Source organism: Streptomyces sp. NPDC057253 (assembly GCF_042669125.1).
GTDB lineage: Bacteria > Actinomycetota > Actinomycetes > Streptomycetales > Streptomycetaceae > Streptomyces.
In genome coordinates, this window is sequence record NZ_JBHUXV010000084.1 from 1 (window position 1) to 42988 (window position 42988).

At 70.6% G+C, this 42988-nt stretch carries 42 protein-coding genes, 1 tRNA gene and 1 riboswitch; of the genes, 21 read left to right on the forward strand and 22 right to left on the reverse strand.

Annotated elements, in window-relative coordinates; all coding sequences use genetic code 11:
• The first annotated feature begins 167 nt into the window (after positions 1-167).
• Together ACFULQ_RS34055 and ACFULQ_RS34060 are read left to right on the forward strand one after the other, a co-directional pair.
• Positions 168-1976: a tetratricopeptide repeat protein gene (locus ACFULQ_RS34055; protein ID WP_383551441.1), complete on the forward strand. Its 1809-nt coding sequence runs from the start codon at positions 168-170 to the stop codon at positions 1974-1976.
• A gap of 148 nt (positions 1977-2124) precedes the next feature.
• Positions 2125-2198, forward strand: a tRNA-Met gene (locus ACFULQ_RS34060).
• Positions 2199-2247: 49 nt separating this feature from the next.
• Here ACFULQ_RS34060 and ACFULQ_RS34065 read toward each other — a convergent pair.
• From ACFULQ_RS34065 to hisN, 6 genes are all read right to left on the reverse strand, one after another.
• On the reverse strand, positions 2248-3393 hold the full coding sequence (locus tag ACFULQ_RS34065) for an ABC transporter substrate-binding protein (protein ID WP_383551443.1): 1146 nt from the start codon (positions 3391-3393) through the stop codon (positions 2248-2250).
• Positions 3390-4253 (reverse strand): ABC transporter permease, encoded by an 864-nt coding sequence (locus ACFULQ_RS34070; RefSeq protein ID WP_383551445.1) that lies wholly within the window; start codon positions 4251-4253, stop codon positions 3390-3392. The genes ACFULQ_RS34065 and ACFULQ_RS34070 overlap by 4 nt, the downstream gene beginning before the upstream one ends.
• Positions 4250-5062: an ABC transporter ATP-binding protein gene (locus ACFULQ_RS34075; protein ID WP_383551447.1), complete on the reverse strand. Its 813-nt coding sequence runs from the start codon at positions 5060-5062 to the stop codon at positions 4250-4252. Before ACFULQ_RS34075 ends, ACFULQ_RS34070 begins: the two co-directional genes overlap by 4 nt.
• Positions 5063-5199: 137 nt before the next feature.
• Positions 5200-5616 carry a Fur family transcriptional regulator gene (locus ACFULQ_RS34080; protein WP_123762956.1) on the reverse strand — a complete coding sequence of 139 codons (417 nt, stop codon included), beginning with the start codon at positions 5614-5616 and terminating at the stop codon, positions 5200-5202.
• 86 nt (positions 5617-5702) lie between these two features.
• Entirely contained in the window at positions 5703-6113 is a 411-nt protein-coding gene (locus ACFULQ_RS34085) for a cyclic nucleotide-binding/CBS domain-containing protein (RefSeq protein ID WP_383551449.1), read from the reverse strand.
• Positions 6114-6263: 150 nt separating this feature from the next.
• Entirely contained in the window at positions 6264-7064 is an 801-nt protein-coding gene (hisN, locus tag ACFULQ_RS34090) for a histidinol-phosphatase (RefSeq protein ID WP_383551451.1), read from the reverse strand.
• 244 nt (positions 7065-7308) lie between these two features.
• Here hisN and ACFULQ_RS34095 point away from each other — a divergent pair, with 244 nt between their 5' ends.
• Positions 7309-7917, forward strand: coding sequence for a TetR/AcrR family transcriptional regulator (locus tag ACFULQ_RS34095; RefSeq protein ID WP_383551452.1), 609 nt, complete (start codon positions 7309-7311; stop codon positions 7915-7917).
• 8 nt (positions 7918-7925) lie between these two features.
• Here the strand turns inward: ACFULQ_RS34095 and ACFULQ_RS34100 are convergent, their stop codons facing one another.
• The 4 genes from ACFULQ_RS34100 to ACFULQ_RS34115 all read right to left on the reverse strand — a co-directional run bounded on the left by ACFULQ_RS34100 (position 7926) and on the right by ACFULQ_RS34115 (position 11531).
• Entirely contained in the window at positions 7926-8249 is a 324-nt protein-coding gene (locus tag ACFULQ_RS34100; protein WP_030320555.1) for a multidrug efflux SMR transporter, read from the reverse strand.
• Positions 8250-8346: 97 nt separating this feature from the next.
• Complete coding sequence (gene rsgA / locus ACFULQ_RS34105; RefSeq protein WP_383551454.1) at positions 8347-9357, reverse strand: ribosome small subunit-dependent GTPase A; 1011 nt, start codon at positions 9355-9357, stop codon at positions 8347-8349.
• Positions 9358-9369: 12 nt separating this feature from the next.
• A complete protein-coding gene (gene aroA, locus ACFULQ_RS34110) occupies positions 9370-10695 on the reverse strand; it encodes a 3-phosphoshikimate 1-carboxyvinyltransferase (protein ID WP_383551456.1) in 1326 nt (441 codons plus the stop codon).
• A gap of 122 nt (positions 10696-10817) precedes the next feature.
• A complete protein-coding gene (locus ACFULQ_RS34115; protein ID WP_383551458.1) occupies positions 10818-11531 on the reverse strand; it encodes a M50 family metallopeptidase in 714 nt (237 codons plus the stop codon).
• A gap of 50 nt (positions 11532-11581) precedes the next feature.
• Between ACFULQ_RS34115 and ACFULQ_RS34120 the strand changes: the two genes are divergently transcribed.
• The 4 genes from ACFULQ_RS34120 (at position 11582) to rsrA (ending at position 14292) form a co-directional block, all read left to right on the forward strand.
• Positions 11582-12397, forward strand: coding sequence for an SOS response-associated peptidase (locus ACFULQ_RS34120; protein WP_383551460.1), 816 nt, complete (start codon positions 11582-11584; stop codon positions 12395-12397).
• Between the two features lies 1 nt (position 12398).
• The gene (locus ACFULQ_RS34125; RefSeq protein ID WP_383551462.1) at positions 12399-13043 is read left to right on the forward strand and encodes an alpha/beta family hydrolase; all 645 of its coding nucleotides are present in this window, start codon (positions 12399-12401) and stop codon (positions 13041-13043) included.
• Between the two features lie 257 nt (positions 13044-13300).
• Positions 13301-13984 carry an RNA polymerase sigma factor SigR gene (gene sigR, locus ACFULQ_RS34130; protein WP_020136688.1) on the forward strand — a complete coding sequence of 228 codons (684 nt, stop codon included), beginning with the start codon at positions 13301-13303 and terminating at the stop codon, positions 13982-13984.
• Entirely contained in the window at positions 13981-14292 is a 312-nt protein-coding gene (rsrA, locus tag ACFULQ_RS34135; protein ID WP_383551464.1) for a mycothiol system anti-sigma-R factor, read from the forward strand. Before sigR ends, rsrA begins: the two co-directional genes overlap by 4 nt.
• 48 nt (positions 14293-14340) lie before the next feature.
• Here rsrA and ACFULQ_RS34140 read toward each other — a convergent pair whose 3' ends face one another.
• Entirely contained in the window at positions 14341-14706 is a 366-nt protein-coding gene (locus tag ACFULQ_RS34140; RefSeq protein WP_383551466.1) for a hypothetical protein, read from the reverse strand.
• A gap of 153 nt (positions 14707-14859) precedes the next feature.
• Between ACFULQ_RS34140 and ACFULQ_RS34145 the strand changes: the two genes are divergently transcribed.
• The 9 genes from ACFULQ_RS34145 to ACFULQ_RS34185 all read left to right on the forward strand — a co-directional run bounded on the left by ACFULQ_RS34145 (position 14860) and on the right by ACFULQ_RS34185 (position 24326).
• The gene (locus tag ACFULQ_RS34145; RefSeq protein ID WP_383551468.1) at positions 14860-15234 is read left to right on the forward strand and encodes a hypothetical protein; all 375 of its coding nucleotides are present in this window, start codon (positions 14860-14862) and stop codon (positions 15232-15234) included.
• Complete coding sequence (locus ACFULQ_RS34150; RefSeq protein WP_383551470.1) at positions 15231-16106, forward strand: hypothetical protein; 876 nt, start codon at positions 15231-15233, stop codon at positions 16104-16106. Before ACFULQ_RS34145 ends, ACFULQ_RS34150 begins: the two co-directional genes overlap by 4 nt.
• A gap of 511 nt (positions 16107-16617) precedes the next feature.
• On the forward strand, positions 16618-17037 hold the full coding sequence (locus tag ACFULQ_RS34155; protein ID WP_383551472.1) for a roadblock/LC7 domain-containing protein: 420 nt from the start codon (positions 16618-16620) through the stop codon (positions 17035-17037).
• A gap of 183 nt (positions 17038-17220) precedes the next feature.
• Positions 17221-18528, forward strand: coding sequence for an HD-GYP domain-containing protein (locus ACFULQ_RS34160; protein WP_383551474.1), 1308 nt, complete (start codon positions 17221-17223; stop codon positions 18526-18528).
• 23 nt (positions 18529-18551) lie between these two features.
• Complete coding sequence (locus tag ACFULQ_RS34165) at positions 18552-19805, forward strand: HD-GYP domain-containing protein (protein ID WP_383551476.1); 1254 nt, start codon at positions 18552-18554, stop codon at positions 19803-19805.
• Between the two features lie 104 nt (positions 19806-19909).
• Entirely contained in the window at positions 19910-20890 is a 981-nt protein-coding gene (locus ACFULQ_RS34170; RefSeq protein WP_020119821.1) for a hypothetical protein, read from the forward strand.
• A gap of 59 nt (positions 20891-20949) precedes the next feature.
• Positions 20950-21600: a peptide deformylase gene (gene def / locus ACFULQ_RS34175; protein WP_383551478.1), complete on the forward strand. Its 651-nt coding sequence runs from the start codon at positions 20950-20952 to the stop codon at positions 21598-21600.
• Positions 21601-21846: 246 nt separating this feature from the next.
• Positions 21847-22941, forward strand: coding sequence for an epi-isozizaene synthase (cyc1, locus tag ACFULQ_RS34180; RefSeq protein WP_383551511.1), 1095 nt, complete (start codon positions 21847-21849; stop codon positions 22939-22941).
• A complete protein-coding gene (locus ACFULQ_RS34185; RefSeq protein ID WP_383551480.1) occupies positions 22938-24326 on the forward strand; it encodes a cytochrome P450 in 1389 nt (462 codons plus the stop codon). The genes cyc1 and ACFULQ_RS34185 overlap by 4 nt, the downstream gene beginning before the upstream one ends.
• Positions 24327-24330: 4 nt before the next feature.
• Here the strand turns inward: ACFULQ_RS34185 and ACFULQ_RS34190 are convergent, their stop codons facing one another.
• Positions 24331-25296: a helix-turn-helix domain-containing protein gene (locus ACFULQ_RS34190; RefSeq protein ID WP_383551482.1), complete on the reverse strand. Its 966-nt coding sequence runs from the start codon at positions 25294-25296 to the stop codon at positions 24331-24333.
• Positions 25297-25421: 125 nt separating this feature from the next.
• On the opposite strand from ACFULQ_RS34190, the gene ACFULQ_RS34195 reads away from it, so the two are divergent.
• On the forward strand, positions 25422-25559 hold the full coding sequence (locus ACFULQ_RS34195) for a hypothetical protein (protein WP_330264536.1): 138 nt from the start codon (positions 25422-25424) through the stop codon (positions 25557-25559).
• On the opposite strand, the gene ACFULQ_RS34200 is transcribed toward ACFULQ_RS34195, so the two are convergent.
• The 10 genes from ACFULQ_RS34200 to ACFULQ_RS34245 all read right to left on the reverse strand — a co-directional run bounded on the left by ACFULQ_RS34200 (position 25526) and on the right by ACFULQ_RS34245 (position 37821).
• The gene (locus ACFULQ_RS34200; protein WP_383551485.1) at positions 25526-26011 is read right to left on the reverse strand and encodes a hypothetical protein; all 486 of its coding nucleotides are present in this window, start codon (positions 26009-26011) and stop codon (positions 25526-25528) included. The two genes, ACFULQ_RS34195 and ACFULQ_RS34200, sit on opposite strands and share 34 nt — an antisense overlap.
• A 51-nt stretch (positions 26012-26062) precedes the next feature.
• A complete protein-coding gene (locus tag ACFULQ_RS34205; protein WP_383551487.1) occupies positions 26063-28117 on the reverse strand; it encodes a putative Ig domain-containing protein in 2055 nt (684 codons plus the stop codon).
• A gap of 213 nt (positions 28118-28330) precedes the next feature.
• Complete coding sequence (locus tag ACFULQ_RS34210; RefSeq protein ID WP_383551489.1) at positions 28331-29344, reverse strand: ribonucleotide-diphosphate reductase subunit beta; 1014 nt, start codon at positions 29342-29344, stop codon at positions 28331-28333.
• Positions 29344-31713 carry a ribonucleoside-diphosphate reductase subunit alpha gene (locus tag ACFULQ_RS34215; RefSeq protein ID WP_383551491.1) on the reverse strand — a complete coding sequence of 790 codons (2370 nt, stop codon included), beginning with the start codon at positions 31711-31713 and terminating at the stop codon, positions 29344-29346. The genes ACFULQ_RS34210 and ACFULQ_RS34215 overlap by 1 nt, the downstream gene beginning before the upstream one ends.
• 123 nt (positions 31714-31836) lie before the next feature.
• Positions 31837-31973: riboswitch (cobalamin riboswitch) on the reverse strand.
• 45 nt (positions 31974-32018) lie between these two features.
• On the reverse strand, positions 32019-32525 hold the full coding sequence (locus ACFULQ_RS34220) for a GNAT family N-acetyltransferase (RefSeq protein WP_383551493.1): 507 nt from the start codon (positions 32523-32525) through the stop codon (positions 32019-32021).
• 129 nt (positions 32526-32654) lie between these two features.
• Entirely contained in the window at positions 32655-34265 is a 1611-nt protein-coding gene (mctP, locus tag ACFULQ_RS34225) for a monocarboxylate uptake permease MctP (RefSeq protein WP_383551495.1), read from the reverse strand.
• Positions 34262-34513 (reverse strand): DUF3311 domain-containing protein, encoded by a 252-nt coding sequence (locus ACFULQ_RS34230; protein WP_383551497.1) that lies wholly within the window; start codon positions 34511-34513, stop codon positions 34262-34264. Before ACFULQ_RS34230 ends, mctP begins: the two co-directional genes overlap by 4 nt.
• A 127-nt stretch (positions 34514-34640) precedes the next feature.
• Positions 34641-34841, reverse strand: a complete 201-nt coding sequence (locus tag ACFULQ_RS34235; protein ID WP_383551498.1) for a YbdD/YjiX family protein — start codon at positions 34839-34841, stop codon at positions 34641-34643.
• Positions 34813-36948, reverse strand: a complete 2136-nt coding sequence (locus tag ACFULQ_RS34240) for a carbon starvation CstA family protein (RefSeq protein WP_383551501.1) — start codon at positions 36946-36948, stop codon at positions 34813-34815. The genes ACFULQ_RS34235 and ACFULQ_RS34240 overlap by 29 nt, the downstream gene beginning before the upstream one ends.
• Positions 36949-37056: 108 nt before the next feature.
• Positions 37057-37821, reverse strand: a complete 765-nt coding sequence (locus tag ACFULQ_RS34245) for a GntR family transcriptional regulator (protein WP_053847903.1) — start codon at positions 37819-37821, stop codon at positions 37057-37059.
• A 306-nt stretch (positions 37822-38127) separates the two neighbouring features.
• On the opposite strand from ACFULQ_RS34245, the gene ACFULQ_RS34250 reads away from it, so the two are divergent.
• The 4 genes from ACFULQ_RS34250 to ACFULQ_RS34265 all read left to right on the forward strand — a co-directional run bounded on the left by ACFULQ_RS34250 (position 38128) and on the right by ACFULQ_RS34265 (position 42936).
• Positions 38128-39411 carry an extracellular solute-binding protein gene (locus ACFULQ_RS34250; protein ID WP_383551503.1) on the forward strand — a complete coding sequence of 428 codons (1284 nt, stop codon included), beginning with the start codon at positions 38128-38130 and terminating at the stop codon, positions 39409-39411.
• Between the two features lie 208 nt (positions 39412-39619).
• Positions 39620-40600 (forward strand): carbohydrate ABC transporter permease, encoded by a 981-nt coding sequence (locus ACFULQ_RS34255; RefSeq protein WP_383551505.1) that lies wholly within the window; start codon positions 39620-39622, stop codon positions 40598-40600.
• A complete protein-coding gene (locus ACFULQ_RS34260) occupies positions 40597-41439 on the forward strand; it encodes a carbohydrate ABC transporter permease (protein ID WP_383551507.1) in 843 nt (280 codons plus the stop codon). Before ACFULQ_RS34255 ends, ACFULQ_RS34260 begins: the two co-directional genes overlap by 4 nt.
• Positions 41440-41448: 9 nt before the next feature.
• Positions 41449-42936: a glycoside hydrolase family 3 protein gene (locus tag ACFULQ_RS34265; RefSeq protein WP_383551509.1), complete on the forward strand. Its 1488-nt coding sequence runs from the start codon at positions 41449-41451 to the stop codon at positions 42934-42936.
• The last annotated feature ends 52 nt before the right edge of the window (positions 42937-42988 follow it).

Here is a 42988-nt window from a genome sequence, read left to right on the forward strand (position 1 = left end):
TTCGTGATGTGCGAACGCATGTGCCGAGGAAACGACGGCCGTGCCGCCGGGGGCAGTTGGCTGGAACTGTGTTTCACTTGTCGTTCTGTGGGCATGTCGACAAAACGCTGAAGTGACCTCACTGGCTGCGGTATACCAGGTGTACCCAGGTTGCAGGTGGTGCGACGATGGACGTTATGGGGGACAAGGCAACTCTGTTCGAGACAGGGCGTTTTGTGCAACCTTCCGGGCGGGACGGGGCCGGGGAGGCGCCTGACGACGCCGCCGAGGAGGTCCGGCAGCGGCTCGCCGCCGAAGCCGGAGACGTCGAGGCGATGAGCGTCCTCGGCGCCCTGCTGCTGCGCCGCGGTGATCTCGACGGAGCCGAGCCCCATCTGCGTGCCGCCACCGCCGCCGGCGACCGGGCGGCCGCCAACAACCTGGGTGTCCTGCTGCACCAGCGCGGCTACGCCGACGACGCGGCCGGCTGGTGGCGGATCGCCGCCGTCGCCGGATCCGCCGCGGCCGCGCACGCGCTGGGACGCCACCACCGCGAGCGGGGCGACGAGCCCGCCGCCGAGTACTGGCTGCGCCAGTCCGCCGAGCAGGGACACGCGCTGGGCGCCTACGCCCTCGCCGACCTGCTGGAGCACCGCGGGGACGCGGGCGCCGAGCAGTGGATGCGGACCGCCGCCGAGCGCGGGCACCGGGAGGCCGCCTACCGGCTGGCCCGTGCCCTCGACCGCCGGCTGGGCCCCGAGGGGGACATCGGGGACGACCACGGGGCCGGGGCCGACGCCGAGCAGTGGTACCGGCAGGCCGCCGCGCGCGGGCACCGGCGCGCGGCACTGCACCTCGGGGCGATCCTGGAGCGGCGCGGCGCCCTCAAGGAGGCCGGGCGCTGGTATCTGACCTCCGCGAAGGACGGGGAGGCACGGGCCGCCTGCGCGCTCGGGTTCCTGCTCCGGGACGCGGGCGACACCGAGAGCGCCGCCGTGTGGTGGCTGCGCGCCGCCCAGGACGGTGACGGCAACGCGGCCAACGCGCTGGGCGCGCTGCACGCCGAGCGCGGCGAGCCGCAGACCGCCGAGCGCTGGTACCGCGCGGCGATGGACGCCGGGGACGACAACGGCGCGTACAACCTCGGGCTGCTCTGCGCCGAGCAGGGGCGGACCGCGCAGGCCGAGCAGTGGTACCGGCGGGCGGCGTACGCGGGACACCGGGAGGCGGCCAACGCGCTCGCCATCCTGCTGCTCCAGGGCGGCGACACGGCCGGTGCGGAGCCCTGGTTCTCCAAGGCCGCGGAGGCCGGAAGCGTCGACGCCGCGTTCAACCTCGGCATCCTGTTCGCCGGGCGCGGCGAGGAGGCCGTCGCGCTGCGGTGGTACGAGCGGGCGGCTGCCGCCGGGCACACCGAGGCGGCGCTTCAGGTGGGCATCGCCCTGCTGCGGGACGGCGACGAGGCCGGCGCCGAGCGGCATCTGCGGTGCGCGGCGGGGGGCGGCAGCGCGGAGGCCGCGTACCGGCTCGCGACCGTGCTCGACGCCCGGCGGCCGCCGGTGCCCGCGCACACCCTCGGGGAGCCGGTGGACGCGGAGAAGAGCGAGTGCGAGGAGTGGTACGAGCGGGCGGCCTCGCAGGGGCATCGCCGGGCCCAGGTCCGGGTGGGGATGCTCGCCGCGTCCCGGGGCGATGTCGTCGAGGCGGCCCGGTGGTACCGGGAGGCCGCGGAGGCGGGGTCCCGCAACGGCGCCTTCAACCTGGGGCTGCTGCTCGCCCGGGAGGGGAGTGAGCCGGAGGCCGCGGTGTGGTGGACCCGGGCCGCCGACGCCGGGCACGGGCGGGCGGCGTTGCGGCTGGCCCTGGTCTACGCGCGTCGGGGGGAGCTGGCGGAGGGGCAGCGGTGGGCTGATCGGGCGGTGGCGCTGGGGCCTGCGGAGGTTTCTGAGCGGGCGGCTCGACTGCGGGACGCTCTGCGGGAAGAGCTGTCGGCGTAGCGCTCCGCGGGGATGCCGGGTCAGGTTGTTCACGCGGCTGCAGGCCGGTGGGGGCTGGTCGCGCAGTTCCCCGCGCCCCTTCGGGGCGTCGCCCCGGAAAAGCGATTTGCCTCTGGTCTCTCCTTTCACGTAACGTTGCATTCATCGACGCGGGGTGGAGCAGCTCGGTAGCTCGCTGGGCTCATAACCCAGAGGTCGCAGGTTCAAATCCTGTCCCCGCTACTGAAGGCCGAGGGCCGGAATCCGAAAGGGTTCCGGCCCTCGGTGTGTTTCATGGCGTGTGGCCCACCGCCTCCTCGTAGAGGGACCTGTTCACCGTTCTCGACTCCGGTAGCGGGTCACCCTCCGCCACGCCCTGTGCCTTGTACGCCGCCTGGAGGCGGTCCGTCGTGCCCGATCTGATCTCCCAGTCCATGCGCAGGGACGGGGTGGACCGGAGGATGGCCTCGTCGGTCTTCAGGAGTTTCGCCAGGTAGGTGACGAAGGTCGCATCGGACTTGTAGTCGGCCGGGAAGTACGTGTTCACCGTGCGGAGGTATGCCCTCAGCAGCGCGACCCCCGCGTCCACGTCGTCGTTCAGCAGGCCCGGGCCGTACAGCATCCCGCCCAGGGGCTCGCCGAGCGGCTGGCCGCCGAGGAAGGCGTAGCCGGGGGCGCCGTCGACCCTGCGCCAGACCGGGTCCAGGAGCCAGGCCGAGTCGACGCCGCCGTTCTGGAGGGCCGTCAGGACGTCCGCCGAGCCGAGCTGCTGGTACCGGATCTCGTCGAGGCCGCCGCCGTGCTTCTCCAGGGCCTTCTCCATCGGGTACGCGATCACCGAGCCCTTGCCGATCATCGTGCCCATCCTGCGGCCGGCCATCGTCACCTGGCCGGCGTTCTCGCCGTCCTTCAGCCGCACCCACAGGCCGCTCCTCGACTTCGGGTCGGGGGAGAAGTTCGCGGCGACCCAGCGGATGTCGAAGCCGCCCCGGATGCCGTTCATGACGGCTGCCTCGGGGGCCGCCCACAGGGCGTCGATGTCGCCCTTGGCCAGGAGGGGGAGCGAGTCCGGCGTGGGCAGCACCTTCAGGGTGACGTCCAGGCCCTCCTTCTTGAACTCGCCCTTGTCCACGGCGACTTGCAGCGGTGCCACGTACTCCGCGCTCAGCGTGCCCGTCGCGATCGTCAGCCTGCGGGGCTCGGCGAGGGGGCGTGGGGCGGGAGCGCCCTTGTCGCAGCGGGCCGGGGTGCGGGTGGGGGAGAGGTCGGCGGGGTCGGTCCAGGAGTGCGCCCCGCAGCCCGCCACCGGGCGGACGGTCCTGGTCCCACCCCCGCCCGCCGTCGACTCCGGGCTTCCTGGGGGCTGGGACGCCGTGCAGGCTGTCGACGTCAGCAGGGTGAGGGCGGTCAGGAGGGTGCCGTAGCGGAGTGTTCTCATGATTGGCCTCTTCCGCGGTCCTTCGGGGCCCAGGGGGTGAGCAGGCGGCCGAGGGCGCGGACCAGTTCGGAGAAGAGGACGCCGAGGGCGGCCACGCAGACGATGCCCACGAACATCACGTCGTTCTGGAAGAGGGCGCGGGAGTCGAAGATCAGGTGGCCCAGGCCGTCGGTGGCCGCTATCTGCTCCGAGGCGACGATCACCAGGACCGCCACGCCCGCCGCGATCCGCGCGCCGACCAGGACGGAGGGCAGGGAGGCGGGGAGGAGGATGTGGCGGAACGTCTGCCACGGGGTCGCGCCGAAGACCTGGCCCGCGTCCCGGTGGCCGGAGGGGATCGAGATCACCGCCGACATCGTCTGGATCCACACGAAGAAGAAGACGGTCGCCGCCACCAGGGCGATCTGCGGGCCCTCGCCCAGGCCGAACATGTTCAGGAAGATCGGGAGCAGGGCCAGCTTCGGGACCACGTACAGGGCGTCCAGGAGGGGTTCCAGGGCCGCTCTGACCAGGGACAGCGAGCCCATCAGGAGGCCCAGCGCGTAGCCCGTGGCCGTGCCGATCGCGTAGCCGGCCAGGACGCGTTGCGTGGTGGCCCGGACGTCCGGCCAGAGCTCGCCGGCCGCCGCGCGGTCCCAGCCGTCGGCCAGGATCGTGGAGGGGGCCGGGTAGACGCGGTCGTCGATCCAGGCCTGCGTGGCGGCCAGCTGCCAGAGGAGGACCAGGAGGAGGGGGACGGCGGCCGCCAGGGTCAGTTCCAGGGCGCGTCTGCGGCGGTGGGTGCGGGTCGGGTGCAGCTCCGCCGGGCCCGGGCGGCGGACCAGGACGGATTCCGGTTTCTGGGGAGCCGCTGTCGTCATGCCGGTACCGCCTCCTTCCTCAGCAGGTCCCACAGCTCGCTCCTGAGGGAGGTGAACTCGGGCGCGGAGCGGATGTCGCCGGTGCGGGGGCGGGGGAACGGCGGGCGGTGTTCGGCGATCAGCCGGCCCGGGCGGGCGGACATCACCAGGACGCGGTCGCCGAGGACGATCGCCTCCTCCAGGCTGTGGGTGATGAAGAGCGTGGTGGTGCGGAGGGTCTGTGTGATCTCCAGCAGCTCGTCCTGGAGGATCATGCGGAGTTGGGCGTCCAGGGCGGCGAAGGGCTCGTCCATGAGGAGGAGCTCGGGTTCCACGGCGAGGGCCCGGGCGATGGCCACGCGCTGGCGCATGCCGCCCGAGAGGGCCGCCGGGTAGGCGTCGGCGAAGTCCGTGAGGCCCATGCGGGCGAGCCACTCGTCGGCGCGGGCGTTGGCCTCGCGGCGGGGGACGCGCTGGATGTCCAGGCCGAAACGGATGTTGGCGCGGACCGACTTCCAGTCGTGGATGCCGTAGTCCTGGAAGATCATGGCGGCGGGGCGCGGGGTCCGGGTGCGGATCTCCAGGGTGCCCGCGCTCGGGCGGAGCAGGCCCGCGGCGATGCGCAGCAGCGTGGACTTGCCGCAGCCCGAGGGGCCCACCAGGCAGACGAACTCGCCCGGGGCGACGGTGAGATCGAGGGGGCCGAGGGCGTCGACGGATCGGGGTGGCCGCCCGAAGACGCGGGTCAGGCCGGTGGCGTGGAGTTTGGGGGGCGGGTGGTCCGGGGGCGGGGGTTGTGCCGTGGTGGGTTCGGGGTGCGGGTCTCCCACGGGTGCTCCCTGAGTCAGGAGTTCGGTACGGAGAGGGTGGCCGCACGACGATATGACGGTCCGTCAGATTCAGGAACCCTGTAGGTACCACAAAGCCCCGGCGTCCTTGGCGGACGCCGGGGCTTCGGTGGGCTTCGCTATGCCGCCGCGCAGTTCGGGCACACGCCGCGGTACGTCACCTCGACGTCCGAGACGGTGAAGCCGAAGCGCTCGGAGTCGGGCAGGTCGGCCATCGGGTTGCCCGTGGGGTGGACGTCCCGGATGGCGCCGCACTGGGCGCAGACCAGGTGGTGGTGCGGCCGGTGCGCGTTGGGGTCGTACCTCTTGGCGCGCTTGTCGGTGGCGACCTCCAGCACCTCGCCGAGGGTGACCAGCTCGCCCAGGGTGTTGTAGACGGTCGCCCGGGAGATCTCGGGCAGCTTGGCCACGGCGCGCGCGTGGACCTCGTCGGCCGTCAGGTGGACGTGTTCGCCGTCGAGGACCTCGGCCACGACGCGCCGCTGCGCGGTCATCCGCCATCCGCGGCCGCGCAGTCGCTCCAAAAGGTCGCTCATGCTCACCAGCCTAACAGCTGGAGACCAGAATCCGAACGGGTGTGAGATTGGATGGCTGCTTGAATTGGACTGAGTCCAGTGTGCCTCTAGTGCGCTGAGCCGGTGCCGGCCGGTACGCGCTGCCGTGTCGGTGCCCAGCAGCGGATGATGTCGCGCACCGAGACGATCCCGGCGGGCTCACCGCGGTCCAGGACGATCAGGTGCCGGAAGCCACCGTGTGCCATCGCCTGCGCGGCCTCCTCCAGGGTCCAGGTCGGGGTGGCGAAGACGACGTCGGTGGTGGTGTGGGCGTGGACGTACTCCGTGTCCGGGCTCTGACCCAGGCCCACGGAGTTGAGGATGTCGCGCTCGGTGAGAATGCCGGTGCCGGTGCCGTCGGGATCGAGGACCACGGCCGCGCCCACCCGGCGGGCGGACATCAGGGCGGCGGCCTGGCGGAGGGTGTGGGCGGGGCCGATGGTGAGAACCACCGTGCTCATGGCGTCGCGGACGAGCATGGGTTCGGAGTCACCTCCAGGTGGGCCACTGAATTAGTTCAGTGGTTCACAAGTTCACAAATGGGGGTGCTCTCAGAGTCCCAGGTAAAGCGAGGGTCAACAAGAGGGCGCGCGCTACCGATTGAGGGCGTGCGCGCTCAGATGTGCTTCCTAGTAGCGCTCGTTGAGATACCCCAGCAGCTCGTCGTGGAGCAGGCCGTTGGAGGCGGCGGCGTTGCCGCTGTGCGGGCCGGGGCGGCCGTCGAGGCCGGTGAAGGTGCCGCCGGCCTCGGTGACCACGATCGCGTTGGCCGCCATGTCCCACAGGGAGAGCTCCGGCTCGGCGCAGATGTCGATCGAGCCCTCGGCGACCATCATGTACGGCCAGAAGTCGCCGTACGCGCGCGTGCGCCAGACCTCGCGGGTCAGGTCCAGGAAGCCGCCCAGGCGGCCCTGGTCCTCCCAGCCGGTGAGCGAGGAGTACGCGAAGGAGGCGTCGGTGAGCTTGCCGACCTTGGAGACGTGCAGGCGGGAGGCGGAGGACAGGCTGCGGCCGGTGAAGGCGCCGTGACCCTTCGCGGCCCACCAGCGCCGGCCCAGGGCGGGGGCCGAGACCAGGCCGACCACGGGCTGGTAGCCGCCCTCCGCGGCCTCCATCAGGGAGATCAGGGTGGCCCAGACGGGGACGCCCCGTACGTAGTTCTTGGTGCCGTCGATGGGGTCGACGACCCAGCGGCGGGGGCCGGTGCCCTCGATGCCGTACTCCTCGCCGAGGATCGCGTCCCTCGGGCGGGCCCGCTTGAGGTGGTTGCGGATGAGTTCCTCGGCGGCCTTGTCGGCTTCGCTGACCGGGGTCATGTCCGGTTTGGTCTCGACCTTGAGGTCCATCGCCTTGAAGCGGTCCATGGTGGTCGCGTCGGCCGCGTCGGCGAGGACGTGGGCGAGGCGGAGGTCGTCGAGGTAGTCCGGCATGGGGCGAACGGTATCTGTCGGTGTCGGTACGGGGCCATAGGGGTCGGAGTGTGGACGCCTCATGGGGTGGCGCGGCAGGTGGTGGGGCGGCTGCGGGTGCGTCGTGGTCGATCGCGCAGTTCCCCGCGCCCCTGGTGGGTGACGGTCCCGTCCGCCAAGAGCCCCTCTACGCCCCCGCGAACCCTTGACAGTGCCTCCGTGCGCGTCAAATCTGGGCGCAGAGCTGCTTGCTCCCTGGGAGGCGATGATGCCTGCTGCGCGGGAATCGCTGCTGGATGCCGCTTACGCGGCGTTGGCGCGTCGGCCGTGGTCCGCCGTGAGGATGGTGGATGTCGCGGCGGTGGCCGGAGTGTCCCGGCAGACGCTGTACAACGAGTTCGGGAGCAAGGAAGGGCTGGCCCGCGCGCTGGTCAGACGAGAGGCCGACGGGTATCTCGTGGGCGTGGAGCGGGCGCTCACCGCGCACGGCGACGCCCGCGAGCGGCTGACCGCGACCGCCGAGTGGACCACCGCCACCGCCCGGGAGAACGCGCTCGTACGGGCCATGCTCACCGGCTGCTGGAGCGAGCGACTGCCCGCGCCGACGCTCTCCGCGGTGCCGTCCTCCTCCGCGGTGCCGGCCCAGCGCCGGGCGGACGGGCCGCTGCCGTCGCCCGGTGACTTCGTGGCGCTGGTGCGCGACCGTGCCGTCTCCGTCCTCTCCGGGCCCGGCGTGCACAAGGCGGACGTCCCCGAACTCGCCCGCTCCTGCGAACTGGCGGTCCGGCTCGCGCTGTCCTGCGTGGCCGCGCCGCCGGGCGAGGGCGGGGTCGCGGAGCTGGTCCGCAGCGCGCTGCACCGGCAACCGGTCTAGCGCGTGCGCTAGTGCTGTGAGCCCGACAGCTGGAGGCCTATCACGCCGATGATCACCAGGCTGATCGAGACGATCTTCAGGGTGGACACGAGGTCGTCGAGGAAGATCATTCCGTAGATCGCGGTGCCCGCCGCGCCGATACCGGTCCACACGGCGTAGGCGGGACCGACGTCCAGCTTCTTCAGTGACAGGGTCAGCAGTCCGAAGCTGCCGAGCGCGAAGATGCAGAACGCGATCGTCGGCCACAGCCGGGTGAAACCGTGGGAGAGCTTCAGACACACGGCGAAACCGGTCTCCAGCAACCCGGCCACCACCACCAGCAGCCACGCCATGTGCTGTCCTCCCGTATGTCCGGCTCGGTGCGATTATGCACTTACCGAACTCGCGTACACCCAAACAACGCGGAGGTCAGTCGCCCGGGACCGGCTGTCAGTCCCCCTCGGTCCGCTCCCGCGTCGCCAGCAGCCGGCGCAGCGAGTACAGCCGGGCCGGATCGGCGTGCCCCTCGGCCACCCACTCGTCCAGCGCGCAGTCCGGCTCGTCGTGACTGCATGCACGGGGGCAGTTCTCGGTTCCCGGTTCCAGGTCGGGGAAGGCGTGGATCACCCGGGACGGGTCCACGTGGTGCAGCCCGAACGACCGTACGCCCGGGGTGTCGATCACCCAGCCGTCGTCGCCCGCCAGGGGCAGCGCCAGCGCCGAGGTCGTGGTGTGCCGGCCGCGGCCGGTCACCGCGTTCACATGCCCGGTCAGCCGCCTGCGGTCCTCCGGGACCAGCGCGTTGACGAGGGTCGTCTTGCCCACGCCCGAGTGGCCGACGAACGCCGTGATCTTGCCGTCCAGTTGCTCGCGCACCCGGTCCGCCGCCCCGCCGCCCTCCAGCTCCGCACGGCTGGTGACGACGTACGGGATGTCCAGGTCGCCGTAGAGCTCCAGGAGCTTGTCCGGCGGGGCGAGGTCCGACTTGGTCATGACCAGCAAAGGCTCCAGGCCGCCGTCGTAGGCCGCCACCAGGCAGCGGTCGATCAGGCGGGGGCGGGGTTCCGGGTCGGCGAGGGCCGTGACGATGGCGAGCTGGTCGGCGTTGGCGACGACCACCCGCTCGTACGGGTCGTCGTCGTCGGCCGTACGGCGCAGCACCGAGCTGCGCTCCTCGATGCGGACGATCCGCGCGAGGGTGTCCTTGTTGCCGGACAGGTCGCCGACGAGGGCCACCCGGTCGCCGACCACCGCGGCCTTGCGGCCGAGCTCGCGGGCCTTCATCGCCAGGATGATCCGGCCGTCGACCAGGCAGGTCAGCCGGCCCCGGTCGACGGTGAGGACCATGCCCCAGGACGCGTCCTCGTGCTTGGGGCGGATGTTGGTGCGCGGCCGGTTGCCCTTGCGGTTGGGGCGGCTGCGGATGTCGTCCTCGTCGGTGTGCTTGCCGTAGCGGCGCATCGTCCTGTGCCCCTACGGCCTGTCGCTCCCGAGCATCCCGGCCCACAGATCGGGGAAGTCCGGCAGGGTCTTGGCCGTCGTCGCGATGTTCTCGATCCGTACTCCCTCGACCGCGAGGCCGATGATCGCGCCGGCGGTGGCCATGCGGTGGTCCTCGTAGGTGTGGAAGACGCCGCCGTGCAGCGGGCGCGGGCGGATGTGGAGTCCGTCGGCCGTCTCGGTGACGTCACCGCCGAGTTCGTTGATCTCCTTGGTGAGCGCGGCCAGCCGGTCCGTCTCGTGCAGGCGCAGATGGGACACCCCGCGCAGGGCGGACGGGGAGTCCGCGAGGGCCGCGACCGCCGCGATGCCCGGGGTCAGCTCGCCGACCTCGCCGAGGTCGACATCGATGCCGTGGATCGCACCCGAACCGGTGAACACCAGGCCGTACTCGGTGAGTTCGCAGGAACCACCCATCTCGGTGAAGATCTCGCGCAGTCGGTCACCGGGCTGGGTGGTGCGGGCCGGCCAGTCGGGGATGACGACCTTGCCGCCGGTCACCAGGGCGGCCGCGAGGAACGGCTGGGCGTTGGAGAGGTCGGGCTCGATCGTGAGGTCCCGGCCCAGCAGGGCGCCCGGCGTGACCCGCCAGACGTTCGGCTCGCCGCCCGACTCCGGGGTGTCCACCTGGGCGCCGACCGCGCGCAGCATGTCCACGGTCATGCGGATGTGGGGGAGCGAGGGCAGCGAGGAGCCGACGTGGCGGACCTCGACGCCCTGGTTGAAGCGCGGGCCGCTCAGCAGGAGCGCGCTCACGAACTGGGACGAGCTGGAGGCGTCGATCTCCACCGGGCCGCCGTCCAGGGCGCCCCCGCCGTGCACGGTGAGCGGCAGTGTGCCGCGGCCGTCGTCGTCGATCCGGGCGCCGAGGGCGCGCAGGGCGTCGATGACGCCGTTGAGGGGGCGTTCGTACGACCTCGGGTCGCCGTCGAAGCGGACGGGGCCGTCGGCGAGGGCGGCGACGGGGGGCAGGAAGCGCATGACGGTGCCGGCGTTGCCGACGTCGACGGTGGCCGGGCCGCGGAGCCCAGCCGGGAGGACGCGCCAGGTCTCTCCTGTGCCGTCGGGGCCCACTCCCTCCTCGATGCCCACGCCCATCTCGCGGAGGGCCCCGGCCATGAGGAGGGTGTCCCGGGAGCGGAGGGGGCGGCGCAGCCAGCCCGGTTCGCTCGCGAGGGCTGCCAGTACGAGGGCTCGGTTGGTGACCGACTTCGACCCCGGGACGTGGACCGTGGCGTCGACGGCTCCACTCGCGTGGGGGGCGGGCCAGAGGGCGGTGTCTGAGGGGTTCAAAGCCATGGGGTCCACTTTAGTGGGGGGTGGTCTTTCGGGTGCGACGCCGTCGTGGCTGGTCGCGCCCCGCGGCGGAGCCGCTGATGTCACAGCCCCGCGCCCCTGGTGACTCGCCCCTTCGGGGCTTGTCACACCTCCAGCAGCCATCGCCCCCCGCCTATCAGCGAGCACAGGCTCACCGCGTGGAACAGGAACAGCCACAGGCCTGCCGGGACGTGGGTCAGGCGGGACAGCTGGTCCGCGTCCGAGTCGCCCGCTCCGCCCCTTGACCGCTTCGCCTGTAGCTCGAAAGCGGGACGTACTCCGCCGAGCAGCAGGAACCACACCACCGCGTAGGCGAAGGCGGCCTGTACCTGGGGGCCGGTGAGCCAGGAGACCAACACGAAGGTGCTGCCGGTGAGGATCACCGTCAGCGCTCCGTAGGCGTTGCGGATCATCACCAGCATCGCCACCAGCAGGGCCGTCGCCACCCACAGGAGCAGGGTGATGCGGCCCGTGGCCAGCAGGGCCGCGCCGCCCAGGCCCAGGAGCGGGGGAGCGGTGTAGCCGGCCGCCGCCGTGAGGATCATGCCGATGCCGTGCGGCTTGCCCCTGCTGACGGTGAGGCCGCTGGTGTCGGAGTGCAGCCGTATTCCGGTGAGCTGTCGGCCGGTGCACAGGGCGACCAGGCCGTGTCCGCCTTCGTGGGCGATGGTGATCGCGTTGCGCGACAGGCGCCACAGCGGATGCGGGACCACTATGGCCAGCGCCGCCACCAGGGTGGCCAGCACCACCCACAGGTCGGGGTCGGGCTGGAGGCCGGTGAGCTCGTCCCAGAGAGAGGTCGCTGTGCTGGTGTCCATGTTTCCCGGTGGCTCCCTCTCCTCGTACGGAGTCTGGCAGTGTGGCACGTATGTGCGGACGGTATGCAGCTAGTCGTGGGCCCGAGGATCTCGCAGGAATCTTTGAGATCGAGAAGTGGGAACCCGAGGAGACCCTGGAGCCCGATTACAACGTGGCCCCGACCAAGGAGGTCTACGCCGTCCTGGACCGTCCACTTAAGGACGTGGAGGATCCTCGGCCGGTTCGGCAGCTGCGCAAGCTCAAGTGGGGACTGGTGCCGAGCTGGTCGAAGACGCCCGAGGGCGGCGCCCGGATGATCAACGCCCGCGCGGAGACCGTGCACGAGAAGCCGTCGTACAAGAGGGCCTTCTCCACCCGCCGGTGCATCATCCCGGCCGACGGCTACTACGAGTGGGTCACCGGCACGCAGGAGCGCGACCTGGAGGTCGAGGGGAAGAAGAAGCGGCCGCGCAAGCAGCCCTACTTCGTGCTGCCGGCCGACGGCTCGGTCTTCGCGATGGCCGGGCTGTACGAGTTCTGGCGGGACAAGACCCTGCCCGACGACCACCCGGGTGCCTGGTGGGTGACCTGCTCCGTGATCACCACCGAGGCGGAGACCGGACCGCTGGCCGTCTCCCCGGCCGACGGACCGCGCTCCCTCGCCGACATCCACCCCCGGATGCCGCTCATGCTCACCCCGGACCGCTGGGACAGCTGGCTCGACCCGTCCCGCACGGACGTGGAGGACCTGCGCTCGCTGCTCGCACCGCCGCCCGAGGGCCTCATGCGTGCCTACCCGGTGAGCACGGCCGTCAGCAACGTCCGCAACAACGGCCCGGAGCTGCTGAAGGAGCTGGACGGCCCCGAAGAGGGCACACTCTTCTAGCGTGACTTCCAGTGAGACCACCACGGAGATCGTCGGTACGGACGCGGGTGACGCCCGCATCACCTGGCACCGGGCACGCACCGCACGGCTCGTCCTGGCGGTGAGCCACGGAGCGGGCGGCGGCGTCGAGGCGCGCGACCTCCAGGCCCTCGCCGCGACCCTTCCGTCGCACGGAGTGACCGTCGCCCTCGTCGAGCAGCCCTGGCGGGTGGCCGGCAAGAAGCTCGCACCCGCGCCGAAGACCCTGGACGTGGGGTGGCGGGGCATCTGGCCCGCCCTGGTGACGCCGGGCCTGCCGGTGATCTCCGGCGGGCGCAGCGCGGGCGCCCGGGTCGCCTGCCGTACGGCCGTCGAGCTGGGCGCCCACGCCGTGCTCGCCCTCAGTTTCCCGCTGCACCCGCCCGGCAAGCCGGAGAGGTCCCGCGCCGACGAGCTGCTCGGATCCGGGGTGCCCACCCTGGTCGTCCAGGGCGGCAACGACCCCTTCGGCAAGCCCGGGGAGTTCCCGGACGGCTCCTTCGAGCTGGTCGAGGTGCCCTACGGCGATCATGGCTTCGCCGTGCCGAAGCGGGCGGAGATCACCCAGGATGAGGCCGTGACGGTGATCACGGACGCGGTCGTGAAGTGGGCCGGGTCACTGGGGTGAAGGCCCGGGAATGTTGCGCCGCGGCTCTCTGTTGAGGCGGACAGAAGTGCTGAACACCCAGCACCGACCGTCGTGGAGAGGAAGTCCGCCGCATGGGTTCGACCTTCTGCCCGAGCCGTAGCAGCCGTGCTGACCTGGACTGGACGGTACTGCATGCGGCCAAGACCACCCCGATTCGAGGGGCGGCCGGGACGGGTAGTCGTCTATCCTCCAATTCCGGTGGCAACGGTTTCGTTGCTGCCCGGAATCTTGAGGAGGTGGGTCCGGTCACTGGGATCGACGCAGGGACCGACAACGGCCAGGCGGAGCAGCCCGAGGGCCAGGGCACGAGCACGGAGACCACCGCGGAGCGCACCGCGCGCTTCGAGCGGGACGCGCTCGAATTCCTCGACCAGATGTACTCGGCCGCTCTGCGTATGACACGCAATCCGGCCGACGCGGAGGACCTGGTGCAGGAGACGTATGCCAAGGCGTACGCGTCCTTCCACCAGTTCCGTGAGGGCACCAACCTCAAGGCATGGCTGTACCGGATCCTCACCAACACCTTCATCAACTCGTACCGCAAGAAGCAGCGCGAACCCCAGCGCTCCGCGGCCGAGGAGATCGAGGACTGGCAGCTGGCCCGCGCCGAGTCGCACATGTCGACCGGTCTGCGCTCCGCCGAGTCGCAGGCGCTCGACCACCTGCCCGACTCGGACGTGAAGGAAGCGCTCCAGGCGATCCCCGAGGAATTCCGCATCGCCGTCTATCTCGCTGACGTAGAGGGCTTTGCGTACAAGGAGATCGCGGACATCATGGGGACACCCATCGGTACGGTGATGTCCCGCCTGCACCGCGGCCGCCGTCAACTGCGCGGCATGCTGGAGGACTACGCCCGTGAGCGCGGGCTCGTCCCGGCCGGTGCCGGAGAGTCGAACGAAGCGAAAGGCTCGGGCTCATGAGCTGCGGAGAGCCGCACGAGACGGACTGCTCTGAAGTCCTCGACCATCTCTACGAGTTCCTCGACAGTGAGATGCCGGACGTCGATCGTGCCAAGTTCAAGCAGCACTTCACGGAGTGCTCGCCGTGCCTGGAGAAGTACGGCCTGGAAGAGGCCGTGAAGAAGCTCGTCAAGCGGTGCTGCGGTCGGGACGACGTGCCGACCGACCTGCGCGCCAAGGTCCTGGGGCGGCTCGACCTGATCCGCTCCGGGCAGACGGTGCCCGAGCACGACGTGACCGCCGCGCCGGCGACGCCGCAGGAGTCCTGAGCGCCGCCGGCCGCCGTGCCGGGGATCCCGCGGAGTACTGCCGCGGGATCAGATCTCCAGGCCGTTCTCGATCCGCTTGAGGCCGTGCCGGGCCAGCGCCAGATTGCTGCGGGCCCGGTCCAGGGCGACGTAGAGGAACAGCGCGCCCTGGCTGCTCGTCAGTGGCCGGATCAGGTGGTACTGCTTGCCGAGCGTGATGAGGATGTCCTCGATCACGTCGTCCATGTCCAGCGAGGCCAGGGTGCGCATCTTGGCCCGCACCACCTCGGTGTTGCCCGCCCCCGCGAGTTCCAGGTCGAGGCCCTGGCCGCCGCCGAGCGAGCCGAGCGTCATGCCGCTGTCATAGTCCACGATGGCGGCGCCGATCGCGCCGTCCAGGCTCATGGCTTCCTTGAGTGCGGTCTCGATGTTCACCGGTTTCCTCAATTCTTCCGTGCTGCTGACCGGTCGACGCTCGGCCAACTACGATCGACGCCAAGCGACTCATGGGTCACTTAGCGCCAAATTTGGCGTGTGCGGCGAAACTTGCGTTCAAAGTAGTGCGTGGTGTCTGACCGTGGAGGGCCAATGGGGGAAAAGCCGACGGCGCTCCAGACCTCCCTGGACCGACTGCTCGACTCGCCCGGGGTCACGGGCGTGGCCCTGATCGACGCGGTGACCGGACTGGTCTACGGCGCCGCCGGGGACGTCGGCGAGGCCGGCGGCGGCGCGGAGAGCAGCGAACTCGCCGCCCTCATCGCGCAGCGGCTCGGCGAGGCCGGCGCCGAGGGGGATCTGGAGAGCGTGGTCCTGACCAGCCGGCGCCGCCATCAGATGCTGTTCTCCGTCGTACGGCCCGCCGGTGACCCCCTGCTCCTCGCGGCCGGACTGGACCGGGACCGGGCCAACGTGGCGCTCGCCCTGCGCAGCCTGGGCGACCGCGTCTCCGAGGTGCTGGCGTGAAAGCGCCCACCGCGCGGAACGTCCCCGCGCTCCTCCAGGCTTTGCGGGAGGAGGAGTTCACCGGCACGGTCCGGGTCTCCGGCTCCCCGGGCGGAACGATTCACCTCCGGAGCGGTCTGGTCGGCGCGATCGAGACGCCCGGTGCGCCGACCGCCACCTCGGCCCTGCTCACCACGGGCCGCGTCGACGACGAGGCCTGGCTCACCGCCTGCGCCACGGAACCGGACGCGGACCGGCTCGGCCCCCACCTGGTCACCGCCGGGCTGATCGGCGCCGCGGAACTGGAGATCGTCTGTACGGCCGCTATCCACGACGGCGCCTTCGCGATGTCCCTGGGCGCGGCGGGCGGCTGGGACACCGGCGACCGCGAGCCCACGCTGGTCGCTGCGCCGGGGGTGGAACCCCGGGAGCTGACCGACGAGGTCACCCGCCGGGTGGGCCTGCTGGGGCGGCCGGGGGCTACGGCGGGCGAGCTGGCCCGGTCGCGACCTGAGGTCGTGGCAGAAACCGGGCCGCCTGACGCCGCCGCGCTCGGCGGACGCCGGGGCGGGCCGTGGGGGCCGCCGCGACTCCAGGAGTTGCTCGGTGCGGTCAACGGGCGCCGAACTCCCCGGGACCTCGCCTTCGCTCTCGGGCGTGGGCTGTACGCGGTCATGCTGGACCTGGACCGCCTGGAAGCACAGGGCCTGATCCGGTGGGAGGTCAGGACCGCCCCGGGCCACCGGCCGAGCACCGCGCCCCGTGCCGTACCGGGCAACGCCACCGCCCAAGGGTCCGCCCCCACCGCCGGCCCGCTGCCCAGACGCAGGCCGGGCGGCGGCAGGCCGCTCGGTCCGGGCGGTGGCGAGCGCGGAGAGAAGGGCGGCCGGTGAGCCCAGCAGCCGAAGAGCCCGCGAGACGGCGGGCGCCGGGGACGCCGGGTCCCGGGAACCGGGCGAGATCCGCCGGGCTTCCCGATGCCGCGCAGACACCCTCCCCGCGACCCGAGCCGACTTCCGGGCCCGAACAGGACTTACGGCCTGGGAAGGTCCCGAGAAGCGCCGAACAGACCCGCAGAACCCGCAACTCCCCGAAGCCCCCCAGCTCCACGGGTGCCGCCACCCCTCCCGGCACCGACGGATCGGCAGACCCCGCCACCGGCCCCACCGGCCCCACCGGGCCCTCTCCGCAAACGCCCTCCGACCTCCCGTCCCTCCCCGTGCGCGGTGTTTCCCCCACCACGGCGCCTCCGTTCGCGTATCCGATTCCCTCGCCCGAGGAACTGGCCGCCGAACAACCCTCGATCGAAACACTGCGGCGCGTTCGTCAGGGGCTCAGGGCTCTTCCCGAGAACAGAAGCCCGGCCGAGCCCCCGTCGACGTCCGGACCAAGGAGCACGTGTCCATGACCGAAATCCCCTCGCCCCGCCCGGACGGCGAACCCCAGGACTCCGGCACCACCCTCGTCGACATCCTCGCCTCCCTGCGCGACCGCGTGCTGGGCGTCAGCGAGAGCGTCCTGTCCACCGCGGACGGACTGCTCGTCGTCGCCGACGTCGACTCCGTGCACCCCGAGTCCGTCGCCGCGCTCGCCGCCGCGACCCTCGGGGTCGGCCGCCGGATGGCCGACCAGGGCGGTGCGGGGCCGCTGCGCGAGGTGATCGTGCGGGGCGGCACGGGACATGTCGTCGTGACGGCCGTCGGCGACCGTGCGCTGCTCACGCTCATCTGTGACGAGGGGCTCGACCTCGCCGCGTTCCAGCGCGAGTCGCCCGCCGTCGTGGAGGAACTCGGCAAGGTGCTCGCCGCGGACGTCTCCCACTGACCCGGAGCCGCGACCGCAGAGCCGCTACTGCACAGCAGCACAGGGGAACATGTGCGCGATGGCCACTCGAACGGGCTAATCCTGAGGCTATATGATGGCAGATTCCCCCAAAGCGGCACCCGCGACCCACCCCGCGTTCTAGGCTCCGGAGCCGTAACAGGCGCGGCCGGGGAGGGCGTTGGCGTGGAGGCGGTACCGGCACGGGCGCGCGCGTACGTCGCCTGTGTCGCCGTGGCCGCACTGCTCTGTCTGCTGCCGCTGCCCGCCGTCCGCGCCCCCTGGTGGGAGGCCGCCCTGCTCGCCGCGCTGTACGCCGGGTGCGAGCAGGCCGCCGCCCGGTGGCGGTTCGCCGGCACCTTCCACCCGGTCCTGCTCGCCGGCGCCTTTCTGCTGCCGCCCCCCACCGCCGCCCTCGTGGCCGTGCCGGGGGCACTGCTGTCCCCGGTCGAGCAGCGCCCGCGGTGGCTGCGGCGCGTCTGGCGGGCCGCACAGCTCGCCGTGGGGGTGTGGGCCGCCGCGCGGGTGCACGGGGCGCTGGGCGGCCGCGACGCGGTGGTGGCCTCCGACTTCCCGTACGCGCTGGTCCCGGCCGGGGCGGCGGTGCTCGTCTTCTGCCTGGTGCTGAGCCTGCTGGACGGCGGCATCCTGGCGCTCGCCGACCGGATTCCCGTACGGCGGGCCTGGCGCGGTCTCTTTCTCCACTCCCTCGCCCCGGTCGCCGTGCACGGCCTGGCCGGGCTGATGATGGCCGTGCTGTGGCGCAGCCCCTACGGTCCCGTCGCGGCCCTCCTCGTACTGCTGCCGATGTGTGTGTCGTGGTGGGTGTTCGCGCAGTACCACCGGGAGCGGGCCGCGCATCAGGCCACCATCCGGGCACTCGTGCAGGCCGTCGACATCAAGGACGAGTACACGCGCGGGCACAGCGAGCGGGTCGGGCAGGCGTCGATGATGATCGCGCGGGAGCTCGGCATGGACGACGCCCGGACCGAGGTGCTGCGGTTCGCCGGGATCCTGCACGACGTGGGCAAGCTCGGGGTGCCGACGCGGCTGCTCCGCAAGGACGGCCCGCTGACGCCCGAGGAGCGGCGGGTCATCGAGCTGCATCCCGAGTACGGGCACGAGATGGTGCGCGGCATCTCCTTCCTCGGGGAGGCCCGGGCCGCCGTGCTCCACCACCATGAGCGGCTGGACGGGAGCGGGTACCCGTACGGACTGATGGGGGCTCAGATCCCGGAGTCCGCGCGGGTGGTGGCGGTCGCCGACGCCTTCGACGCCATGACGTCCACCCGCTCCTACCGCCGGGCCCGGCCGGTCGGCGCCGCGCTGGCGGAGCTGGAGCGGTGCGCGGGCAGTCAGTTCGACCCCCGCATGGTGACGGCCCTGGTCCGTGCCCTGTCCCGGCACGGCTGGCATCCCGCGGTCACGGCCGACGAGACGGACGTGCCACACCCCCGACCGGGGGTCGCCGGGCGGCTGGGAGCGCGCAGGTGAGCGGGGGACAGGAGTCGGGGGCCGTGTCGAGGACGTCCCGTCGGTGCTCCTGGCTCCAGGTCCTCGTTCACAGCAGTGCCGCCCTCCTCGCCCTCGGCTCCCTGGGCTGCACCCTCTGGACCGGGCTGGAGGAGCCCGGCACCGCTCTCGCCTTCGGGGTGCTGGTCGCCGTCGGGGAGCTCAACCGGCGCGGTGGGACCCATGTCAGGGAGGCCGCGCCGCTCGGGGCCGCCGGGGCGCTGTCGTACGCGCTGCTCGGGGAGAACGCCGGCGCGCCCACCCATCACGGCGCCGCCCAGGCCGTGACCATCGTCCTCGCCGCCTGCCTCGTCGGCAGCGTGCCGCACGTCGGACGCGGTCAGGGCCCCACCGCCGACCAGCAGGCCCGCCGGATGCTCACCGTCGGGTTCGCCGCCGTGTGCTTCCAACCGCTCTACAACCAGGGCACGTTCGCGCACTGGGGCGGTCCCGCCTACGCCCTGCTGCTGCTCGCGCTGCTCTCCCTGACCGCGCTGTGCGACGCCGTGCTCGCCGCCGCGCTCGCGCACTCCCGCACCCGCTGGCCCTTCGCCCCGCTGCTCAGGGACGAGCTGCGGGCGCTGCTCGGCATCGGGTCCGCCGTGGTCGCCACCGGGGCCGTGATGGCGCTCGCGGTGGCCGTCGCGGGGCTGTGGGCGCTGCCCGTCTTCTCGGTGCCGCTGCTGCTCACCCAGCTCGCCGTCCGCCGGTACGCCGCCGTCCGGGCCACCAACCGGCAGACCATCGCCTCCCTCGCCCGCGCCACCGAGATCGCCGGGTACACCCCCGCCGGACACGCGCGCAGGGTCGCGGCGCTCAGCCGGGAGGTCGGGCGGGACCTGGGCCTCACCCGGCCCGAGCTCGCCGTCCTGGAGTACGCGGCCCTCATGCACGACATCGGCCAGCTCAGCCTTGTCGACCCGGTGCCCGCGGGCGCCACCGCCGACCTGCCCGTCGCCGAACAGCGCCGTATCGCGCTGCTCGGCGGGGCCGTCGTACGGCAGACGGGCGTGGACGCGGCCGTCGCCGTGGTCGTGGAGCGGCAGGCCGACCCCTGCCGGGAGCAGCCGACGGCGGCGCGGATCGTGCGGGCGGTGAACGCGTACGAGGAGAAGGCCCGGGACGCCGGACCCGGCGGGCCCCTGACCGCGCTGGAGGAGCTGCGCCTGGGCACCGCGGGGGACTACGCTCCGGAGGTCGTGGAGGCGCTGGCCAGGGTGCTGTCGAGAGACTGTCTGACCTCGCCCGTGACGGGGTAACCCATGGGTAATGAGCGCCCTTCCGACCACACGTGGTTGGATGCGAGAGAGAGGGTGTCCGGGGGCACAGCCAGCCCACTCGACGGAACCGGCAGGCGGGAATCGTGAGGATCTTCGGCAAGGGACGACACCGGCCCTCCGCCTCCTGGCGGCAGGCCACGGACCGCGCGTTCACGCTGATCGGCGACGGCCGGTACGAGGACGCGGGCGCGTTGCTGACCCGGGCCGCGGACCTGGAGCCGTGGCTGTCCGAGTCCTGGTTCAACCTCGCCCTGCTCCACAAGTTCCGGCACGACTGGGAGCAGGCGCGGGCGGCCGGTCTGCGGGCCGTGGCGCTGCTCGACCGGGAGACCGGGGCGCCCGACTGGTGGAACGTCGGCATCGCCGCGACCGCGCTCCAGGACTGGCCGCTGGCCCGGCGGGCCTGGCAGGCGTACGGGCTGCGGGTGCCGGGGGGCGCCACGGCCTCCGGCGAGCCGCTGGGGATGGACCTCGGCAGTGCCGCCGTACGGCTGTCTCCCGAGGGTGAGGCCGAGGTGGTCTGGGGGCGGCGGCTGGACCCCGCCCGCATCGAGGTGCTGTCCATCCCGCTGCCGTCCTCGGGGCGGCGCTGGGGCGAGGTCGTGCTGCACGACGGGGTGCCGCACGGCGAGCGGACCACGGCGTCGGGGCACGCGTATCCCGTCTTCGACGAGATCGAGCTGTGGGCGCCCTCGCCGGTGCCGACCTGGGTGGTGCTGCTGGAGGCGGCGACCGAGGCGGACCGGGACGCGCTGGAGCAGCTGGCCGCCGACGCGGGGTTCGCTGCCGAGGACTGGTCGTCGTCGGTGCGGTTGCTGTGCCGGATGTGTTCCGAGTCGCGGATGCCGTCGGACGAGGGGGACGGGGAGCATCTCGATCCGCACGATCACAGTGAGCCGGGGCATCCTGGGCCGTTGGGGCATCGGACCGACGGGCAGCTTTGGGTGCCGGAGCGGGAGTGCGGGGTGGCTGCGCCTGCTTCGCTGGTTCGGGGGTTGTTGGACGGGTGGGTTGCGGACAGCCCTGATTCCCGGGACTGGCGGGATCTGGAAGAGGTCTGCTGAGACATCGCCGTACGCTGTAGCACTGAATCCCAGGTTTTCCAGGAAGGCATCCGTAGGTCATGGCCCAGCAGGACACCGATCAGCAGCACGTGGGCGTGCTCCCCGTCGACGAGGACGGGTTCGTCGTCGACACCGAGGAGACCGAGGAGCGGGAGAACGCCTGGCGTGAGCGCGGCACCTCGCGGCCCATCACCGTCGTCGGGAACCCCGTGCTGCACAAGGCGTGCAAGGACGTCACCGAGTTCGGCGCGGAGCTCGACCAGCTGGTCGCGGACATGTTCGCCAGCCAGCGCACCGCCGAGGGCGTCGGCCTCGCCGCCAACCAGATCGGCGTCGACCTGAAGGTCTTCGTGTACGACTGCCAGGACGACGAGGGCAAGCGGCACGTGGGTGTCGTCTGCAACCCCAAGCTCGTCGACCTGCCCGCCGACCGGCGCCAGCTGGACGAGAGCAACGAGGGCTGCCTCTCGGTGCCCACCGCCTACGCGCCGCTCGCCCGCCCCGACTACGCCGAGGTCACCGGGCAGGACGAGAAGGGCAACCCGATCAAGGTCCGCGGCACCGGTTACTTCGCCCGGTGCCTCCAGCACGAGACCGACCACCTGTACGGCTACCTCTACATCGACCGGCTCTCCAAGCGCGAACGCAAGGACGCGCTGCGGCAGATGGCCGAGAACGAGCCCCGCTACCCCGTGGTCGCGAACGACTGACGTCGCACAACGCCCGCCCGCACGGCGCCTGTTCAGGGATCCCTCCCCCAACAGGCGCCGTTCGCATGTGCGTCGCACGTTCGATCGGATGTGCTCACCTTCCGGCCTCATGGGGTAGTGAACGAAGCAAATCCGTTCTCAAAACGGTCAGTTGTGGTGCTGAATGGGAAGTGCGGGGATACGCAACGGCGCACGCCCGGTTCAGCGGAGGGTGTGCGTCAACTGGCGGCTGGAAGGGGTTTGTTCGTGCCTGCTTTCCAACACAGCATCACGTCGTCGGCGCCGTCGCCGACGGCGATCGCGGTTCCACCGTCACTCTCTCTCCCGGTGATCGAAGCAGCGTTTCCCAGGCAACTGCATCCGTATTGGCCCAGGCTCCAGGAGAACACCCGTGCCTGGCTTCTGGAAAAACGGCTCATGCCGGCGGACGCGGTGGCGGAATATGCCGACGGACTGTGCTACACGGACCTCATGGCGGGGTACTACCTCGGTGCCCCCGACGAGGTGCTCCAGGCGATAGCGGACTTCAGTGCGTGGTTCTTCGTCTGGGACGACCGGCACGACCGGGACATCGTCCACCACCGTCCGGCGGCCTGGCGGCGGTTGAGGCGCCGGCTGCACGCGGCGCTCGACTCGCCGCGGGACCGGCTGCGCCACGAGGATCCGCTGGTCGCCGCCTTCGCGGACACCGTCACGCGGCTGTACTCGTTCCTGACGCCGGCGTGGAACGCCCGGTTCGCCCGGCACTTCCACGCCGTGATCGAGGCCTACGACCGGGAATTCCGCAATCGTGTCGAGGGAGTCGTTCCCTCGGTCCAGGAATACCTGGCGCTGCGCCGCCTCACATTCGCCCACTGGATCTGGACGGACCTTCTGGAGGCCGGTGCGGGATGTGAACTCCCGGACCGGATAAGGAAACATTCGTCCTACCGGCGGGCCGCCCTGCTCAGTCAGGAATTCGCCGCCTGGTACAACGACCTGTGCTCGCTCCCCAAGGAAATCGCGGGCGACGAGGTGCACAATCTCGGCATCAGTCTCATCCAGCACGAGGGACTGACTCTCGAAGAGGCGATCCAGGAAATGCGGCGACTGGTCGCCAAGTGTGTGGACGCGTTTCTGGTGGCCGAGGCCGACGCCCTTCAATTCGCCCTGGATCTCGACGACGGCACCGCGCGCGGAAAGGAGCTGAGCGCGGCCGTCCGGGCCTGCGTCCGCAATATGCGCAACTGGTTCAGCACCGTCTACTGGTTCCACCACGAGTCCGGCCGTTACAAGGTCGACAACTGGGACGACCGGTCCACGCCCCCGTACGTCAACAACGAAGCGGCAGGTGAGAAATGACCGTCGAATCCGTGAACCCCGAAGCCACGGTGAACCCCGGAGCCACGGTGGCCCGCGAGCCGGGTGAACCGCCGATCGCCGGCAGCCGGGTGCCCCTGCTCGGGCACGGCCTCCGGCTCGCACGCGACCCGCTGACCTTCCTGTCCGGGCTCCGGGCGTACGGCGACGTCGTACGTCTACGGCTCGGCCCCAAGACGGTGTACGCGCCCACCACCCCGGAACTGACCGGAGCGGTGGCGCTCAACCCCGACTTCATCATCGCCGGTCCGCTCTGGGAGTCCCTGGAGGGGCTGGTCGGCAAGGAGGGCGTGGCCACCGCCAACGGCCCGCAGCACCGGCGGCAGCGGCGCACCATCCAGCCCGCGTTCCGGCTCGACGCGATACCGGCGTACGGGCCGATCATGGAGGAGGAGGCCGAGGCGCTGGCCGAGCGCTGGCGGCCCGGCGAGACGGTCGACGTCACCCTGGAGTCCTTCCGGGTGGCCGTGCGGATCGCGGCCCGCTGTCTGCTGCGCGGCGAGTACATGGACGAGCGCGCCGAGCGGCTGTGCGTCGCGCTCACGACCGTCTTCCGGGGCATGTACCGGCGGATGGTGATACCCGCGGGGCCGCTGTACAGGCTGCCCCTTCCGGCCAACCGCGCATTCAACCGGGCGCTCGCCGATCTGCATCTCGTGGTCGACGAGATCATCGCCGAACGCCGGGCATCCGGTCAAAAGCCGGACGATTTGCTGACGGCATTGCTGGAGGCGAAGGACGCGAATGGCGATCCCATCGGGGAACAGGAGATCCACGACCAGGTCGTCGCGATACTCACCCCCGGTGGGGAAACCGTCGCGTCCACGATCATGTGGCTGCTTCAGGTGCTCGCCGAACACCCGGAACACGCGGACAAGGTGTGCGCGGAAGTTGAATCCGTCACCGGTGGCCGTCCCGCGGCATTCCAGGACGTCCGGTCGCTCACGTACACCAACTATCTGGTGGTCGAGACCATGCGTTTGTGGCCCGCGGTATGGATATTGACGCGGCGGGCGGTGCGCGACACCGAACTCGGTGGCTATCGCATTTCGGCCGGGTCCGACATCGTCTACAGTCCCTACGCGATCCAGCGGGACGCGAAGTCCTTCGACGACAGCGCGGAGTTCGACCCGCTGCGCTGGAGTCCGGAACGCGCCAAGGCCGTTCCGAAACACGCCATGAGTCCGTTCAGCACGGGCAACCGGAAGTGCCCGAGCGACCACTTCTCGATGGCCCAGCTGACGCTGCTCACGGCGGCGCTGGCGCGGAGGTACCGCTTCGAGCAGGTGGCCGGCTCCGACGACACCCCGCGTCCGGGCATCACCCTGCGGCCGAACCGGCTCCTGGTGAGGCCCGTGCCGAGGTGACGGGTCAGGCGGCGGCCTCCGGGCCCTGGAAGGTGCGCCGGTAGGCGTTCGGGGTGGTGCCGACCGTACGCAGGAACTGGTGGCGCAGCGCGGCCGCGGTGCCGAACCCCGTTCGGCCCGCGATCGCGTCCACCGTCTCGTCCGTCGCCTCCAGTAGCCGCTGCGCCAGCAGCACCCGCTGGCGCAGGATCCAGCGGTAGGGAGTCGTCCCCGTCTCCTGCTGGAAGCGGCGGGCGAAGGTGCGCGGGGACATCAGCGCGCGCTCGGCCAGCTGCTCCACGGTGACGTCCTCGTCGAGGTGCTCCTCCATCCACACGAGCACCTCGCCGACGGTGTCGCACTTCGACCGGGGCAGCGGCCGCTCGATGTACTGGGCCTGACCGCCCTCCCGGTGGGGCGGTACGACCATGCGCCGGGCGATCTTGTTGGCGACCTCGGGGCCCTGCTCCTGGCGCACGATGTGCAGACAGGCGTCGATTCCGGCGGCGGTGCCCGCGGAGGTGATCACGGGGCCCTCGTCGACGTACAGGACGTCGGGCTCGACGGTCAGTCTCGGGTAGGCGCGGGTCAGCTCGTCCACGTGCTTCCAGTGCACGGCGGAGCGCCGGCCGTCGAGCAGTCCGGCGGCGGCCAGCACGAAGACGCCGGAGCACACGCTGAGCACCCGGGCGCCGCGCTCGACCCCGCGCCGCAGGGCCTGAAGCAGCTCGGGCGGGAACTCCCGCGACTCGTAGCAGGCGCCGGCCGGCACGGCGATCAGGTCGGCCGACTCCAGCCGCTCCAGGCCGTGCTCGACGTGCAGGGAGAAGCCCGAGCGGGAGGCCAGGGTGGGGCCTTCGGCGGAGGCCACCGCGAAGTCGTACACGGGCAGCCCTTCGTCGCTGCGGTCGGTGCCGAAGACCTCGCAGACGACTCCGAGCTCGAAGGGATTGACGCCGTCCAGGACGACGGCGGCCACGTTCGTCAGCATGCTGCCAGTGTGCCTCAGGGTTGGCAGTAAATCGAGGGTGTGCGGCAGTCCTGCCACTGTTTGTCAGGAGTCTACGGCGCGACAGTAGTGACATGACCTCAGCACAGACAGAAGGACTGATCGGAATGCTGATTGTTCTCGGAATCCTCGCCCTGCTGGTGCTCCCGTCCGTGATCGGGATCGTCCACGACAAGCGCGTCGACCGTCAGATCCGGCAGGCGCAGCGGCGCTACTTCACCACCACGGTGACCCACCACTCCTGAATGCCCTTGCACGAGACCCGGCCGGTCTCGGTGGCGCACAGCGGCCGCGACGACGTCAGTCGCACCTGTCCCGCCGAGACCGCCCTGTACGCGGCGTTCGCGTCGCCGGGCTGGAGGACGAAGCCGCTGTTGACGGCCTCCAGGGCGGTGCCCTCGGCGGTGACCGGGGTCCAGGGGCGGCTCTTCGTGCCGTCCAGGCTCAGCCGGACGGTGTCGCCGACGGCCAGGCAGACCGTGGTGCCGCTGTCGGAGGCGTCGAGCTCGGGGGCGGACGTACAGCCGGGTGACGGCGATGCCGAGGGGGACGAGGGCGAGGCGGACGACGACGGGGGTGACGGCGACAGCGTGTCGGCGGCACCCCCGTCGCTTCCTGCCTGGGTGCCGCATCCCGCCCCCGCCACCAGGATCAGGGCGGCGAGGGCGAGGGTCGTGCGGTGGGTCGTACGACGCATGGGAGTCTCCTCTCCCTTCTTGGACGTACGACCCCTGGTCCTGGATCCGGGTCAGCTGGTCGTGACGGCCGTGTCGTCGACGACGAAGCTGGTCTGGAGCGAGGAGTCCTCGACACCGCTGAACTTCAGCGTGACGGTCGAGCCGGCGTACGAGGAGAGGTCGAAGGACTTCTGGACGTAGCCGGTGGCCGCGTTGAGGTTGGAGTAGGTGGCCAGGGTCGTCGACCCGGCGGTCACCGTCAGCTTGTCGTACGCGGTGCTGGTGGAGGTCTCCGCCGTGTCCACGTGCAGATAGAAGGTGAAGGTCGCCTTGCAGCCGCTCGGGACGGTCACCGACTGGGAGAGCGTGTCGGTGTGCGTGGAGCCGTAGCCGTCGAGCCAGGCGAAGTAGGAGCCGCTGTGCGCCGACTCGCCGGTGGCGTTGGTGATGACCCCGCTGGACGCGGTCCAGGTGGTGTTGCCCGACTCGAAGCCCGCGTTGCCGAGCAGCTGGGACGAGGTGCAGGTACTGCTGCTGGAGCCGACCGTCCAGGTGAAGGAGGCGGAGCCGGAGGCGCCGGTGGAGTCCTTCGCGGTGACGGTGACCTGGTAGGTGCCCGCGGTGGACGCCGTACCCGTGATCTTGCCGGTGGAGCTCGAGATCGACAGCCCGGTCGGCAGGCCGGTCGCGCTGTACGTCAGGGTCGCGCCCGCGCTGTCGGTCGCGCTGATCTGGAGGCTGGCCGTGCCGCCGGTCGTCGTCGACTGGCTGCCCGGGTTGGTGACGGTCACCGTGTTGCCGGTGCTGGTGCCGGCGGTGAAGGCGGTGGTGCCGTTCGGGGTGCCCCAGCCGGTCGGGCCGTCGTAGCCGGTGGTGGCGGTGCAGAAGTACGACGGGGAGCACGAGCCGTTGTTGCCGCTGGTGACGTCGTACAGGTTGCCGGTGTGGGAGTACGGGTACTTCGCCGGGTAGTCGCTGGAGCCCGGGGTGCCCGCGAGGGCGTAGACACCGGCGATGATCGGGGCGGAGGCGCTGGTGCCGCCGTAGACCGCCCAGCCGGAGCCGCCGTAGGTGTCGTAGACCGCCACGCCGGTGGCCGGGTCGGCGACCGCGGAGACGTCGGCCTCCATGCGCTTCGAGCAGCCCGTGTCGGTCTGCCAGCTCGGCTTCGGGTCGTAGGCGGAGCAGCCGGAGCCGGTGCCCTCGGTGGAGCTGGTCTTCCAGACGGACTCGGTCCAGCCGCGGGAGTTGGAGGACGTCGACAGGGCCGTACCGCCGACCGCCGTCACGTACTGGGAGGTCGCCGGGTACTCGGCGCCGTAGGCGGAGTCGCCCGCGGAGACGGTGATCGCCACCCCCGGGTGCTTGAAGTACGAGGTGTCCTCGCTGGTCTGGGACGAGGCCTCGGAGCCGCCCCAGCTGTTGGAGACGAACTTGGCGCCCAGGGACACCGCCTCGTTCTCGGCGATGCCGAGGTCGGTGTCGTTGGCCGAGTTGGCCTCCACCAGGATGATGTTGCAGTTCGGGCAGACCGCGCTGACCATGTCGATGTCCAGCGCCTCCTCACCCGCCCAGCCGGTGTCGTTGGTGGGCAGCGAGGTGGTGGAACCGGTCTGGCTGACCTGCTTGAAGCAGCCGTTGGCCTTGGTGCACGCGGACAGGCCGTACTGCGAGCGGTAAGTGCCCAGGTCCGACTCGGCGTTGGGGTCGTTGTAGGCGTCCACGACCGCGACCGTCAGACCGGAACCGCCCGTCGACGGCAGGTTGTACGCGCTGTGCAGGTTGGCCGGGCTGAGGCCGGAGGGGGCCGCGGCGGCGGAGGCCAGCGCGGTGGCGAGACGCTGCTTGATGTCGGTGCGGCGCTGCGCGAAACAGGACGCGTGACCCGCGGCCGGGGTGGCGCACAGGTGGGTGGTCGGGACCTTCTGGCCGGCCTTGCCGGTGGTGTGGAAGGTCTGCCGGTCGGGGGAGGTGAGCGCCTTGCTGTTCTGCGTCACCCGGGAGGTGTGGGTGGTCGCCGGCGTCGCGTGCGCCGGTACGGCCGCGAATCCGGCGAGGCCGAGGGCGAGGGCGGGTATCGCTGCGGTCAGGAGTCTTCGCAGGCTCCGTCGGGGCATTTCACGCATGGGGTACTGCCTCCATCGGTGGGGTTACAGGCAGGCCCGTGACGCGCGCAGCGGCGGCAGATCACGCAGTCATGAGCATGACGTGCCAGAAGCTAGCGGCGGGTGTGAAGGCGGGAGAAGAAGCCAGAGGAGATCTTTGCTGCCCCATAGCAGCCTCATGGACGGCCCATGGAAGCTCCATGGGCCGTCCACTGGCCGTTCCTTACTTTGCGGTCAGAAGTCCTCGTCGAGGTCGACCGTGCCCTCCACCGCCACCTGGTACGCGGACGGCCGCCGCTCGAAGAAGTTCGTCAGCTCCTGGACACCCTGCAACTCCATGAAGGAGAACGGGTTCTCGGAGCCGTACACCGGGGTGAAGCCCAGCCGGGTCAGACGCTGGTCGGCGACGCACTCCAGGTACTGGCGCATCGAGTCGGTGTTCATGCCGGGCAGGCCGTCACCGCACAGGTCGCGCGCGAACTGGAGCTCCGCCTCGACGGCCTCCGCCAGCATGTCCGTGACCTGCCGCTGGAGTTCGTCGTCGAAGAGGTCCGGCTCCTCCTTGCGCACGGTGTCGACCACGTCGAAGGCGAAGGACATGTGCATGGTCTCGTCGCGGAACACCCAGTTGGTGCCGGTGGCGAGACCGTGCAGCAGACCCCGGCTGCGGAACCAGTAGACGTACGCGAAGGCGCCGTAGAAGAAGAGGCCCTCGATGCACGCGGCGAAGCAGATCAGGTTGAGCAGGAAACGGCGGCGGTCGGCCCGGGACTCCAGCCGGTCCAGCTTCTCCACCTCGTCGATCCACTTGAAGCAGAACTCCGCCTTCTCGCGGATGGAGGGGATGCTCTCGACGGCGTCGAAGGCGGCGGCGCGGTCCTGCGGGTCGGGCAGATAGGTGTCGAGCAGCGTCAGGTAGAACTGGACGTGCACGGCCTCCTCGAAGAGCTGGCGGCTCAAGTAGAGGCGTGCCTCGGGGGAGTTGATGTGCTTGTACAGCGTCAGCACCAGGTTGTTCGCGACGATCGAGTCACCCGTCGCGAAGAAGGCCACCAGCCGGCCGATGAGGTGCTGCTCGGCCGGGGACAGCTTCGCGAGGTCGGCGACGTCCGAGTGGAGGTCGACCTCCTCGACGGTCCAGGTGTTCTTGATGGCGTCCCGGTAGCGCTCGTAGAAGTCCGGGTAGCGCATGGGGCGGAGGGTCAGCTCGAAGCCCGGGTCGAGAAGGTTCTTGGCTTCGGTGGTCATTACTGGCAGGCCTCGCAGGACTCGGGGTTCTCAAGGGAGCAGGCGATCGCTTCTTCCGACGTCACCTGCTGGACGGGGACAGTGGCCTGAGCCGCGCGGGCGATCCTCGTCGCCGGGCGCGAGCGCAGGTAGTACGTCGTCTTGAGCCCGGACTTCCAGGCGTACGCGTACATCGAGGAGAGCTTGCCGATGGTCGGCGTCTCCAGGAACAGGTTCAGGGACTGCGACTGGTCGAGGAACGGGGTCCGCGCCGCCGCCATGTCGATCAGCGCGCGCTGCGGGATCTCCCATGCCGTGCGGTACAACGCCCGTACGTCCGCGGGGATCCACGCGAAGTCCTGCACCGAGCCGTTCGCGTCGCGCAGCGCCTCACGGGTGCGGGCGTCCCAGACGCCGAGCTCCTTGAGCTCCCGCACCAGGTACGAGTTGACCTGGAGGAACTCCCCGGACAGCGTCTCGCGCTTGAACAGGTTGGAGACCTGCGGCTCGATGCACTCGTACACCCCGGCGATCGAGGCAATGGTCGCGGTGGGCGCGATGGCGAGCAGCAGGGAGTTGCGCAGACCGGTGGTGGCGATGCGCTCACGCAGTGCGGCCCAGCGCTCGGGCCAGTTCGACGTGACGTCGTAGTGGTCGGGGTGCAGCACGCCCCGCGCGGTACGGGTCTTCTCCCATGCCGGAAGCGGACCGTTGCGCTCGGCGAGGTCGGCGGAGGCCTCGTAGGCGGCGAGCATGATGCGCTCGGCGATCCGCGTGGAGAGGGCCTTGGCCTCCGGCGAGTCGAAGGGCAGCCGCAGCTTGAAGAAGACGTCCTGGAGGCCCATCGCGCCAAGGCCCACCGGCCGCCACTTGGCGTTGGACCGCCCGGCCTGCTCGGTCGGGTAGAAGTTGATGTCGACGACCCGGTCCAGGAAGGTGACGGCGGTGCGGACGGTGGCGTCCAGCCGCTCCCAGTCGAGGTCGCCCGCCGCCGGGTCGACGAACGCGCCGAGGTTCACCGAGCCCAGGTTGCAGACCGCCGTCTCCCCGTCGTCGGTGACCTCCAGGATCTCCGTGCAGAGGTTGGAGGAGTGGACCGTGTGCCCGGGCAGGGCCGTCTGGTTGGCGGTGCGGTTGGCGGCGTCCTTGAAGGTCATCCAGCCGTTGCCGGTCTGCGCGAGGGTGCGCATCATGCGGCCGTACAGGTCCCGGGCGGGGATGGTCTTGCGGGCGAGGCCCCGCTCCTCGGCCTTCCGGTAGGCCGCGTCGAACCCCTCGCCCCACAGGTCGACCAGTTCGGGCACATCGGCGGGCGAGAAGAGGGACCACTCGGCGTCCGCGTTCACCCGCCGCATGAACTCGTCCGGGATCCAGTGCGCGAGGTTCAGGTTGTGCGTACGGCGGGCGTCCTCACCGGTGTTGTCCCTGAGCTCCAGGAACTCCTCGATGTCGGAGTGCCAGGTCTCCAGGTAGACCGCGGCGGCACCTTTGCGCCGGCCGCCCTGGTTCACGGCGGCCACGCTCGCGTCCAGCGTCTTCAGGAACGGGACGATGCCGTTGGAGTGCCCGTTGGTGCCGCGGATCAGCGAACCGCGGCTGCGGACGCGGGAGTACGCGATGCCGATGCCGCCCGCGTGCTTGGAGAGCCGGGCCACCTGGTGGTAGCGGTCGTAGATGGAGTCCAGCTCGTCCATCGGGGAGTCGAGGAGGTAGCAGGACGACATCTGGGGGTGCCGGGTGCCGGAGTTGAAGAGGGTGGGGGAGGAGGGGAGGTAGTCGAGTCGGCTCATGAGCCCGTAGAGCGCGGCGACCTCGTCGAGAGCCCGCCTGGTGTCGTCCTCGGCGAGACCGGCGGCGACCCGGAGCATGAAGTGCTGGGGCGTCTCGATGACCTTGCGGGTGATCGGGTGCCGGAGCAGGTAGCGGCTGTGCAGGGTGCGCAGGCCGAAGTAGCCGAAGCGGTCGTCCCCCTGAGGGTCGATGAGCGAGTCCAGGCGGTCGGCGTGGATGCGTACGAACTCGGCCGTACGGTCGGCGATCAGACCCTCGCGGTGCCCGACCGCGACGGATCGGGTGAACGAGGTGACGCCCTGCGAGGCGGCCTCGGCGGCGATGGAGATCGTCAGCAGCCGGGCGGCCAGCCTGCTGTAGGCGGGGTCCTCGGAGATGAGCCCGGCCGCGGCCTCGGTGGCCAGCTCCCGCAACTCCGACTCGTCGGCCCGGGCGGACCGGCCGCGGAGCGCGGCGGCGGCGACCCGGCCGGGGTCCGCGTCGGGAAGGTCGGCGGTCAGCTCGGTCAGGGTCCGCAGCAGCGCGGCACCGGGGCCGTCGTTCTCCTGCTCGGTCCGCTCGATCGCTGCTGAAGCCGGGTCGGCTGGCGCGATGGTCACGTGGGGCTCTCCCTCGCTGGCACGGGGGCCTTGCGGAGGGCAGGGGGCAGCACACGAGCGCGCACGGCGTCGCGTCCACCGGCCCATTCCACGAGGCCCGGACGTCATGACACCCGGGCCACGGTGGCCGGATGTGCTGTCGGCAGGTCCTCGGACTTACCCTCATATGCGCTTGTGCGCGCATGAGTACACCGTTGCGGGACAGTTCCGGATTCGCACCGGATTCCCCTGCGGCGACAGCGAGCATGAGCATACATCTTGTGCCGGGTGGTGGAAGCAGGCCCATATGTTGTGTCGCGGCGACTTCAGAGCGTCAACTGGTAGGTGAGGAGGGTGAAGTCGTCGCCGGGGACCGGCCGCCAGTCGCGCTCGGGGGCTCGGGTGAAGCCGAAGCGCTCGTAGAGGCGGTGGGCGGTGTGCATGGTGGGCTGGGTGCACAGGACCAGGCCGGTGAGGCTGCCTGCGGCGCTCGCGCGGTCGATGCAGGCCTGGACGAGGGCTTGTCCCACGCCTTGGCCGCGGGCCTCGTGGGACACAGCGAGCATGCGGATCTCGGCCTCTCCGGGGCGGGCCAGCTCCGCCATGGGGCCGGGGGAGGGGACGTAGGTGACTCCGCCGAGGATGCGGTCGTCCGCCGTGGCCACCAGGACGTCGGCTTCCGCGGCCCGCTTGGCCACGTTCTTGAGTTCCTGGAAGTACCAGTCGGCGTCGTCGCCGAACGCGAGGAGGCCGTCGTTCAGGTAGGCCCTTGCCGTGATGTCGCCGAGGGTTTCGTAGTCGGTGGGTTCTGCGGGGCGGATCAGGATGGTCATGCGGGTGAGTGTGCACGAAAGCGGGCCACCGAGGAGGGTTGCTCTCGGTGGCCCGCTGCCGGGTGTGTGGGGTTGCTCGCGTCCACGCGGCGGAGCCGCACATCGAAACAGCCCCGCGCCCCTGAGGAGTCAGTGCGAGGTTCCTGCGGTAGCGGGCGGAAGCTCCACCTCCACCCCCGGGTCGCCCGCGTCCGCCGTGTAGTCCTCCGGGCTGGTCTCGTCGATGCCGTCGGGGGCCTTCGCCGCCTTCAGGACGAAGGTCAGGACCACCGTGACGACGACGTTGAGGACGAACGCCGTCAGGCCGATGTAGCCGATCTCGCCGATGCCCGGGATCTCCTTCGCCGAGCCGCCGAAGTGCTTCTGGGTCGGGGAGGCGACGCCGTACGCGGCGACCGTGCCGTAGATCATGCCGACCGCCCAGCCGGCGAGCAGCGCCCAGCGGTGGAACCAGCGGGTGAACAGGCCGCCGACCAGGGCCGGGAAGGTCTGGAGGATCCAGATGCCGCCCAGGAGCTGGAAGTTGATGGCGACCGTCTTGTCCATCGTCAGGACGAAGACCAGCGCGCCGACCTTCACCAGGAGCGAGACCAGCTTGGAGACCTTGGTCTCCTGGGCCGGGGTCGCGTCCGGCTTGATGAAGTCCTTGTAGATGTTGCGGGTGAAGAGGTTCGCGGCCGCGATCGACATGATGGCCGCGGGGACCAGCGCGCCGATGCCGATGGCCGCGAAGGCCACGCCCGCGAACCAGTCCGGGAACATGTCCTCGAAGAGCTGCGGGATCGCCAGCTGCGGGTTGGTGACCTTGACCCCGGCCGCGATCGCCATGAAGCCGAGCAGGGCCAGCAGGCCGAGCATCAGTGAGTACAGCGGCAGGATCGTGGTGTTGCGGCGGATCACCTCACGGCTGCGGGAGGAGAGCGTCGCGGTGATCGAGTGCGGGTACATGAAGAGCGCGAGCGCGGAGCCCAACGCCAGCGTGGCGTACGTCCACTGGCCCGCCTCCAGGGGGACCAGTCCGCCCGCCTTGGCCGCCGTGTACTTCTCGCTCGCCGCGCCGAAGACGTCGGCGAAGCCGCCCAGTTTGATCGGGATGTAGATGATCGCCACCGCGATGACGATGTAGATCAGCGTGTCCTTCACGAACGCGATCAGGGCGGGGGCCCGGAGGCCCGAGGAGTACGTGTAGGCCGCGAGGACGCCGAAGGCGATCAGCAGCGGCAGGTCCTTCACGAACCAGTTGGTGTTCTCGCCGCCGCCGACGCCCATCACGTCCAGGACGGCCTGGATGCCGACCAGTTGGAGCGCGATGTACGGCATGGTCGCGAGGATGCCGGTGACCGCCACGGCGAGCGACAGGCCCTTGGAGCCGAACCGGCCGCGCACGAAGTCAGAGGTCGTCACGTACCCGTGCTTGTGGGAGACCGACCACAGGCGGGGCAGGAAGGTGAAGATCAGCGGGTACACCAGGATCGTGTACGGCACCGCGAAGAAGCCGGCCGCGCCCGCCGCGTAGATCGCCGCGGGCACCGCGACGAAGGTGTACGCCGTGTACAGGTCGCCGCCCAGCAGGAACCAGGTGACCCAGGTGCCGAACGAGCGGCCGCCCAGGCCCCATTCGTCCAGCGAGTGCTCGTTCTCGGCCTTGCGCCAGCGCGCGGCCAGGAAGCCCATGACCGTGACGGCCAGGAAGAAGAGGATGAAGACGGCGAGAGCCACGCCGTTGACGCCGTCGTTCACTTCGAACCTCCACGACGGGCACGCTGGTCACGCTGCCACAGCTGGTACGCGATCATCGTCAGCGCGGTGGAGATCAGCACCCACAGCATCTGGTACCAGTAGAAGAACGGGATGCCGATGAACTCGGGGTCCACCTTCGCGTACGAGCCGACCCACAGCATCGCCACGAACGGGGCGAGCAGGCAGAGGGCGATGACCACCCGCACCGGCGTCACCACCGGTGGTCTCACTTCAGGCGCATCCGACATGTCGTGACTCCGTCCCCTCGCTGATCAGCGTTGATCACCTGTAACGCGCAGGCAATCTAGGCGCTGGTGTCGCAACAGCGGAAGACCTCGTCCGCATATCGGTATGTCGATTCTGTGAAGCTCCCGTTCAGCAGCAGCGGAACCCCTGCCGGGGGTCGCTTTCCTGACGTTCCGTCCGCATCCGTTCGAACGCCCGCCGGGTCGGCACCGGCGCCTCGGGGTGCTGCCCGCGCACATGCGCGACATAGCGGTCGTACGCCGACTCGTCGGTCAGTTCGCGCACATACCAGCGCACGCTCCTAAGAACGCGCAGCAGTGACCGCGTCACGGGCCTCCTCCTTCTCCTCCCGGGTGGGGATCAGCCCGGCCGGGGCGAGGATCTTCGACTCGACGTACGGCGCCTCACTGAGCGTGGAGAGCGCGGGACGGCGGACGTGCCGGACGCAGACCCTGAGGGCGTCCGCGATCACCACCACGATCAGCAGGGCGAGGACGGCCGTGAGGACGCCGTCGACCGTCGAGTTGGTGACCACGGTGTGCATGTCGTCCATGCTCTTGGCGGGCGGCAGCACCTTGCCGTCGTCGATGGCGTCCTGGAACACCGAACGCTGCTTGAAGAAGCCGACCTTGGGGTCGCTGGAGAACACCTTCTGGAAGCTGGCCGTGAGGGTCACGGTCGCGTCCCACGCGAGCGGAACCCCGGTGATCCAGGCCCACTTGAGGCGGCCCGACTTCACCAGCAGGGTGGTGCAGACGGCCAGGGCGACCGCGGCGAGCAGCTGGTTGGAGATGCCGAAGACCGGGAAGAGCTGGTTGATCCCGCCCAGGGGTTCATGGACGCCGACCCAGAGGAAGTAGCCCCACAGGGCGCACACGATCGCGCTGGTGAGGACGAGCCCCGGCTTCCAGCTGATGTTCTTGAACGGCCGGTACACGTTCCCCAGCATGTCCTGGAGCATGAACCGGCCCACGCGCGTGCCGGCGTCCAGCGCGGTCAGGATGAACAGCGCCTCGAACATGATCGCGAAGTGATACCAGAAGGCCCGCAGGCCTCCCCCGGTCACCTTGGAGAAGATCTCCGAGACACCGACGGCGAGGGTCGGGGCGCCGCCGGTGCGCGAGAGCAGGCTCGACTCCTCGACGTTCTTCGCGGCCTGGGCGAGGTCGGCGGGGGAGATGGAGTAGCCCCAACCGGTCACCACCTGCGAGGCGTTGTCCACCGTGGTGCCGATGACCCCGGCCGGCGCGTTCATCGCGAAGTACAGCCCCGGGTCGATGATGCTCGCCGCGACCAGCGCCATGATCGCGACCGACGACTCCATCAGCATGGAGCCGTAGCCGATCATCCGGACCTGCGTCTCCTTCTGGATCATCTTCGGCGTCGTACCGGAGGAGATGAGGGAGTGGAAGCCGGACAGGGCCCCGCAGGCGATGGTGATGAAGACGAAGGGAAACAGCGAGCCCGCGAAGACCGGGCCGTCGCCGCGCGAGGCGAAGTCCGTCACCGCGTCCATCTTCAGCGTCGGCAGGGCGATGACGACCCCGAGGGCGAGCAGGGCGATCGTCCCGATCTTCATGAAGGTGGACAGGTAGTCGCGGGGCGCCAGGAGCATCCACACCGGCAGGATCGAGGCGATGAAGCCGTACGCCACCAGCCAGACGACCAGCGTCGAGGGGGCGAGGGTGAAGGTGCCGGCCCAGGACGACTCGGCGACCCAGCGGCCCGCGACCAGCGCGAGCAGCAGCAGCCCCACGCCGATGAGGGAGACCTCGGCGACCCGGCCGGGGCGCAGGACACGCAGGTAGAAGCCCATCAGCAGGGCGATCGGGATCGTCATCGCGATGGAGAAGGTGCCCCAGGGGGAGGCCGCGAGGGCGTTGACGATGACCAGGGCCAGCACCCCGAGCAGGATGATCATGATGGCGAAGGCGGCGATCAGCGCGGCCGCGCCGCCGAAGGGGCCGATCTCCTCGCGGGCCATCTGCCCGAGCGAACGGCCGTCCCGGCGCGTGGAGAAGAACAGCACGACCATGTCCTGGACCGCGCCCGCGAAGACGACGCCCGCGATGATCCAGATCGTGCCGGGGAGGTAGCCCATCTGCGCGGCCAGCACCGGGCCGACGAGCGGTCCCGCGCCGGCGATCGCCGCGAAGTGGTGACCCAGCAGGACGCGGCGGTCGGTGGGGTGGAAGTCGATGCCGTTGTTGAGGCGTTCGGCCGGGGTGGCCCGGGTGCCGTCGACCTTCAGCACCCTGTGCGCGATGAACTTCGCGTAGAAGCGGTAGCCGATCGCGTACGACCCGAGGGCGGCCGCGACCATCCAGGCGGCGGAGACGTCCTCGCCCCGGGCGAGCGCGAGCACGGCCCAGCCGGTGGCGCCGACCAGGGCGACGAGGGTCCAGATGACGATGGTTCGGACGTTCGCGGTACGCACGGGGCGGTCCTCCCGTCCAGACGGAGTCGGGAGGACCGTAGAGCAGGAAGCGCGGTTGCGCTACACCGCGTGCAGTACCTGAAAGGGCACTGCGCCGCGCAACAGGCCCTAGTCGACCGGCCTCTTCAGGCGGGCCACGAACTTGTACCGGTCGCCTCGGTAGACGGACCGCACCCACTCCACCGGCTCGCCCGTCTTGTCGAACGAGTGCCGGGACAGCATCAGCATCGGCAGGCCCACGTCCGTGCCGAGCAGGCCCGCCTCGCGCGGGGTGGCCAGGGAGGTCTCGATGGTCTCCTCGGCCTCGGCGAGATGGACGTCGTAGACCTCGGCCAACGCCGTGTAGAGGGACGTGTACTTGACGAGCGACCTGCGCAGGGCCGGGAAGCGCTTGGCGCTCAGGTGGGTCGTCTCGATGGCCATCGGCTCGGCGTTCGCCATGCGCAGGCGCTCGATGCGCAGCACCCGCCCGCCGGCCGTGATGTCGAGGAGCTCGGCGAGCCGGTCGTCGGCGGTGATGTAGCCGATGTCGAGCAGCTGCGAGGTGGGTTCGAGGCCCTGGGCGCGCATGTCCTCGGTGTAAGAGGTGAGTTGCAGTGCCTGGGAGACCTTGGGCTTGGCGACGAACGTGCCCTTGCCCTGGATCCGCTCCAGCCGCCCCTCCACCACCAGCTCCTGGAGCGCCTGGCGCACGGTCGTGCGGGAGGTGTCGAACTCGGCGGCGAGCGTGCGCTCGGGCGGTACGGGGGTGCCGGGCGACTGGGTCTCCGTCATGTCGAGCAGGTGCTTCTTCAGGCGGTAGTACTTCGGCACGCGCGCGGTACGGACTCCTGCCCCGCCCTCGGTCTCCGCACTGCTGACGTCGCTGCTCATGGTCTGCCTTCCCGGCTCCGGATGCGGGTCACATCGTGATCCCTTCTGTATACCGTCGCCGACTCTTTTGGTCTAGTCCACAGAGGTGAGTGGTATAGCGGACGAGACTACTCCGCCGCCGCTGTTTTCGCTGGCTTCTTTACTAATGGTTCCTGCATATGTAGCTCGCATAACGGCTGGTCAGGGCCGTTTCGCACCCTCTTGACAGGCCTCGTGGTCTGGTCCAAGCTCCCCCTACTGGTCTACACCATTGGTCCAGGTCCCGGCTCGTGGGCGGGAGGTGTGGGCATCCCTGAGGAGGGTGGCGTGAAGCGCAAGCTGGCAGCCGCGATAGGTATCGCGGGCATGATGGTCTCGGTCGCGGCGTGTGGGGGCAGCGACAGCGGAAGTTCGGACAACAGCGGCGCGGACGCCAAGGAGCTGACCGTCTGGCTCACCGTCGACGCCCAGAACAACTGGCCCGAGCTGGTGAAGGCCGCGGACGCCGCGGTCCAGAAGAAGCACCCCGGAATCAAGATCAACCACGAGTACTACGGCTGGCCGGACAAGAACACCAAGCTCGACGCGGTCCTCGCCACCGACAAGGCCCCCGACGTGGTCGAGATGGGCAACACCGAGATGCTCGGCTACATGGTCAAGGGCGCCTTCGCCCCCCTGGACGCCTCGAAGTTCACCAACTCCTCGGCCTGGCTCGACGGCCTCAAGGCCTCGGTGACGTACGACGGCAAGACCTACGGCGTCCCGTACTACGCGGGCGGCCGTGTCGGCAACTGGCGCAAGGACGTCTTCGCCTCGGTCGGCGTCAAGTCCACCCCGAAGACCTACGCGGAGCTGACCGCCGCCCTCGACAAGGTCCAGAAGAAGGAGGGCGACAAGTTCTCCGCCTGGTACCAGCCCACCCGTGACTGGTACGCGGCCATGTCCTTCGTCTACGACGCCGGCGGCTCCATCGCCGTCGACAACGGCGGCACCTGGAAGGCCAACCTCTCCTCGCCGGAGTCCATCAAGGGCCTCACCGAGTTCAAGAACGTCGTCGACAAGTACATGCACGGCGACAAGACCAAGGACGAGTCCGACCGCTACATCGTCTACGGCCAGGGCAAGTCCGGCATGATCTTCGGCGCGGCCTGGGAGGGCGCGACCTCCGCCGACCCGAAGAACGACAAGACCGGCAAGCTCAAGGACAACCTCGAGAACTTCGTGATGCCGGGTCCGTCCGGCAAGAACCTCCCCGTCTTCCTGGGCGGTTCGGACCTCGCCGTGCCGGTCAAGTCCAAGGCGCAGGCCGTGGCCGCCGAGTGGATCAACGCCTTCACCGGTCCCTCCGGCCAGAAGGGCCTGATGGCCAAGGGCAACCTGCCCAACAACAAGACCGACCTCGCCACCCTGAAGAACGACCCGGCGACCGCGGTCCCGGCCACCGCGGCCGAGTCCAACTGGTTCGTGCCCATGGCGCCCGGCTGGGGCCAGGTCGAGAAGGCGCAGGTCCTGCAGAACATGCTGCAGAACATCGGCACCGGCAAGCAGTCCGTCGAGGCGGCGGCCAAGGAGGCCGACGCGGCGATCGACAAGGTCATCAACACCAAGTGACCGCAGGCAGGGCCCCGTTGAGAACGGCGGGGCCCTGCTTCCCGTACGACCCGACCGTGCGGGCCGCCCGTACGACCCCGTGCGGGTCTCCCGTACACCCGACCGTGCGGGCTTCGCTTTCGTACGACCGTGCGGGCTTCGCCTCGTACGACCAGAGCCGTGCGGGCTTCTGCCTCGTACGACCAGAGGGACCGCTGAGGAGCACGCGATGAGTGCCGCAGACACCACCACCCCCACCGAGGTGCCGCCGCCGCTGTCGGTACCACCGCCGCCCACCGCGTCGGCGCCCCGCAGAAGGCGGCGGACCGGCGCCACCCCGTGGCTGCTGCTCGCGCCCTGCCTGATCGTCCTCGGCCTGGTCATGGGCTATCCGCTGGTCCGCCTGGTCACCCTGTCCTTCCAGAAGTTCGGCCAGTCCCAGCTGTGGGGCTTCCAGCCCGCCGAGTGGGTCGGCTTCGACAACTTCACCGGCGTGCTCGACGACGGCGAGTTCTGGGCGGTCGTCGTCCGGACCCTCGTCTTCGCGGCGGGCTGTGTCATCTTCACGATGGTCATCGGCATGCTCATCGCCCTGCTGCTCCAGCGGGTCTCCGGCTGGGTGAAGACCCTGATCAACATCGCGCTGGTGGCCAGCTGGGGCATGCCGATCATCGTCGCCACCACGGTCTTCAAGTGGCTGTTCGACGCGGACTACGGCATCCTCAACGCGCTGCTCAGCAAGCTGCCCGGCGTCGAGATGATCGGCCACAACTGGTTCGCGAGCGGTCCCCAGGGCCTTGCCGTGATCATGCTGCTGGTGGTGTGGGGCGCGGTGCCCTTCGTCGTCATCACGCTCAGCGCCGGACTCACCCAGGTCCCGGCCGAACTGGAGGAGGCCGCCCGTCTCGACGGCGCCGGCGCCTGGGGCGTCTTCCGGTACGTCACCCTGCCGATCCTCAAGCCGATCATCGTGATGCTCACGACCCTGTCGGTCATCTGGGACATGGGCGTCTTCCCCCAGGTGTTCGTGATGCGCAACGGCCACCCGGAGCCGGAGTTCCAGATCCTGACGACGTACTCCTACGACCGCGCCTTCGTGGTCAACGACTACGCGCAGGGCTCCGCGATCGCCCTCATCACCGTGCTTCTGCTGCTCGGGGTGGTCGCCGTGTACATGCGCCAGATGCTGAAGATCGGAGAGGTCGAATGAGCGCGCTCGCTCCGGGGGCCCGCCGCAAGTCGAAGCTGGGCTGGAACCTCCTCGGTCTCCTCGTCTTCGTCACCGCGGGCTTCCCCGTCTACTGGATGCTCAACACCGCGTTCAAGCCGGCGAAGGACGCCATCGACCCGGACCCGAGCCTGCTGCCGACGGGCGTGACGCTGAGCAACTTCAGCCGCGCGCTGGACATCGCCGACTTCTGGGGCCCGGTCGGCCGCAGCCTGATCGTCTCCCTCACCGTCGTGGTGATCGGCATCGTGGTCGGCACCCTGGCCGCCCTCGCCATCTCCCGCTTCGCCTTCCGCGGCCGCAAGGTCGTGATCGTGGGCATCCTCGCGGTCCAGATGGTCCCGCTGGTCGCGATGATCATCCCGGTCTTCCTGCTCCTGAACGACCTCGACCAGTACGACAAGCTGTCCGGCCTGATCATCACGTACCTGACCTTCATCCTCCCCTTCACGGTGTGGACGCTGCGCGGCTTCATCGTCAACATCCCGAAGGAGCTGGAGGAGGCGGCGATGGTCGACGGCTGCTCGCCCACCGGCGCGTTCCTGCGCGTGGTCTTCCCGCTCCTCGCCCCCGGCATGGTCGCCACCTCGGTCTACGCCTTCATCCAGGCCTGGAACGAGTACCTCTACGCCCTCATGCTGCTCAGCCAGAAGAACCAGACCGCGACCGTCTGGCTCGGCAACTTCACCACCAAACACGGCACCGAATACGCCCCGATGATGGCCGGCGCCACCATGATGGCCGTGCCGATCGTGGTCCTCTTCCTCCTCGTCCAGCGCAAGATGGCCGCGGGTCTCACCGCGGGCGCCGTGAAGGGATAACGCCCCCCGATGACGACTTTCGCCAGCGGCACCGACACCCTCACGCGCGACGCGCTGACCGTCCTCCAGCCCGGCTTCCCCGGCACCACCGCCCCCGACTGGCTGCTGCGCCGCCTCGGTGAGGGCCTCGCCTCGGTCGGCCTGTTCGGCCGCAACATCGCCTCCCCGGAGCAACTGGCCGCCCTGACGGCACAGTTGCGCGCCGAACGGGACGACGTCCTGGTGGCCATCGACGAGGAGGGCGGTGACGTGACCCGCCTGGAGGTGGGCACCGGCTCGTCCTTCCCCGGCAACCACGCCCTGGGCGCGGTGGACGACGTGGAGCTCACGCACGCCGTGGCCGCGGAGCTCGGCCGCCGCCTCGCGGCCTGCGGGGTCAACCTCAACTGGGCCCCGTCGGCCGACGTCAACTCCAACCCCGCCAACCCGGTGATCGGCGTCCGCTCCTTCGGCGCCTCCTCCGACCTGGTCGCCCGGCACACGGCGGCCTACGTCTCCGGGCTCCAGTCGGCGGGCGTCGCCGCCTGCACCAAGCACTTCCCGGGCCACGGCGACACCGCGACCGACTCCCACCACGCCCTGCCGCGCATCGACGTGGACCGGTCGGTGCTGCTGGAGCGCGAGCTGCGGCCCTTCCGCGCGGCCATCGCCGCCGGCACCCGCGCGGTGATGACCGCCCACCTCCTGGTCCCGGCCCTGGACCAGGACCGCCCGGCGACGCTGTCCCACCCGGTCCTGACCGAGCTGCTCCGCGGCGAACTCGGCTACACCGGCCTCATCGTCACCGACGGCATGGAGATGCAGGCCATCGCCGGCACCTACGGCATCGAGCGCGGCAGCGTCCTCGCCATCGCCGCCGGCGCCGACGCGATCTGCGTGGGCGGCGGCCTCGCCGACGACGAGACGGTACGGCGTCTGCGCGACGCCCTGGTCTCCGCGGTCCGCTCGGGCGAACTCCCCGAGGAGCGCCTCGCCCAGGCCGCGGAACGGGTGCGCACCCTGGCCCACTGGACGGCGGCCGGCGCGGCCGACACCCAGCTGCCGGCCGACGAGGAGGTGGGACTGCGCGCGGCCCGCAGGGCGTTGCGCATCACCGGCGCCGACGGCTTCACCCCCCTCGCCGCGGCCCCCTACGTCGCCGCGTTCACCCCGGTGGCCAACATCGCCGTCGGCGACGAGACCCCCTGGGGCGTGGCCGCCGAACTCACCCGGCTCCTGCCCGGCACGGAGACGGGCAGCTTCGCCGGCGACGACGCGGGCCTCGCGACCCTGGCCGCGGCCGGCCCCCGCCGCATCGTGGCCGTGGTCCGCGACGAGCACCGCCACCCGTGGATGACAGCGGCCCTGGACACCATCCTCCGGACCCGCCCCGACACCATCGTCATCGAGATGGGCCTCCCCCAGGCCCCCACCCGAGGAGCCCTCCACATCGCGACCCACGGCGCGGCCAGGGTCTGCGGACGGGCGGCGGCGGAGGTCATCGCGGGGGAGAAGTAGCCCCTACGACCCAACAGGTGCCGGTTCCCTGGAAGCACAGGAACGACGGCAC

Coding starts and splice junctions, on each gene's coding strand:
- ACFULQ_RS34065 (WP_383551443.1), bottom strand. CDS start 3,393: ATGAGAACACTCCGCTACGGCACCCTCCTGACCGCCCTCACCCTGCTG.
- ACFULQ_RS34120 (WP_383551460.1), top strand. CDS start 11,582: ATGTGCGGACGGTATGCAGCTAGTCGTGGGCCCGAGGATCTCGCAGGA.
- ACFULQ_RS34220 (WP_383551493.1), bottom strand. CDS start 32,525: ATGACCATCCTGATCCGCCCCGCAGAACCCACCGACTACGAAACCCTC.
- ACFULQ_RS34070 (WP_383551445.1), bottom strand. CDS start 4,253: ATGACGACAGCGGCTCCCCAGAAACCGGAATCCGTCCTGGTCCGCCGC.
- ACFULQ_RS34145 (WP_383551468.1), top strand. CDS start 14,860: ATGGGGGAAAAGCCGACGGCGCTCCAGACCTCCCTGGACCGACTGCTC.
- ACFULQ_RS34155 (WP_383551472.1), top strand. CDS start 16,618: ATGACCGAAATCCCCTCGCCCCGCCCGGACGGCGAACCCCAGGACTCC.
- ACFULQ_RS34055 (WP_383551441.1), top strand. CDS start 168: ATGGACGTTATGGGGGACAAGGCAACTCTGTTCGAGACAGGGCGTTTT.
- ACFULQ_RS34195 (WP_330264536.1), top strand. CDS start 25,422: ATGCTGATTGTTCTCGGAATCCTCGCCCTGCTGGTGCTCCCGTCCGTG.
- ACFULQ_RS34095 (WP_383551452.1), top strand. CDS start 7,309: ATGATGCCTGCTGCGCGGGAATCGCTGCTGGATGCCGCTTACGCGGCG.
- ACFULQ_RS34100 (WP_030320555.1), bottom strand. CDS start 8,249: ATGGCGTGGCTGCTGGTGGTGGTGGCCGGGTTGCTGGAGACCGGTTTC.
- def (WP_383551478.1), top strand. CDS start 20,950: ATGGCCCAGCAGGACACCGATCAGCAGCACGTGGGCGTGCTCCCCGTC.
- ACFULQ_RS34230 (WP_383551497.1), bottom strand. CDS start 34,513: ATGTCGGATGCGCCTGAAGTGAGACCACCGGTGGTGACGCCGGTGCGG.
- ACFULQ_RS34205 (WP_383551487.1), bottom strand. CDS start 28,117: ATGCGTGAAATGCCCCGACGGAGCCTGCGAAGACTCCTGACCGCAGCG.
- rsgA (WP_383551454.1), bottom strand. CDS start 9,357: ATGCGCCGCTACGGCAAGCACACCGACGAGGACGACATCCGCAGCCGC.
- aroA (WP_383551456.1), bottom strand. CDS start 10,695: ATGGCTTTGAACCCCTCAGACACCGCCCTCTGGCCCGCCCCCCACGCG.
- rsrA (WP_383551464.1), top strand. CDS start 13,981: ATGAGCTGCGGAGAGCCGCACGAGACGGACTGCTCTGAAGTCCTCGAC.
- ACFULQ_RS34190 (WP_383551482.1), bottom strand. CDS start 25,296: ATGCTGACGAACGTGGCCGCCGTCGTCCTGGACGGCGTCAATCCCTTC.
- ACFULQ_RS34265 (WP_383551509.1), top strand. CDS start 41,449: ATGACGACTTTCGCCAGCGGCACCGACACCCTCACGCGCGACGCGCTG.
- ACFULQ_RS34200 (WP_383551485.1), bottom strand. CDS start 26,011: ATGCGTCGTACGACCCACCGCACGACCCTCGCCCTCGCCGCCCTGATC.
- ACFULQ_RS34260 (WP_383551507.1), top strand. CDS start 40,597: ATGAGCGCGCTCGCTCCGGGGGCCCGCCGCAAGTCGAAGCTGGGCTGG.
- ACFULQ_RS34085 (WP_383551449.1), bottom strand. CDS start 6,113: ATGCTCGTCCGCGACGCCATGAGCACGGTGGTTCTCACCATCGGCCCC.
- ACFULQ_RS34245 (WP_053847903.1), bottom strand. CDS start 37,821: ATGAGCAGCGACGTCAGCAGTGCGGAGACCGAGGGCGGGGCAGGAGTC.
- hisN (WP_383551451.1), bottom strand. CDS start 7,064: ATGCCGGACTACCTCGACGACCTCCGCCTCGCCCACGTCCTCGCCGAC.
- ACFULQ_RS34080 (WP_123762956.1), bottom strand. CDS start 5,616: ATGAGCGACCTTTTGGAGCGACTGCGCGGCCGCGGATGGCGGATGACC.
- ACFULQ_RS34115 (WP_383551458.1), bottom strand. CDS start 11,531: ATGGACACCAGCACAGCGACCTCTCTCTGGGACGAGCTCACCGGCCTC.
- ACFULQ_RS34185 (WP_383551480.1), top strand. CDS start 22,938: ATGACCGTCGAATCCGTGAACCCCGAAGCCACGGTGAACCCCGGAGCC.
- ACFULQ_RS34210 (WP_383551489.1), bottom strand. CDS start 29,344: ATGACCACCGAAGCCAAGAACCTTCTCGACCCGGGCTTCGAGCTGACC.
- ACFULQ_RS34255 (WP_383551505.1), top strand. CDS start 39,620: ATGAGTGCCGCAGACACCACCACCCCCACCGAGGTGCCGCCGCCGCTG.